The 57,671-nt window shown below is 60.0% G+C and carries 57 protein-coding genes (1 of these 57 running past the window's edge); 54 read left to right on the top strand and 3 right to left on the bottom strand.

The window, feature by feature from the left end:
- On the bottom strand, positions 1-2,689 hold a 2,689-nt coding region (locus FQ182_RS09255), incomplete at its 3' end, for a DUF6531 domain-containing protein (protein ID WP_149493981.1).
- Positions 2,690-3,048: 359 nt separating this feature from the next.
- Between FQ182_RS09255 and FQ182_RS09260 the strand changes: the two genes are divergently transcribed.
- From FQ182_RS09260 to FQ182_RS09495, 48 genes are all read left to right on the top strand, one after another.
- Positions 3,049-3,789, top strand: a complete 741-nt coding sequence (locus tag FQ182_RS09260; protein ID WP_133099166.1) for a flagellar basal body rod protein FlgF — start codon at positions 3,049-3,051, stop codon at positions 3,787-3,789.
- A gap of 66 nt (positions 3,790-3,855) precedes the next feature.
- On the top strand, positions 3,856-4,641 hold the full coding sequence (gene flgG, locus FQ182_RS09265) for a flagellar basal-body rod protein FlgG (RefSeq protein WP_133099165.1): 786 nt from the start codon (positions 3,856-3,858) through the stop codon (positions 4,639-4,641).
- Positions 4,642-4,693: 52 nt separating this feature from the next.
- Positions 4,694-5,389 carry a flagellar basal body L-ring protein FlgH gene (gene flgH, locus FQ182_RS09270; RefSeq protein ID WP_133099164.1) on the top strand — a complete coding sequence of 232 codons (696 nt, stop codon included), beginning with the start codon at positions 4,694-4,696 and terminating at the stop codon, positions 5,387-5,389.
- Positions 5,390-5,428: 39 nt separating this feature from the next.
- Positions 5,429-6,517: a flagellar basal body P-ring protein FlgI gene (locus tag FQ182_RS09275; protein WP_133099453.1), complete on the top strand. Its 1,089-nt coding sequence runs from the start codon at positions 5,429-5,431 to the stop codon at positions 6,515-6,517.
- Between the two features lie 10 nt (positions 6,518-6,527).
- The gene (gene flgJ, locus FQ182_RS09280) at positions 6,528-7,787 is read left to right on the top strand and encodes a flagellar assembly peptidoglycan hydrolase FlgJ (protein ID WP_149411372.1); all 1,260 of its coding nucleotides are present in this window, start codon (positions 6,528-6,530) and stop codon (positions 7,785-7,787) included.
- 10 nt (positions 7,788-7,797) lie between these two features.
- Positions 7,798-9,846, top strand: a complete 2,049-nt coding sequence (gene flgK, locus FQ182_RS09285; protein WP_149411373.1) for a flagellar hook-associated protein FlgK — start codon at positions 7,798-7,800, stop codon at positions 9,844-9,846.
- Between the two features lie 14 nt (positions 9,847-9,860).
- Positions 9,861-11,489 carry a flagellar hook-associated protein 3 gene (locus tag FQ182_RS09290; protein ID WP_149411374.1) on the top strand — a complete coding sequence of 543 codons (1,629 nt, stop codon included), beginning with the start codon at positions 9,861-9,863 and terminating at the stop codon, positions 11,487-11,489.
- Between the two features lie 310 nt (positions 11,490-11,799).
- The gene (locus tag FQ182_RS09295; RefSeq protein WP_149411375.1) at positions 11,800-12,729 is read left to right on the top strand and encodes a ketoacyl-ACP synthase III; all 930 of its coding nucleotides are present in this window, start codon (positions 11,800-11,802) and stop codon (positions 12,727-12,729) included.
- Positions 12,730-13,204: 475 nt separating this feature from the next.
- Positions 13,205-14,974 (top strand): flagellin, encoded by a 1,770-nt coding sequence (locus tag FQ182_RS09300; RefSeq protein WP_149411376.1) that lies wholly within the window; start codon positions 13,205-13,207, stop codon positions 14,972-14,974.
- A gap of 73 nt (positions 14,975-15,047) precedes the next feature.
- Complete coding sequence (locus tag FQ182_RS09305) at positions 15,048-15,401, top strand: flagellar protein FlaG (RefSeq protein WP_149411377.1); 354 nt, start codon at positions 15,048-15,050, stop codon at positions 15,399-15,401.
- Positions 15,402-15,484: 83 nt separating this feature from the next.
- Entirely contained in the window at positions 15,485-16,849 is a 1,365-nt protein-coding gene (gene fliD / locus FQ182_RS09310) for a flagellar filament capping protein FliD (protein ID WP_149411378.1), read from the top strand.
- A 140-nt stretch (positions 16,850-16,989) separates the two neighbouring features.
- On the top strand, positions 16,990-17,379 hold the full coding sequence (gene fliS, locus FQ182_RS09315) for a flagellar export chaperone FliS (protein WP_133099156.1): 390 nt from the start codon (positions 16,990-16,992) through the stop codon (positions 17,377-17,379).
- A 25-nt stretch (positions 17,380-17,404) separates the two neighbouring features.
- Positions 17,405-17,701 (top strand): flagellar protein FliT, encoded by a 297-nt coding sequence (locus tag FQ182_RS09320; RefSeq protein WP_149411379.1) that lies wholly within the window; start codon positions 17,405-17,407, stop codon positions 17,699-17,701.
- Positions 17,702-17,872: 171 nt separating this feature from the next.
- Positions 17,873-19,348 carry a sigma-54 dependent transcriptional regulator gene (locus tag FQ182_RS09325; RefSeq protein WP_149411380.1) on the top strand — a complete coding sequence of 492 codons (1,476 nt, stop codon included), beginning with the start codon at positions 17,873-17,875 and terminating at the stop codon, positions 19,346-19,348.
- Positions 19,349-19,458: 110 nt separating this feature from the next.
- A complete protein-coding gene (locus tag FQ182_RS09330; protein ID WP_149411381.1) occupies positions 19,459-20,664 on the top strand; it encodes a PAS domain-containing sensor histidine kinase in 1,206 nt (401 codons plus the stop codon).
- A gap of 6 nt (positions 20,665-20,670) precedes the next feature.
- Complete coding sequence (locus FQ182_RS09335) at positions 20,671-22,059, top strand: sigma-54 dependent transcriptional regulator (protein WP_149411382.1); 1,389 nt, start codon at positions 20,671-20,673, stop codon at positions 22,057-22,059.
- A 145-nt stretch (positions 22,060-22,204) separates the two neighbouring features.
- Positions 22,205-22,534, top strand: coding sequence for a flagellar hook-basal body complex protein FliE (fliE, locus tag FQ182_RS09340; protein WP_133099151.1), 330 nt, complete (start codon positions 22,205-22,207; stop codon positions 22,532-22,534).
- Positions 22,535-22,548: 14 nt separating this feature from the next.
- On the top strand, positions 22,549-24,327 hold the full coding sequence (gene fliF, locus FQ182_RS09345) for a flagellar basal-body MS-ring/collar protein FliF (RefSeq protein ID WP_149411383.1): 1,779 nt from the start codon (positions 22,549-22,551) through the stop codon (positions 24,325-24,327).
- Positions 24,320-25,339, top strand: a complete 1,020-nt coding sequence (gene fliG, locus FQ182_RS09350; RefSeq protein WP_133099149.1) for a flagellar motor switch protein FliG — start codon at positions 24,320-24,322, stop codon at positions 25,337-25,339. Before fliF ends, fliG begins: the two co-directional genes overlap by 8 nt.
- Before the next feature lie 10 nt (positions 25,340-25,349).
- Positions 25,350-26,126 (top strand): flagellar assembly protein FliH, encoded by a 777-nt coding sequence (gene fliH, locus FQ182_RS09355; protein WP_149411384.1) that lies wholly within the window; start codon positions 25,350-25,352, stop codon positions 26,124-26,126.
- Positions 26,116-27,474 carry a flagellar protein export ATPase FliI gene (fliI, locus tag FQ182_RS09360; protein WP_149411385.1) on the top strand — a complete coding sequence of 453 codons (1,359 nt, stop codon included), beginning with the start codon at positions 26,116-26,118 and terminating at the stop codon, positions 27,472-27,474. The genes fliH and fliI overlap by 11 nt, the downstream gene beginning before the upstream one ends.
- Positions 27,475-27,477: 3 nt before the next feature.
- Entirely contained in the window at positions 27,478-27,927 is a 450-nt protein-coding gene (gene fliJ / locus FQ182_RS09365) for a flagellar export protein FliJ (protein WP_133099146.1), read from the top strand.
- Between the two features lie 89 nt (positions 27,928-28,016).
- Entirely contained in the window at positions 28,017-28,328 is a 312-nt protein-coding gene (locus FQ182_RS09370; RefSeq protein WP_149411386.1) for an STAS domain-containing protein, read from the top strand.
- Positions 28,325-30,043: a fused response regulator/phosphatase gene (locus tag FQ182_RS09375; protein ID WP_149411387.1), complete on the top strand. Its 1,719-nt coding sequence runs from the start codon at positions 28,325-28,327 to the stop codon at positions 30,041-30,043. Before FQ182_RS09370 ends, FQ182_RS09375 begins: the two co-directional genes overlap by 4 nt.
- Positions 30,044-30,074: 31 nt before the next feature.
- On the top strand, positions 30,075-30,422 hold the full coding sequence (locus tag FQ182_RS09380) for an Hpt domain-containing protein (protein WP_149411388.1): 348 nt from the start codon (positions 30,075-30,077) through the stop codon (positions 30,420-30,422).
- Positions 30,423-30,518: 96 nt separating this feature from the next.
- Positions 30,519-31,832 carry a flagellar hook-length control protein FliK gene (locus FQ182_RS09385; protein WP_149411389.1) on the top strand — a complete coding sequence of 438 codons (1,314 nt, stop codon included), beginning with the start codon at positions 30,519-30,521 and terminating at the stop codon, positions 31,830-31,832.
- A gap of 189 nt (positions 31,833-32,021) precedes the next feature.
- Positions 32,022-32,531 (top strand): flagellar basal body-associated protein FliL, encoded by a 510-nt coding sequence (gene fliL / locus FQ182_RS09390; protein ID WP_149411390.1) that lies wholly within the window; start codon positions 32,022-32,024, stop codon positions 32,529-32,531.
- 9 nt (positions 32,532-32,540) lie between these two features.
- Entirely contained in the window at positions 32,541-33,509 is a 969-nt protein-coding gene (fliM, locus tag FQ182_RS09395) for a flagellar motor switch protein FliM (RefSeq protein ID WP_149411391.1), read from the top strand.
- Between the two features lie 43 nt (positions 33,510-33,552).
- Complete coding sequence (fliN, locus tag FQ182_RS09400; RefSeq protein WP_149411392.1) at positions 33,553-34,020, top strand: flagellar motor switch protein FliN; 468 nt, start codon at positions 33,553-33,555, stop codon at positions 34,018-34,020.
- Position 34,021: 1 nt separating this feature from the next.
- Positions 34,022-34,456: a flagellar biosynthetic protein FliO gene (fliO, locus tag FQ182_RS09405; RefSeq protein WP_149411393.1), complete on the top strand. Its 435-nt coding sequence runs from the start codon at positions 34,022-34,024 to the stop codon at positions 34,454-34,456.
- The gene (gene fliP, locus FQ182_RS09410) at positions 34,456-35,199 is read left to right on the top strand and encodes a flagellar type III secretion system pore protein FliP (RefSeq protein WP_149411394.1); all 744 of its coding nucleotides are present in this window, start codon (positions 34,456-34,458) and stop codon (positions 35,197-35,199) included. Before fliO ends, fliP begins: the two co-directional genes overlap by 1 nt.
- 18 nt (positions 35,200-35,217) lie before the next feature.
- The gene (gene fliQ, locus FQ182_RS09415) at positions 35,218-35,487 is read left to right on the top strand and encodes a flagellar biosynthesis protein FliQ (protein ID WP_003175300.1); all 270 of its coding nucleotides are present in this window, start codon (positions 35,218-35,220) and stop codon (positions 35,485-35,487) included.
- Positions 35,488-35,495: 8 nt separating this feature from the next.
- Positions 35,496-36,272, top strand: coding sequence for a flagellar biosynthetic protein FliR (gene fliR, locus FQ182_RS09420; RefSeq protein WP_178114428.1), 777 nt, complete (start codon positions 35,496-35,498; stop codon positions 36,270-36,272).
- Positions 36,273-36,275: 3 nt separating this feature from the next.
- On the top strand, positions 36,276-37,412 hold the full coding sequence (gene flhB, locus FQ182_RS09425; protein WP_149411396.1) for a flagellar biosynthesis protein FlhB: 1,137 nt from the start codon (positions 36,276-36,278) through the stop codon (positions 37,410-37,412).
- Positions 37,413-37,744: 332 nt separating this feature from the next.
- Entirely contained in the window at positions 37,745-39,859 is a 2,115-nt protein-coding gene (gene flhA / locus FQ182_RS09430) for a flagellar biosynthesis protein FlhA (RefSeq protein WP_371923868.1), read from the top strand.
- Between the two features lie 11 nt (positions 39,860-39,870).
- Positions 39,871-41,187, top strand: a complete 1,317-nt coding sequence (flhF, locus tag FQ182_RS09435; protein ID WP_149411398.1) for a flagellar biosynthesis protein FlhF — start codon at positions 39,871-39,873, stop codon at positions 41,185-41,187.
- Between the two features lie 120 nt (positions 41,188-41,307).
- Positions 41,308-42,141: a flagellar synthesis regulator FleN gene (gene fleN / locus FQ182_RS09440; RefSeq protein ID WP_003192912.1), complete on the top strand. Its 834-nt coding sequence runs from the start codon at positions 41,308-41,310 to the stop codon at positions 42,139-42,141.
- Positions 42,138-42,878, top strand: a complete 741-nt coding sequence (gene fliA / locus FQ182_RS09445; RefSeq protein ID WP_133099133.1) for an RNA polymerase sigma factor FliA — start codon at positions 42,138-42,140, stop codon at positions 42,876-42,878. The genes fleN and fliA overlap by 4 nt, the downstream gene beginning before the upstream one ends.
- 168 nt (positions 42,879-43,046) lie before the next feature.
- Positions 43,047-43,421, top strand: coding sequence for a chemotaxis response regulator CheY (locus FQ182_RS09450; protein ID WP_178114421.1), 375 nt, complete (start codon positions 43,047-43,049; stop codon positions 43,419-43,421).
- Positions 43,422-43,439: 18 nt separating this feature from the next.
- Entirely contained in the window at positions 43,440-44,228 is a 789-nt protein-coding gene (locus FQ182_RS09455; protein WP_149411399.1) for a protein phosphatase CheZ, read from the top strand.
- 12 nt (positions 44,229-44,240) lie between these two features.
- Positions 44,241-46,427, top strand: a complete 2,187-nt coding sequence (locus tag FQ182_RS09460; RefSeq protein WP_149411400.1) for a chemotaxis protein CheA — start codon at positions 44,241-44,243, stop codon at positions 46,425-46,427.
- A 49-nt stretch (positions 46,428-46,476) separates the two neighbouring features.
- Positions 46,477-47,595, top strand: coding sequence for a chemotaxis response regulator protein-glutamate methylesterase (locus tag FQ182_RS09465; RefSeq protein WP_149411401.1), 1,119 nt, complete (start codon positions 46,477-46,479; stop codon positions 47,593-47,595).
- The gene (locus tag FQ182_RS09470; RefSeq protein WP_133099128.1) at positions 47,595-48,335 is read left to right on the top strand and encodes a flagellar motor protein; all 741 of its coding nucleotides are present in this window, start codon (positions 47,595-47,597) and stop codon (positions 48,333-48,335) included. The genes FQ182_RS09465 and FQ182_RS09470 overlap by 1 nt, the downstream gene beginning before the upstream one ends.
- A gap of 15 nt (positions 48,336-48,350) precedes the next feature.
- Entirely contained in the window at positions 48,351-49,238 is an 888-nt protein-coding gene (motD, locus tag FQ182_RS09475; RefSeq protein ID WP_133099127.1) for a flagellar motor protein MotD, read from the top strand.
- 51 nt (positions 49,239-49,289) lie between these two features.
- Entirely contained in the window at positions 49,290-50,078 is a 789-nt protein-coding gene (locus FQ182_RS09480) for a ParA family protein (protein WP_149411402.1), read from the top strand.
- An 84-nt stretch (positions 50,079-50,162) separates the two neighbouring features.
- Entirely contained in the window at positions 50,163-50,990 is an 828-nt protein-coding gene (locus FQ182_RS09485; RefSeq protein ID WP_149411403.1) for a CheW domain-containing protein, read from the top strand.
- 73 nt (positions 50,991-51,063) lie between these two features.
- On the top strand, positions 51,064-51,546 hold the full coding sequence (locus tag FQ182_RS09490) for a chemotaxis protein CheW (protein ID WP_003236843.1): 483 nt from the start codon (positions 51,064-51,066) through the stop codon (positions 51,544-51,546).
- Positions 51,547-51,939 (top strand): DUF2802 domain-containing protein, encoded by a 393-nt coding sequence (locus FQ182_RS09495; protein ID WP_149411404.1) that lies wholly within the window; start codon positions 51,547-51,549, stop codon positions 51,937-51,939.
- Between the two features lie 313 nt (positions 51,940-52,252).
- Here the strand turns inward: FQ182_RS09495 and FQ182_RS09500 are convergent, their stop codons facing one another.
- Positions 52,253-52,582 (bottom strand): EscU/YscU/HrcU family type III secretion system export apparatus switch protein, encoded by a 330-nt coding sequence (locus tag FQ182_RS09500; protein ID WP_149411405.1) that lies wholly within the window; start codon positions 52,580-52,582, stop codon positions 52,253-52,255.
- Entirely contained in the window at positions 52,579-54,156 is a 1,578-nt protein-coding gene (locus FQ182_RS09505) for a flagellar hook-length control protein FliK (RefSeq protein WP_149411406.1), read from the bottom strand. Before FQ182_RS09505 ends, FQ182_RS09500 begins: the two co-directional genes overlap by 4 nt.
- A 197-nt stretch (positions 54,157-54,353) precedes the next feature.
- Between FQ182_RS09505 and ccmA the strand changes: the two genes are divergently transcribed.
- From ccmA to FQ182_RS09535, 6 genes are all read left to right on the top strand, one after another.
- The gene (gene ccmA / locus FQ182_RS09510; RefSeq protein ID WP_149411407.1) at positions 54,354-54,989 is read left to right on the top strand and encodes a cytochrome c biogenesis heme-transporting ATPase CcmA; all 636 of its coding nucleotides are present in this window, start codon (positions 54,354-54,356) and stop codon (positions 54,987-54,989) included.
- Complete coding sequence (gene ccmB / locus FQ182_RS09515) at positions 54,986-55,654, top strand: heme exporter protein CcmB (protein WP_149411408.1); 669 nt, start codon at positions 54,986-54,988, stop codon at positions 55,652-55,654. The genes ccmA and ccmB overlap by 4 nt, the downstream gene beginning before the upstream one ends.
- Before the next feature lie 78 nt (positions 55,655-55,732).
- Entirely contained in the window at positions 55,733-56,488 is a 756-nt protein-coding gene (locus FQ182_RS09520) for a heme ABC transporter permease (protein WP_133099116.1), read from the top strand.
- The gene (gene ccmD / locus FQ182_RS09525; protein ID WP_133099115.1) at positions 56,485-56,661 is read left to right on the top strand and encodes a heme exporter protein CcmD; all 177 of its coding nucleotides are present in this window, start codon (positions 56,485-56,487) and stop codon (positions 56,659-56,661) included. Before FQ182_RS09520 ends, ccmD begins: the two co-directional genes overlap by 4 nt.
- Positions 56,658-57,113, top strand: coding sequence for a cytochrome c maturation protein CcmE (gene ccmE, locus FQ182_RS09530; protein WP_149411409.1), 456 nt, complete (start codon positions 56,658-56,660; stop codon positions 57,111-57,113). Before ccmD ends, ccmE begins: the two co-directional genes overlap by 4 nt.
- Before the next feature lie 3 nt (positions 57,114-57,116).
- On the top strand, positions 57,117-57,671 hold the 5' portion of the coding sequence (locus FQ182_RS09535) for a heme lyase CcmF/NrfE family subunit (protein WP_149411410.1). Its footprint extends 1,434 nt past the window's final position; only the first 555 of its 1,989 coding nucleotides appear in the window; the start codon lies at positions 57,117-57,119; its stop codon lies off the right edge, out of view.

The following is a 57,671-nucleotide window of genomic DNA, read 5'->3' on the forward strand; positions in this document are numbered from 1 at the left end:
TAATGCGTCGGCTGATCAGGTGCAGGCCGTCGGCGTACTCGTAACGGGTGACACGGCCGAGTTCATCGCGCTCGGCGGTGATTTTGCCGTAGGGGTTGTAGCTGAATTCGCGGGTGGCGCCTCCTGGTTGGATCACTTTCAGCAAGCGACCTACGGCGTCCCACTGGTACTGGGTCAGCGCGCCATGCTCATCCTCTACCGCAACCTGCCGCCCCAGGTCGTCATAGCGATAACGCCGTACACCGCCATTAGCCAGCTGTTCCTCGGTGAGTTGGCCACGCTCATTCCAGGTCAGGCGCTGACTGCTGTTATCCGGATGCCAGACGCCGGTGAGCTTGCCGTGTTTGTTGTAGCTGTAGTCGGTGTAATTGCCGTCAGGGTCAGTCTTACGGGTGATATCGCCCTGATCGTTACGCTGGTATTTCCAGACCGCGTCGCCACGGCGTACGACCCGAACGAAACCGTTGTCATGCTCGTAGGATGTCGGCTCATCGTCCCCTGGAAACAGCGTAATCAGCCGACCGGCTTCGTCGTACTGATACGCCGTCACCGCCCCGAGCGGGTCCTGCTCGACCGTCAGCCGGCCCTTATCGTCGTAGGATTTGAAGTGCTCCGCGCCGTCCGGATCGATCCGCTGCACCAGCCGCGCACGCTGGTCGTGGACGTAGACTTCCTGGCTGCCATCAGCGTTATGGACGGTGACACAGCCGTTGTCGTCCCAAACATAACGCGTGTCCATCTGCGAAAAACTGGCCCAGTGCCGCACGCAGCGTGCAGCCTTGCCGGACCGTTCCCACTCCCAAAAGAAACTCGCCCCACCGGCCAGTTCCCGTTCCAGAATCACTTGCTGATCGTCGTACCGATACCGCTCGCTTTCGCCTACAGCATTGGTTGCCTCAATCAGCCGCCAAGCGTCGTCATAGCGGTAGGAAACAACGTTCAGCTCGGTAACCCAGACGTACTCCTGATACTCCTCGGCGCGCTGTACCTGGTAGTCGACTGCAACGATATGGTCCCGGTCATAGCGCAGCAGCAACCCCCGCCCGACGCCGTTATCCAGCCGTTGAATCCGTCCTGAATAGTCGCGGGAGATACGCAGGCGGTTGTCATACGCGTCGCTGATCGATGTCAGCAAACCGTCGCGAAAATGATAGAAACGGGAGTCTTGAGCCAGCACCAGTTCATCTGGCGAAGAACCCAGATAAATCGCCGCCTCCGCCAAGCTATTGCTGATCGCCGGTCGCGAAACAGAGGGCAACGCAAACGTCGTGCTGCGGTTCTCATGATCGGTCCACACCACCGACTCGCCAATCACAGAAAGCCGCTGAGCCAGCGAATGGCTCCAGCCAAACCCCAGTCCGCAATCCACTTCCACCGCACTGGTGCGGTACACCCTTGTCCAGGCAAACGGCAGAAGCCCGTCCAGCTCACCGTCCGTGAGGGTCAGCAGTTCCTCACCGGTAACCATCGACACCGGGCAACCATTGGTCGCCGTTTTATCGGCACTGGCCGCTGCATCGCCGTTAGGGTTTTTCGCAGAAGAGGGCACATCGTCGACAGGCTCTTTGTGCCTGATCACCGTGTTCTGACGCGCGCCCCAGGGCATCTGCATGCCCCCTTTTTTCAGGCCGCTGACCACGCCACGAACAGCCACCGTCTTGTAGCGACTCACTGCCCCCATGAAGCTTTTGATGATGGTGAAGATGCCTTTAACAAGATCGATGGCAGCTTCAACAACCTGCGCTCCGTACTTGGCCAGACGCAGCCCCAGATAGGCGATGCCTGCACCTTGCAGGGCAATGGTCAGCACCACTGCGATTAATAGGTCAATCAGCAGCGACACTACAACCCTGGCAACGATCTCAGCCGCCTTGCCGGCAACTTGGCTAGGCGGCAACGCCGACAGCCAAACCATTGCCGTACGCAATATCAAGTACAGCGCCGCCTCGTCACTGGCCAACAGCATGGCCTGTTCCATCACCTGAGGCGCGGTACGGGCTAACTCCGCCAATTCACTGGCCTGGGCACCCAAACGTTCGATATGTTTGGCGGGGTCTTGCAGAATGTCCTGGACCAGCGAAATGCTATCCCACACCCCGGAAATCGCCGCCCAACTCCCCGCCAGCAATCCGCTGCCGATCGCGCTTGCAGTCGACGCCTGCCAATGCGGTTTGAAACCGTCCCATTGACCACGCAGCCAAGCTTCGAGGTCGTTCGTCAAACCGTCGTAAGAAGAGAACAGCGCATCGACCTGTTCCGCCGAAACCCCGCCCTGCACCCGTACCTGATAACGCCCGCCGGCCACACAGTGGTGAGAGCCTTTGCCCTGCTCATCCAGCATGACTACCGTAGAGCTACCGTCATCCTGCCCAATCACCTCAACAGGAATGCTCCCCAGCGGCACGTCATACACCGACTCAAACTTGCTCTCGATCTCCAGCAGGCCGCCTGCCGGACAGCGCGCCACCGTCGAAAAGTTATCATCGGAAAGGCTCACCGATACTTGCGAACCCCCAAACCGCAGCACCTGATCCATCCCCAGCAACGATGGCAAATCCGCTGCATGGCTGACCTTATCCAGAGCTTGCGAATACCAGGCCCCGACCTGCTGGCGATAGACCGCCAGGCTCTGATGAAAGCCATCCAGCTCATGTTCGATAAAGGTGATGCGAGAGGAAGAAGCAGTCATCCGTGACGTCTCTGCAAGAAGGAGGCGTCGGAGTCTGCAACAGCAAAAGAGGGGCTGGACGAGTGGTCCGGAAAATCAGATTGGGCTTACGGGGAGGGAAAGTTTTCTGCGTAGCGCCGCTGCCCAGGGCTACATGAAGCGGCGACTCAGCTTATTGACTACCTACGACCCGCATTTGCCGTAAGCGGCATAACTCCGCCGTTTTTTCGACTTATCGCAAATTCTCGTTTTCCTTCATTTACCCGCAAACCCTTGCCCCGTCTGGACTTTCCTCCGTTTTCAAAAGTTGGTGCGCAAATTGCTAAAGACTCTTTAGTACAGCGGTGGACGGCAAGCGTCCGTCAGAGAGAGGAATGAGCGTGGACAAGTACCTTTATGTGGCAATGACCGGCGCCAGCCAGAATGCACTGGCGCAGAAGGCTCATGCCAACAATCTGGCGAACATTTCCACCAACGGTTTTCAGCGTGACCTGGAACAGGCCCGCTCAATGCCGGTATTTGGCGACAGCTTTCCGGCGCGGGCATTTGCCTTGACCGAACGGCCGGCGACGGATTTCTCCGCCGGCTCCATGCTCGAAACCGGCCGCGACCTCGACGTCACTGTCGGCGGTGACGGCTGGATTGCCGTGCAAACCCCAGACGGCGGCGAAGCCTACGTGCGCACTGCCAGCATGAACGTCGATGCCCTCGGCATGCTGCGGGCCGGCAACGGGATGCCGATCATGGGCAACGGCGGGCCGATCTCCGTGCCGCCTGAGCAGAAGATCGAAGTAGGCCAAGACGGCACCATCAGCATTCGCGCCATGGGCGAAGGCCCGCGGGTGATGGCTGAAGTGGACCGGATCAAGCTGGTCAACCCTGATTTAAAGACCATGAGCAAAGGCCTGGACGGCGCGATCCACACCAATGACGGCCAGCCTGCCGTAGCGGATGCCAGCGTCAAGCTGGTGTCGGGCTTCCTGCAGTCGAGCAACGTCAATGCTGTCGAAGAAATGACGGCGGTGCTGGCCCTGTCCAAGCAGTTCGAGCTGCACATCAAGATGATGAACAGCGCCAAGGAAGACGACCAGGCAATGACTCGCGTCCTGCAGATGACCTGATCGCCACCCACTGATTACTAATTTCGTAACGCGGCGCCATAAAACAGGCGCACGAAGGAGAACAGCATGCTTCCGGCTCTATGGGTTGCCAAAACAGGTCTGTCCGCCCAGGACACCAACCTGACCACGATCTCCAACAACCTGGCGAACGTTTCGACCACGGGTTTCAAACGTGATCGCGCCGAATTCCAGGACTTGCTCTATCAGATCAAGCGTCAGCCTGGCGCCCAGTCGACCCAGGACAGCGCCTTGCCGTCGGGTCTGCAAGTGGGTACTGGTGTGTCCATTGTTGGCACCCAGAAAAACTTCAGCGCCGGCAACCTGCAGCAAACTGGCCAGCCTTTGGACTTGGCGCTCAACGGTCGCGGCTTCTTCCAGATCCTGCAACCGGACGGCACCACCTCCTATACCCGTGACGGTACGTTCCACCTGGATTCCAATGGCCAGGTCGTCACCGCCAACGGTTTTGCCCTGGAGCCGGCGATTGTCGTGCCCAACGATGCCCAGACCTTCACGGTCGGCACCGATGGCACCGTGTCCGTCACCATCGCCGGTAACCCGGCGTCGCAAGTGATCGGCAACCTGCAGACCGCTGACTTCATCAACCCGGCCGGCCTGCAAGCCTCCGGTAACAACCTGTTCCTGGAAACCGCCTCCAGCGGCGCGCCGCAAGTGGGTACGCCGGGGCTAAACGGTTTTGGTACCACCCTGCAAAACACCCTGGAAACCTCCAACGTCAGCACTGTTGAAGAGATGGTCAACATGATCACCACTCAGCGTGCCTACGAGATGAACTCCAAGGTGATTTCCACCGCCGACCAGATGCTTTCGTTCGTAACGCAGAATCTGTAATCAAGTCTATGGGGCGGCCTGATGGCGCCTGCAACACCGTGAGGTAAGGGTCATGAATCGCTTTGTTTCTGTTCTGGCATTGAGTGGGATCGCCGTGCTCGCGGGCTGTGTCGCGCCGACGCCAAAGCCCAATGACCCGTACTACGCGCCGGTGCTGCCGCGCACGCCGCTGCCTGCGGCCGCCAACAATGGCTCGATCTACCAGGCCGGCTTCGAACAGAACCTGTACAGCGACCGCAAGGCGTTCCGTGTGGGCGACATCATCACCATCACCCTGAACGAGCGCACCACGGCCAGCAAGAATGCCAACTCCCAGGTGGCGAAAAACAGCAAGACCGGTATCGGCCTGAGTTCGTTGTTCGGCGGCGGCTTGAACACCAACAACCCGTTGGGCAGTGGTGATTTGAGCCTGGACGTTGGCTACAGCGGCGACCGCGCCACCAATGGCAGCAGCAAGGCCGGGCAGGGCAACAGCCTGGTTGGCTCGATCACTGTGACCGTCGCCGACGTATTGCCCAACGGCATCATTGCCGTGCGCGGCGAGAAGTGGATGACCCTCAACACCGGTGACGAACTGGTGCGCATTGCCGGCATGGTGCGGGCGGACGATATCGCCACCGACAATACTGTGCCATCGACGCGGATTGCCGATGCACGCATTACCTACTCGGGTACGGGTTCGTTTGCTGACGCCAGTCAGCCGGGCTGGTTTGACCGTTTCTTCCTTAGCCCGCTGTTCCCTTTCTAGGTGGTCCTCAAGGTGAATGCTTTGAAACTCAAACAGCTGATGGCAGCGGTGTTGTTGCTGGCCCTGAGCGCAGGCGTCCAGGCTGAGCGGCTCAAGGACATCGCCAGCATTTCCGGCGTGCGCACCAACCAGTTGATCGGCTACGGCCTGGTGGTGGGGCTCAACGGTACCGGTGACCAGACCACCCAGACCCCGTTCACCCTGCAGACCTTCAACAACATGCTTTCGCAGTTCGGCATCAAGGTGCCGGCAGGTTCGGGCAACGTGCAGTTGAAAAACGTCGCGGCCGTGTCGATCAGTGCCGACTTGCCGGCGTTCGCCAAGCCGGGCCAGGTGGTGGATATCACCGTGTCCTCCATCGGTAACTCGAAAAGCCTGCGGGGCGGCACCTTGCTGATGACGCCGTTGAAAGGTATCGACGGCAACGTCTATGCCATCGCTCAGGGCAACCTGGTGGTGGGCGGTTTTGACGCCGAAGGCCGCGACGGTTCGAAGATCACCGTCAACGTGCCCTCGGCCGGACGGATTCCTGGCGGTGCTTCGGTGGAGCGTACCGTGCCCAGCGGTTTCAACCAGGGCAACAGCCTGACCCTGAACCTCAATCGCTCCGACTTCACCACCGCGAAGCGCGTGGTGGACAAAATCAATGACCTGCTCGGCCCAGGCGTGGCCCAGGCCATCGACGGCGGCTCGATTCGCGTCACCGCGCCACTGGACCCGAGCCAGCGCGTCGACTATTTGTCGATCCTGGAAAACCTCGAAGTCGATCCGGGCCAGGCAGTGGCCAAGGTCATCATCAATTCGCGCACCGGTACCATCGTGATCGGCCAGAACGTCAAGGTCTCGCCGGCAGCGGTGACCCACGGCAGCCTGACCGTGACCATTACCGAAGACCCGATTGTCAGCCAGCCGGGGGCGCTGTCCAACGGCCAGACCGCCGTGGTTCCGCGCTCGCGCGTGAATGCCCAGCAAGAAGCCAAGCCGATGTTCAAGTTCGGTCCCGGCACCACCCTGGATGAAATTGTCCGTGCGGTGAACCAAGTGGGCGCCGCCCCAGGTGACTTGATGGCGATCCTCGAAGCCCTGAAACAGGCCGGCGCCTTGCAAGCCGACCTGATCGTGATTTGAGGCCGTAGCCATGGACATGCGTAAGAGCGGTTTAACCAGTACGGCGGACTCGGGTTCCTATTCCGACCTCAACCGGCTTAACCAGCTCAAGGTCGGCGACAAGAACAGCGAAGGCAACATGCGCAAGGTTGCGCAGGAATTCGAGTCGCTGTTCCTCAACGAGATGCTCAAGTCCATGCGCTCGGCCACCGAGGCCTTGGGCAAAGACAACCCGATGAATACCCCGGCGGCCAAGCAGTACCAGGAAATGTACGACCAGCAACTGGCGGTGTCGCTGTCCCGGGAGGGCGGTGGTATTGGCCTGGCGGACGTGCTGATGCGCCAGATGCAAAAGAACAAACCGGTGGAGGCTGCTGCTGCCTCGACCTTGCAAGGCCCGGAACAGGCGCCGAAGAAAGTCGACGTACCCACTCCGATTGCTGCTGGCACCCTGGCGGATGGCCCGCTGGGTCGCTCCAATGGCCAGCGTCCATTGTGGGCCTCTCGCGTGGCGGTAGCGGAACGGGTCGACGACGGCACCGTGCGCAATGACATGGCCCTGATGAACCAGCGGCGCATCTCGTTGCCGAGCAAGCTGACTGACCGACTGCTGGCCGGCATCGTGCCTGGCGCGGACGTCGCCAGCACCGCCAAGGCCGCGCCACTGCGTAACAGTGCCGCCGAAGATGGTGTGATCAATGGCGCGGCTCGCACCTTTGCCGTGCCGAGCAGCCGCATGCAGGTCTACGGCCGTGCCATGGCTCAGCCACCGCTGGCGCCGGCGAAGAAAGCCTTCAGCTCGCAGGATGAATTTGTCGCCACCATGCTGCCGATGGCCAAGCAGGCCGCCGAGCGCATTGGCATCGACCCACGCTATCTGGTGGCCCAGGCGGCCCTGGAAACCGGTTGGGGTAAATCGGTGATGCGTCAGCAAGACGGCACCAGCAGCCACAACCTGTTCGGCATCAAGGCCGGTCAGAGTTGGCAGGGTGCTCAGGCGCGGGCGATCACCAGCGAGTTTCGTAATGGCGAGATGGTCAAGGAAACGGCGCAATTTCGCTCCTACGATTCTTACCAGGACAGCTTCCATGACCTCGTAACATTGCTGCAAAGCAATGAAAGATATAAAGAAGTCCTGAAGTCGGCCGATAAGCCGGAACAGTTTGTGCGCGAATTGCAAAAAGCCGGTTATGCAACCGATCCGGACTACGCCAGCAAGATTTCGCAGATAGCCAAAACGATGAACGGCTACCAGAACTACGCTGCCGCGGGCGCTTCCACTCATTTATAAGGTCTGAACCATGGGTTTGCTCAATATCGGGATGTCTGGGCTCAATGCGTCCCAAGGGTCGCTAGCGACCTTGAGTAACAACATTGCCAACGCCAAGACCCCGGGATACTCGCGTCAGCAGACCACCCAGAATGCCAACGGCAGCACGGGGTTCGATGGCGTATTTGTCGGTACCGGCACGACCCTGGCGGATGTACGCCGGGTCTACAACCAGTACCTGGACACCCAGTTGCAGACCACCACCTCGCTCAACAGCGACGCCAAGGCGTATCTGGATCAGATCGGTTCGGTGGACAAGCTGCTCTCGGACAAGACCACCGGTGTCGGCGCTGCCCTCAGCAGCTTCTTCGCCGCGTTGCAGACCTCGTCCTCCAACCCGAGCGACAACTCTGCGCGCCAACTGGTGCTGACCATCGCCCAGACCTTGGGCAACCGCTTCAATTCCATTGCTTCCGAGTTGAATAAGCAGAAGGAAGGCATCAACAGTCAGTTGGATACCTTGACCGGCCAGGTCAACCAGCTGACGTCCTCCATCGCCTCCCTCAACCAGCAGATCAGCCAGGCCAAGGGTACGGGCAACGCTGAACCTGCGAACCTGCTGGATGCGCGCAATGAAGCAGTGCGTTCGCTTAATGAACTGGTGGGCGTGAGGGTTACTGAGGCTAACGGTCATTTCGACGTCAGCCTGGGCACCGGTCAGTCCCTGGTGTCGGACGGTATTTCCAACAAGTTGTCGGCGGTGCCGAGCCAGGACGACAAGAGCCAGTACTCGGTCATGCTGGCCAGCGGCTCGCAGCAGATGGACGTCAGTTCGGTCATCAGCGGCGGCACCATCGGTGGCTTGTTGCGTTATCGCAGCGATGTGCTGATGCCGGCCATCAACGACCTGGGCCGAACTGCCCTGGTGGTCTCCGAAAGCATCAACAGTCAGTTGGGCCAGGGCCTGGACGCCAATGGCCAGTTCGGTAACTTGCTGTTCAATAACATCAACAGTGCGACGGCTATTAGCCAGCGCAGTGTCGGCGGCCCGAACAACAGCAGCGCCGGCAACCTGAATGTGACCATCGCCGACGCCAGCAAGCTGTCGACACTCGATTACAAAGTGACCTTCTCCGACGCCAACAATTACACCGTGGTGCGCTCGGACGGCAAGGCCATGGGCTCTTTCAACACCACCACGACGCCGCCTCCGGTGATCGACGGTATCACCCTGGCCCTGGACGGCAAGGGCGCCATGGCCAACGGCGACACGTTCAAGGTCAGCCCCACCGCCAATGGTGCGACGGATCTCAAGGTCGTGATGACCGACCCGAACAAGTTGGCGTTCTCGGGCCCGTTGCTGGCCGAAGGCAATAAAAACAACAGCGGCACCGGTGTGTTCGGCGCACCGACCCTGTCCTTGCCACTGGACATCCACGGTGGCGCCACCACGGCCCAGCTGGAAGCGGCGATCAAGCAGTCGATGCCGGTTAAAATGGTCTTCGGCAAACCGGCCGCCGACGGCACCCAGAGCTATGTGGTTAACGACGCCAAAGGCAATGTCATCGGCAACGGCACCGTCATTCCGGGTCAGGACAACAAACTGACGATCAAGGTGCCGATGCTGGATTCGGCCGGCAACGTGATCAAGGACGCTGCCAACAATCCCATGACCTTTGGCGTCGACACCGTCATCAGTGGCGCGCCGAAAGATGGCGACAACTTCAGCGTGTCGTTCAATACCGGTGCTGCCCTGGACAACCGCAATGCCCTGCAACTGCTTGGCCTGCAAACCAAGAAAACCGTGGGTGCTACCGACGACAACGCAGGCGTGAGCATGACCACCGCCTACAGCCAGTTGGTGTCCGCGGTGGGCGGCAAGGCCAGCCAGGCCAATGTTGACAACAGTGCCACCGGCGCCATGCTGGACGCCGCCAAGGCCAGTCGCAGTTCGGTGTCCCAGGTCAACCTGGATGAAGAGGCGGGCGACATGATCAGATTCCAGCAGTACTACACCGCGTCGTCGCAGATCATCAAGGCTGCGCAAGAAACCTTCAGCACGCTGATCAACAGTCTTTAAGGGAGATTGAGACGATGCGCATCTCGACTGAACAGTATTTCAATACCAGTGCTTCGCGTTATTCGAACAACTTTTCCAACGTCACCAATACCCAGCAAAAGATTGACTCTGGCGTGCGTATCCAGACTGCCGCGGATGATCCGGTGGGCGCTGCGCGCTTGCTGCTGTTGCAACAACAGCAAGACATGCTGGGCCAGTACGCCGGCAATATGAGCAGCATGAAGAACTCGCTCAACAGCGAGGAAAGTGTGCTCGAAGGCATCAATACGGCCTTGCAGCGTGCCAGTGAATTGGCGCTAAAAGTGGCTGGTAAGGGCGGTGGCGGTATCAGCGATGATGACCGCAAGGCAGTGGCTTCGGAGATCGGCGAGATTGAAAAGCAGGTGTTTAGCCTGCTCAACAGCAAGGATTCGTCCGGCCACTACCTGTTTGCCGGTGGCAAGAGCGATACGCCGCCGTATGCCCGCAACAGCGATGGTACCTACAGCTATCAGGGTGATGAAACACCGTTGAGCATGAAGATATCCGACACGTTGTCGATGGTGGCGAACGACACCGGCAAGAGCGTCCTGGAAGGCACGGCCAACGCCGGGCGTACTCAAGCGACGTTGCAGCCGCCAGCGGTCAATGATGGCAAGGTTTGGGTGTCGGCCGGCGCGGTGACGTCGCAGTCAAAATATGACAGCAGCTTCACCGAAGGCCAGCCGTACAAACTGACCTTCATCAGCAGCACCCAGTACACCGTGAGCGATTCGGCGGGCAAGGACATTACCTCCGAGACCGCCGGTAACGGCGTATTCGATGCGACCAAGGAAGGCAGTTCGTCCATCAGCCTGCGGGGCGTGAGCTTCGACGTCAGCCAGAACCTCAAGGACATCAAGTCCGGCGCCGACACTGATGCGGTGTACCAGGACCGGGTCTACACCCTGGAAGGCAAGCCGGACAGCTTCAACGTGTCGCGCACGCCGAGTAATACCTCCACTGCTCAGTTGGCGGCGGGCCAGGTCACCAGCCAGGCGGACTACTCAAGCACCTTCCCGAACAAAGGGGCGGTGATCAAGTTCACCTCGGCGACCGATTACGAGGTGTACGCCCAGCCAATAAATGCCGACAGCAAGCCGGTGTCCAACGGCACCATGGTTCCTGGTACGCCGGCTATTCCCGGCCCTCCGGACATCCCCGCGGTCCCCGCCAAAATAACCGCCGTCGGGGTGACCTTTGAGGTCAGCGGCGCACCGGACATTGGCGATCAGTTTGCAGTGGGTTCCAGCACCCACAAGACCCAAAGCGCACTGGATACCCTCAGCCAGTTGCGTCAGGCCCTGGAAACACCGTCCGATGGCGATCCGGTCGCCCAGGGCAAGCTGACCGATGTGGTCAACGCCACCATCACCAACCTGCAGGCCTCTTATGCCCAGGTGGACATGGTGCGTGGCTCCATTGGTGCGCGACTGAATTCACTGCAGATCCAGGAATCGGAAAACACCAGCATGGTACTGGCCAACAAGTCGACCATCTCGTCCATTGGCGACACGGACGTAGCCACGGTGTCGATTGACCTGGCCTTCCAGAAGGCGATGCTGGAAGCCTCGCAACTGGCGTTCGTGAAAATCTCCCAGTTGAGCCTGTTCAACAAGATGTAATGGGCGCTGGCACAAAACGGCCCACCCTGGAAACAGGGTGGGCCGTTGTCGTTTTAGGCGTGCGCAACTTCCAGGGTTTTGCACAAAGCGCACAAAATTGAGTGACCTATGAGTCATAAAGCGCATCTTCACTGTATCGTGTGAAAAGGATAGGCCACCGCCAGACCTCCGCCGAGTTGGATTTAGGGGCTTTGGTCAGTGAATGGATGGCCGCTTTCGGCGTGTTTTTTGCGGGGTTATCCCCTTTATTGTCAGCACTCCTGAATGCATTCAGGGGTGTTCTCCAGCTATTTAGTATTGGGAAGCCACAATGATTGGCATAAAAAGCATCGCCAGTTACGTGCCAGTAGATGGGCTTGATAACTACGCCCAGGGTGCCAAATTCGCCAAGGATGAAGAGTTCATCATTGGCAAGATCGGTTCAGCTTTTCTGCCGCGCAAGGATGCCGCGCAGGAAACCTCCGATCTGTGTGTCGAGGCAGTCAATGCCTTGTTTGCCAACAACCCAGGTTTGAAGCGCGAATCCATCGACGTGCTGATTGTCGTCACCCAGAACGGTGATGAAGAAGGCCTGCCTCATACCGCCGCCATCGTCCAGGACAAGCTGGGCCTGCCGACCCACGTGGCGGCCTTTGATATTTCCCTGGGTTGCTCCGGCTACGTCTACGGCATCTATGCAATGAAAGGTTTTATGGAAGCCACCGGCCTGAAAAACGGCCTGCTGGTGACCTCCGACCCGTACTCGAAGATCGTCGACCCCGAAGACCGCAACACCACCATGCTCTTCGGTGACGCCGCCACCGCCACCTGGATGGGCGAAGACGCGCCGTGGCAACTGGGCAAGGCCAAGTTCGGCACCGATGGCTCCGGCGCACCGCATCTGAAGGTCAGCGATGGTGTGTTTTTCATGAACGGCCGCCAGGTCTTCAACTTCGCCCTGCTCAAGGTGCCGGCGCACCTGCACGAGCTGCTCAACGAGTCGGGCCTGAAGGCCGACGAGATTGATGCGTTCTGCATCCACCAGGGCAGTGCGGCGATTGTCGACGCCGTGGCTCGGCGTTTCGAAGACGCGCCGGTAGAGAAGTTCATCAAAGACATGGTCGAGACCGGCAATACCGTGTCGTCGAGCATTCCTCTGTTGCTGGAAAAGCACGCGATGGGCTCCGACTGGAAGCGCGTGGCCATCAGTGGCTTCGGCGTGGGCCTGTCATGGGGCTCGGCGATTATCTATCGGCCGTGATGCCTTAATAGCGCTGCACAAAAAAACGCCCAGGCTCGAAAGAGCCTGGGCGTTTTTTATTGTGGCGAGCGGGCTTGCCCGCGTTGGGCTGCGCAGCAGCCCCAATTAAGGTCGCTGCGATCTATCAAAAAGATTGCAGTGGCTGGTTTTAGGGCCGCTTCGCGCCCCAACGCGGGCAAGCCCGCTCGCCACAACAAGCTCACTTACCACAACAGCCTGCTCCTCACAGGAAACGGGCTTGCCACAAGAGTCGGGCTTGAGAGGGGGTGCAGGTGTCAGCAGCCTATTAATGCTGGGCTTTCCTGCTTCTGTAAGGCCTTGAATTGCAAGGAGTGGAACGGGGCTAGTAAAAAAATTCAAAAAAAACCTCAAGCAACCTGCATTCACGACGATAACTATTACGAAGGTTCTCTAGGCCACACCCGGCGGTTGCCAGGGCCGGAAGCCGCAGTATCCAACTCACGAGGATTTCGTCATGGCAATGTCCGTAAACACCAACATCACTTCCCTGGGCGTCCAGAAGAACCTGAACAAAGCATCCGACGCTTTGAGCCAGTCGATGAACCGTCTGTCTTCCGGCCTGAAAATCAACAGCGCCAAAGACGACGCTGCCGGCATGCAGATCGCTAACCGTCTGAACAACCAGGTCAAAGGCCTGAACGTTGCCATCGCCAACGCCAACAACGGTGTTTCCATCGCCCAGACTGCTGAAGGCGCGATGCAAGAATCCACCAACACCTTGCAGCGTCTGCGTGAACTCGCCCTGCAAGCAGCCAACGGTGATAAAAGCGACGCTGACCGTGTTTCCCTGCAACAAGAATTCACCGCTAAAGTGGGTGAGCTGAACCGTATCGCCAGCACCACTACCTTCGGTGGTCGTAACCTGCTCGACGGTACGTTCAGCAACGTAGCGTTCCAGATTGGCGCCAATGCTAATGAAACCATTTCGTTTGGTATGACTGATATCAGCTCTACTGCGCTGAAAGGTAACTTCAAAGAAGCTGCTGTAGACGGCAGCGCAATGAAGGGTCTGGCTGCTACCGCTACCAGCACCAGCATTGGTGGGATGAAAGCTAGCCTAACGGGTGCTACTGCTGCAGGCGCTACTCTTGCTACCGACAGGTTCCGCATCAACGGCGTAGAAATTGCTTTGACCGCTGCCGCTGCCGCTGCCGGTGCCAGTGCATCCGCTGCGGTAACCGCGATCAACGCCGAGACGGCTAAAACCGGCGTTACTGCTTCTGCTGGTACTGATGGTAAGTTGACCCTGTCGTCTAAGGGGGATATCAAGCTTGAGGCGACTGCTATTGTTGATGTTGCTATCCCTCCAGCCACTCCTCCAGCTCTTCCAACTACTCCTCCAACTGCTGGCCTGGCGAGCCTTGGCCTGGCGGTTGGTGACAGCACAACTGCAGCAGAGTTCAAAGAAACGTCTAAAATGGGCGCCACCGGCACCATTACCGTCAATGGCAAGGACGTAACCTGGGGCGTAACTGATCTGCTGTCGGCTGTCCTGAGCAAGGTCGCTGCCGAAGCTGGCACCGGCGCTACCGCCAAGATGACTGATGGTCGTATCACCGTCACCTCCGGCGACGGCAAGGACATCAAGCTGGCCAACAAAGATAGCGGTTCGCTGTCGCAGTTGGGCCTGTCGGCTGGTACTTCTCAGGCCAAGTTGACTGCTGATACTTCGATTGAAGTGAACGGCGTTGAAGTCAAGTTCAAGAAGGGCGACACCTCTGACGCTATCGTTGCCTCGATCAACAGCGCCAGCACTGGCGTTCAGGCCACCAAAAACGCTGATGGCACCCTGAACCTGTTCGCTGACAAAGACATCACCATCAAGGACGGCAGCGCAGGTACTGGCTTGGCTGCACTGGGTCTGACCACTGTAGCTAACAACGGCACCAAAACTGCCGTCACCATGGAAACCAGCGTTTCCGACCTGAGCGTTCTGACTGCCGCTTCTTCCCAGCAAGCCATCCAGGCTCTGGACGACGCCATGCAGCAGATCGACAGCCAGCGTTCGCAGCTGGGTGCGGTGCAAAACCGTTTTGCCAGCACCGTGGCTAACCTGCAGAGCATTTCGCAGAACTCCACTGCCGCCAAAGGCCGTGTAGAAGACGCTGACTTCGCTTCCGAAGCCGCTGAACTGACCAAGCAACAAACCCTGCAACAGGCTTCCACCGCGATCCTGTCCCAGGCCAACCAACTGCCATCCGCTGTTCTGAAGCTGCTTCAGTAATATCGGCTAGCGGTTAAATAACGGAAGGGCGCGTATACGTGCCCTTTCGTTTTTTCAGTTTGGAGGTGATGAAATGGACATGAGCATCAAGCTGAACGCGTCTTACCCGGCTGGCGTAACCCAGGCCAATCAGGCCAATAATGTCTCTACTGCTCAGGCCAAGCCTGCGGTTGAGACTGAGCCGGCCTCCGCCGAGGAGCCGCAACGCATGGCACTGGAAAAGGCTGTAACCGATATTCGTGAGTTTGTGCAGGCGACCCAACGTAACCTGGACTTCTCCATTGATGACACCACCGGCAAAGTGGTCGTCAAAGTCATCGCCACCGACAGCGGTGAAGTGATTAGACAGATTCCATCGGAGACCGCGCTGAAGCTGGCGCAGAACCTGAGCGATGCCAGCAGCCTGCTGTTTGAAGCAAAGGCTTGAGTTGGCACGAAACATGTTTCTGATTGCTGTCTGGGCGTTAGTGCGCCAATAAAGCGGCAGCCGCAGGACAAGGAGAATAGCAAATGGCTAGTTCAACGATTTCCGGCCCAGGCTCGGGCTACGACACGCAAGCCATCGTCAAGGCGTTGGTGGGGGCTGAACAGGCGCCCAAGCTGGCCCAGATCACCGCTCAGCAAAAAGACGCGACTGTCCAGCTGTCGGCTGTTGGCTCGGTGAAAACGGCGTTGGAAGCTTACCAGGCGGCGATCACCAAGTTGAACAACGTGGCCTCGTTCAACGGGCTGGCTGCTACTACCTCTGAAGAAAAAAACGTCAAGGTCACCCTGGGTGATGGCGCGTCCAGCGGTAAATACATCGTGGAGGTCCAGAACCTGGCGACCGCCTCGAAGGTTTCCAGCAAGGTCATTGAAGATGGTGCTTCGGGCAGGGCCAACACGAGTGATGAAGACCAGACGCTGACGATTACCCAGTCGGGTAAAAGCTACGACGTACTGGTTCCGGGTGGTGCGACCCTGCAGCAGGTGCGCGAATCCATCAATACTCAGCTCTCTGCCCAGGGCATCAGTGCCAACGTACTGAGTGACTCCAAGGGCGCGCGTCTGGTCCTCACCTCTACCAACAGTGGCGAAGGCACCGATATCACCCTCAGCGGTACCTCGGACCTGGCCACCGGTTATGACAAGGGGGAGCCGGCGAAGAACGCCAAATACACCATCGATGGCATTGCGATGGAGTCCACCAGCAACAAGATCGCTTCCGCCATCAGTGGCGTGACCCTGGATCTGGTAGCCGCCGACATCACCAAGCCGATCACCATCACCGTGGCCAGCAACACCGACACGCTGAAGACCTCGGTGCAGTCGTTCGTCACCGCTTACAACGCCCTGATGACCTCCATCAACACTCAGACCAAGGTCACCGCCACGGGCGATGCCTCCACCACCACGGCAGGCGCCTTGACCGGCGATGCGTCGATGCGTCAGTTGGTTGCCAGCCTGCGCAGTGAGCTGGTCAACGGATCGGGGGCGGGCAGCATCAGCAGTCTTGCCCAGATGGGCATCACCACTGACCAGAAAACCGGGCTGCTGAGCCTGGAAGACAAGGCGTGGGATAAGGCTGTGGTTAAGGGTGCTGGCGATATTGCCAAGCTGTTCACCGGCGACACTGGTCTGGTCACCCGCATGAACAAGGCGACCGCGAGCTATGTAGGCACCACCGGGACGCTGGCCTCGCGGGCGACAGACCTCAACACCAAGTTGACCGACCTGACTACCCAGAAGGCCGACCTGGATCGGCGCATGGAGGCCTTGCAGAAGTCCCTGAGCGCCAAGTACACGGCGATGGACACTATGATCGCCCAGATCAACGCCAGCAGCTCCAGCATCATGACCACCCTCAACTCGCTGAACAATCCGAAGTCGAGCTGATTTTTAGGGGCGTTCAACGCCCCGAAAAAGCATGTGCCGGTGGTCCTGGTCTTGAAGTCTGGATTAAAGTTTTTTGCGGCGCGGTCGAAAAACTGGTTAAGCAAACCTATTCGACTGTGGCCTGTAACTGAGGTAACAACATGAACCCTATGAGAGCCCTTCGCCAATACCAGAAGGTCAATTCCCACGCTCAGGTCTCCGAAGCCAGCCCGCACCGTCTGGTGCAGATGCTGATGGAAGGTGGTCTCGATCGTATGGCTCAAGCCAAGGGCGCGTTGAGTCGTGGTGATATCGCACAAAAAGGGCTAATGCTGGGCAAGGCGATTGAAATTATCACCGGTCTGCGCGACGGCCTGGAGCCGGAAAAAGCTGAAGATCCGGCAGCGGTGCATCAGTTGGACGCCCTGTATGGCTACATGAGTAACCGCCTGGTGGAAGCCAATCGTGTGAATGATGCTGACTTGATCGACGAAGTCGCTCGTCTGCTGATTACCGTAAAAGAAGGCTGGGATGCCATCGCAACACAATAAGGCCTGAGGCCTTGAGGTACACGTCATGAGCCATGCACTGCAACGCATTGATGAAACCCGTGAAGCCTTGATCGACGCGTTGGCAGAGCGTAACTGGGACGCCATCGGCGAACTGGACCTGGGCTGCCGTAACGTGATTGACGACGTGCTCAGCGAGGCGCCGGTCGACGAGGATGCCCTGCGGGAAAAACTGGAGAGCCTGCTGGTGGTTTACCAGCAGTTGCTTGAGGTGACGACCGGGGAGCGCCAGGCGATTTTCGAAGAGATGTCGCAGATCAATCGAGCGAAGAGTGCGTCAAAGGTTTACCATCTGTTCGGTTGATCTGGCTCAGTTAATCCGAACTAGCGCGTCATAAATTTGACTGTGCACATTTTTTTGACTTAACTAGTGCTATTTCAGACGTCAGGTGGCCGTAGCGCAGAAAATGCCTACAGCTATCTAGATTGCCCCGAATCGAGGGCATTTGAGTTTTACTAGGGAAGTTGTTATTGCATGTGGCGTGAAACCAAAATTCTGCTGATCGATGACGATAGCGTTCGCCGCCGCGACCTGGCGGTGATCTTGAATTTTCTTGGCGAAGAAAATCTGCCCTGCGGCAGCCACGATTGGCAGCAGGCGGTCAGCTCTTTGTCGTCGAGCCGTGAAGTCATTTGTGTGCTGATCGGGACGGTAAACGCTCCTGGCGCAATTCTGGGCTTGTTAAAGACACTCTCAACCTGGGATGAGTTCCTTCCAGTGTTGCTAATGGGTGATATTTCTTCTGTCGAGCTTCCGGAAGACCAGCGCCGCCGCGTCCTTTCCACCCTGGAAATGCCCCCCAGCTACAGCAAATTGCTCGACTCCCTGCACCGTGCCCAGGTCTATCGCGAGATGTACGACCAGGCCCGCGAGCGCGGACGTCACCGCGAACCCAACCTGTTCCGCAGCCTCGTCGGCACCAGCCGTGCCATCCAGCATGTGCGCCAGATGATGCAGCAAGTGGCTGATACCGATGCCAGCGTACTGATCCTCGGCGAGTCGGGTACCGGCAAGGAAGTGGTCGCGCGAAACCTGCATTACCATTCCAAACGCCGCGACGGGCCTTTCGTGCCGGTCAACTGTGGGGCGATTCCTGCAGAGCTGCTGGAAAGCGAACTGTTCGGCCACGAAAAGGGCGCCTTTACCGGGGCGATCACCAGCCGTGCCGGGCGTTTTGAACTGGCCAATGGCGGCACCCTGTTCCTCGACGAAATCGGCGACATGCCGCTGCCGATGCAGGTCAAGCTGTTGCGAGTCCTGCAAGAGCGCACCTTCGAGCGCGTGGGCAGCAACAAGACCCAGAATGCCGACGTGCGCATCATCGCCGCGACCCACAAGAACCTCGAAAGCATGATCGAGGTCGGCAGCTTCCGCGAAGACCTGTACTACCGCCTCAACGTATTCCCCATCGAGATGGCACCCCTGCGTGAGCGCGTGGAAGACATCCCGTTGCTGATGAATGAGCTGATCTCGCGCATGGAGCACGAAAAACGCGGTTCCATCCGTTTCAACTCGGCGGCGATCATGTCCCTGTGCCGCCACGGCTGGCCGGGCAACGTCCGCGAGTTGGCCAACCTGGTGGAGCGCATGGCGATCATGCACCCGTATGGGGTCATCGGCGTGGTCGAGTTGCCGAAGAAATTCCGCTATGTCGACGACGAAGACGAGCAACTAGTGGACAGCTTGCGCAGCGATCTCGAAGAGCGGGTGGCCATCAACGGCCACACCCCGGACTTCGGCGCCACCGCCATGCTGCCGCCCGAAGGCCTGGACTTGAAGGACTACCTCGGCAGCCTGGAGCAAGGACTGATCCAGCAGGCCCTGGACGACGCCAATGGCATCGTTGCCCGTGCCGCTGAGCGCCTGCGCATCCGTCGCACCACCCTGGTGGAGAAGATGCGCAAGTACGGCATGAGCCGTCGTGAAGGTGATGAACAGGCGGATGATTGACGCCTGTTTTTCAATACATTGATATATAAGTAGTTTTTTTTAGGCACGGGTATTGCTACAGCTCTCGCAACGTTCCGTTTAACTGACGGTCAGCCAAGCGAGAGAGCACGATGCCCCACGTCGCCCAACTATCTTCAGTCCCTGACACTCAGGGGCCTTCCGTAGAGCAGATCAGCCGGCTTGGGCTTGAGCAGGCGTTCTCGCTGTTCAGCCAGATGTCCAGTCAGTTGACCGACTCCTACAGCCTGTTGGAGGCCCGGGTTTCTGAGCTCAAAGGCGAGTTGGCGGTGGTCAGTGCCCAGCGCATGGCAGAGCTGGCCGAGAAAGAGCGCTTGGCCAACCGTCTGCAAAACCTCCTCGACCTGTTGCCCGGTGGCGTTATCGTCATCGACGATCAGGGCCGCGTGCGCGAAGCCAACCCGGCGGCCTGCGACTTGCTGGGTTTGCCACTGGAAGGCGAGCTGTGGCGCCATGTCATTGCCCGCTGCTTTGCGCCGCGCGAAGACGACGGTCACGAAATCTCCCTCAAGGACGGTCGCCGGCTGTCCATCGCCACCCGTTCCCTGGACGCCGAGCCCGGCCAATTGGTCTTGCTCAACGACCTGACTGAAACCCGTCACCTGCAGGATCAACTGGCGCGCCATGAGCGCCTGTCGTCCCTGGGGCGAATGGTCGCTTCTCTGGCGCATCAGATTCGTACCCCGCTGTCGGCCGCGCTGATCTACGCCAGTCATTTGACTGACGAGCAATTGCCGGCGGCCACTCATCAGCGTTTTGCCGGTCGGCTCAAGGAGCGTCTGCACGAGCTTGAGCACCAGGTACGCGACATGCTGGTATTTGCCCGCGGCGAGTTGCCGCTGACCGACCGCGTCACACCGTCGGCGCTGATGCAGTCCCTGCAAGCCGCTGCGGCCACCCATATTCAAGACGTGTCGGTACGTTGGCAGTGCGACAGCCATCTGGGGGAGTTGCTGTGCAATCGCGACACGCTGGTGGGTGCGCTGCTTAACTTGATTGAAAACGCGACCCAGGCCAGCGGCCCCGGGGCGCGGCTCAAGGTGCATCTGTACACCCGCGCCGACACCTTGCGGCTGTGTATCAGCGACAGCGGCAGCGGGATCGAGCCGCTGGTGTTACAGCGCCTGGGCGAGCCCTTTTTTACCACCAAAACTAACGGTACCGGCCTGGGCCTGACCGTGGTCAAGGCAGTGGCGCGGGCGCATCAGGGAGAATTGCAGCTGCGTTCCCGGTTGGGTCGCGGCACCTGTGCGCTGATGACGCTGCCGCTGTTTTCAAGCGCGCCAAGCGCGGAGTAAAGGTAAATGGCTATCAAGGTTTTATTGGTTGAAGACGATCGCGCCCTGCGTGAAGCATTGGCTGACACGCTGCTGTTGGCGGGCCATGACTACCGGGCGGTCGGTTCTGCCGAGGAAGCCTTGGAGGCTGTAGAGCACGAATCCTTTAGCCTGGTGGTTAGCGATGTCAACATGCCGGGCATGGACGGCCACCAGTTGCTCGGCCTGTTGCGCGCCCGCCAACCACAATTGCCGGTGCTGCTGATGACCGCCCACGGCGCCGTCGAGCGCGCTGTGGATGCCATGCGTCAGGGCGCGGCGGACTACCTGGTAAAACCCTTCGAGCCCAAGGCCTTGATCGAACTGGTCGCCCGCCATGCCCTTGGCACTCTCGGTGCCGCCGATGGCGAAGGCCCGATTGCCTTTGAGCCGGCCAGTGCTCAATTGCTGGAGCTGGCGGCCCGTGTGGCGCGCAGTGATTCCACGGTGCTGATCTCTGGCGAGTCCGGCACTGGCAAAGAAGTGCTGGCGCGTTATATCCACCAGCAATCCCACCGCGCCAGCCAGCCGTTTATCGCGATCAACTGCGCGGCGATCCCCGACAACATGCTCGAAGCCACCTTGTTCGGCCATGAAAAAGGCTCCTTCACCGGTGCTATCGCTGCGCAAGCCGGCAAGTTTGAACAGGCCGACGGCGGCACCATCCTGCTCGATGAAATTTCGGAAATGCCCCTGGGCCTGCAAGCCAAGTTGCTGCGGGTGCTGCAGGAACGCGAAGTGGAGCGGGTCGGCGCACGCAAGCCGATTCAGCTGGATATCCGCGTGGTCGCCACCACCAACCGTGATCTGTCGGGCGAAGTGGCGGCGGGGCGCTTTCGTGAAGACTTGTTCTACCGGCTCTCGGTGTTCCCTCTGGCCTGGCGCCCTTTGCGCGAGCGCCCGGCGGATATCATCCCGCTGGCCGAGCGTCTGCTGAGCAAGTACGTTAATAAAATGAAGCATGCCCAGGCGCGGTTGTCGGCCGAAGCCCAGGCGTGCCTGATCAGCTATCCGTGGCCGGGCAATGTGCGCGAGCTGGACAATGCGATCCAGCGTGCATTGATTTTGCAGCAGGGCGGCTTGATCCAGCCTCAGGACTTTTGCCTGGTGTTGGGTAACAGCAGCAGTGGCGCTGCGCCGCTACCCAGCCTGGCTGTCCCGCCGGTTGAAGCCGCTCCCGCCGAATCGGCTGGCGCATTGGGCGACGACCTGCGCCGCCGCGAATTCCAGATGATCATCGACACCCTGCGCTCCGAGCGCGGCCGTCGCAAAGAGGCTGCCGAGCGGCTGGGCATCAGCCCGCGGACCTTGCGCTACAAGCTGGCGCAAATGCGCGATGCCGGGATGGACGTGGAAGCCTACCTTTTCGCCACCTGAAAATTCCCCACATGAAAACCTTGGGGGCGACAGGATCAGTCGTCTTTTCTTACAAGTAGCCACGGAGCTGGCACCCTTGTTGCTACCACCCTACTAACCGCAGACGTAGTGTCAAAAAATTGCGGGCCGTCGGAGAGAGAAGTTCATGAGCCAAGGTGTTGAGTTCAATCGGTTGATGTTGGATATGCGCTCCATGCAAATGGATGCCATGGCTAGCTCGAAATCCGTCACGCAAGTGCCGGAATTGGGCAAGAGCAACTTTGCCGACATGCTCGGTCAAGCCATCAACAAGGTCAGCGATACCCAACAGGCTTCCAGCCAATTGGCGACTGCCTTCGAGATCGGCAAGAGCGGCGTGGACCTGACCGACGTGATGATCGCCTCGCAAAAGGCCAGTGTTTCCTTCCAGGCCTTGACGCAGGTGCGCAACAAGCTGGTTCAGGCCTATCAAGACATCATGCAGATGCCGGTTTAAGGACGATTTGAGTCATGGCAGAAGCAGTCGTGGATAACGCACCCGCTAAGCCAGACGGCAAACCGCCGCTGTTTGGCCTGTCGTTCCTGGAAAACCTTTCCGAGATGACCATGTTGCGTCAGGTGGGCCTGATGGTCGGCCTGGCTGCCAGCGTGGCGATTGGTTTTGCCGTGGTGCTGTGGTCCCAGCAACCCGATTACCGGCCGCTCTACGGCAGCCTGGCGGGTATGGACGCCAAGCAGATCATGGAAACCCTGGCCACCGCCGACATCGCCTACACCGTCGAGCCCAATTCCGGCGCGTTGCTGGTAAAAGCCGATGACGTATCCCGTGCGCGGATGAAACTGGCGGCAGCCGGCGTCACCCCCACCGACGGCAATATCGGTTTTGAAATCCTCGACAAGGACCAGGGTCTGGGTACCAGCCAGTTTATGGAAGCCACCCGCTACCGTCGTGGCCTGGAAGGCGAGCTGGCACGCACCATCTCCAGCCTGAATAACGTCAAGGGTGCCCGCGTGCACCTGGCGATTCCGAAAAGCTCGGTGTTTGTGCGCGATGAACGCAAACCCAGCGCCTCGGTCTTGGTTGAGCTGTTTTCCGGCCGCTCCCTTGAGCCTGGCCAGGTCCTGGCGATCATCAACCTGGTGGCCACCAGCGTTCCCGAGTTGAGCAAGTCGCAAATCACCGTGGTCGACCAGAAGGGCAACCTGCTCTCCGACCAGGCGGAAAACTCCGCACTGACCATGGCCGGCAAGCAGTTCGACTACAGTCGTCGTATGGAAAGCATGCTGACCCAGCGGGTGCATAACATCCTGCAACCGGTGTTGGGCAATGATCGCTACAAGGCTGAAGTGTCCGCCGACGTGGACTTCAGCGCGATCGAGTCGACGTCCGAGCAGTTCAACCCGGACCAGCCGGCGCTGCGCAGTGAGCAATCGACCAGCGAACAACGTACCGCCAGCAGTGGCCCGCAAGGCGTGCCCGGGGCCCTGAGCAATCAGCCGCCAGCCCCGGCTTCGGCCCCGCAAACCACAGGTGGTGCTGCGGCTACCGCTGCCGCGATCCAGCCCGGCCAGCCGCTGCTCGACGCCAACGGCCAGCAGATTATGGACCCAGCCACCGGCCAGCCGATGCTTGCGCCGTACCCTGCGGACAAACGTCAACAGTCCACCAAGAACTTCGAGCTGGACCGTTCCATTAGCCACACCAAGCAGCAACAAGGTCGCTTGAATCGCCTGTCGGTGTCGGTGGTGGTGGATGATCAGGTCAAGATCAACGCCGCCAACGGCGAAACCAGCCGCGCACCGTGGAGCACCGACGAATTGGCGCGCTTCACCCGCCTGGTGCAGGACGCCGTGGGCTTTGATGCCAGCCGTGGCGACAGCGTCAGCGTGATCAACATGCCGTTCTCCCTGGAGCGCGGTGAAGTGATCGCTGAGACCCCGTTCTACTCGATGCCATGGTTCTGGGATATCGTCAAACAAGTACTGGGTGTGCTGTTCATCCTGGTGCTGGTGTTCGGCGTGCTGCGCCCGGTGCTCAACAACATCACCGGCCACGGCAAGAAGCAACTGGCACCCTTTGGCGGTAGCGATGTCGAGTTGGGTGGCATGGGCGGCCTGGATGGTGAATTGGCCAACGACCGAGTCAGCCTCGGCGGCCCGCAAAGCATCTTGCTGCCTAGCCCGAGCGAAGGCTATGACGCACAGTTGAACGCAATCAAGAGTTTGGTGGCAGAAGATCCGGGTCGTGTGGCCCAGGTCGTGAAAGAGTGGATTAACGCAGATGAGTGATAGTCGAGCTGCTGTAGCCAAACTCTCCAAGGTCGACAAAGCCGCCGTGCTGCTGCTGTCCCTGGGGGAAACCGACGCCGCCCAAGTGCTGCGCCACATGGGCCCCAAAGAGGTTCAGCGTGTTGGCGTGGCCATGGCGCAAATGCGCAATGTGCACCGCGAGCAGGTCGAACAGGTGATGAGCGAGTTCGTCGAGATCGTCGGCGACCAGACCAGCCTGGGCGTCGGTTCCGACAGCTATATTCGCAAGATGCTCACCTCAGCCCTCGGCGAGGACAAGGCCAACGGCCTGATCGACCGCATCCTGCTGGGCGGCAACACCAGCGGCCTCGACAGCCTGAAGTGGATGGAACCCCGTGCCGTGGCGGACGTGATCCGCTACGAACACCCGCAGATCCAGGCCATTGTCGTGGCGTATCTGGACCCGGACCAGGCTGGCGAAGTGCTTGGTCATTTCGACCACAAGGTACGCCTGGACATCATCCTGCGGGTCTCGTCGTTGAACACCGTGCAACCGGCGGCCTTGAAAGAGCTGAACACCATTCTCGAGAAGCAATTCTCGGGCAACTCCAACGCCTCGCGCACCACCCTGGGTGGCATCAAGCGTGCGGCGGACATCATGAACTTCCTCGACAGCTCCATCGAGGGCCAGTTGATGGACTCGATCCGCGAGATCGACGACACCCTGTCCGTGCAGATCGAAGACCTTATGTTTGTCTTCAACAACCTGTCGGATGTCGACGACCGTGGCATCCAGGCGCTGCTGCGCGAAGTCTCCTCCGATGTGCTGGTACTTGCCCTTAAAGGCTCGGATGAGGGCGTCAAGGAAAAGATCTTCAAGAACATGTCCAAGCGGGCATCCGAACTGTTGCGCGACGACCTGGAGGCCAAGGGCCCGGTACGCGTCAGCGATGTGGAAACCGCGCAGAAGGAAATCCTCACCATTGCCCGCCGTATGGCCGAAGCCGGAGAAATCGTTCTCGGCGGGAAGGGCGGCGAAGAAATGATCTAAGGCGCCGCACATGTCGAACAAAGATGAGACGCCCAGTGATTTGATTCGCGCCCGGGATGTTGGCGGGTTTGACGTCTGGTCGCTGCCCAGCTTCGACCCGCACCGGCCCGAGCCCGAGCCGGAACCTGTTGAAGAAACCCCGGTGGAAATGGAAGAAGTGCCCCTGGACGAAGTCCAGCCACTGACCCTGGAAGAGCTGGAAAGCATTCGTCAGGAGGCTTACAACGAAGGCTTTGCCACCGGCGAGAAAGAAGGCTTCCATAGCACCACTCTCAAGGTCCGCCAGGAAGCTGACGCCGCCCTGAGCGCCAAGCTGGCCAGCCTGGAACGGTTAATGGGCAACTTGTTTGCGCCCATCGCCGACCAGGATTCGCAGATCGAAAAGGCCATGGTCGGCCTGGTGGAACAGATCACTCGCCAGGTGATCCAGCGCGAGCTGAAGATGGACTCGACCCAGATCGAAAGCGTCATGCGCGAAGCCCTCAAGTTGCTGCCGTTGGGCGTGGGCAATGTGCGCCTGTACATCAATCCCCAGGATTTCGAGCAGGTCAAAGGCCTGCGCGAACGCCATGAGGAAACCTGGCGCATCGTTGAAGATGCCGCGCTGCAGCCGGGCGGTTGCCGGGTCGAGACCGAACACAGCCGTATCGATGCCACCGTCGAGACGCGTATCAGCCAGATCATGGCCAAACTTTTTGACCAGTTGCACGAGCAGGCGCTGCACCCGGCGGCAGCTGATCTGCATCTTGAATTAAACGACGACCTGGACGCTTCTGATGCGCCTTGATCGCACCAGCTTCGCCAAGCGCCTGGGCGGCTATGTCGAAGTCGCCGAGTTGCCGGGCCAGCCAATCCTCGAAGGTCGGCTGCTGCGCATGGTCGGCCTGACCCTGGAAGCCGAAGGCCTGCGCGCTGCCATGGGCAGCCGCTGCATGGTGATCAACGACGACAGCTATCACCCGGTGCAGGTCGAGGCGGAAGTGATGGGCTTCTCCGGCAACAAGATTTTCCTGATGCCCGTTGGCAGTCTCGCCGGTATAGCTCCCGGTGCGCGGGTCGTGCCATTGGCCGACACCGGCCGCTTGCCCATGGGCATGGGCATGCTTGGCCGGGTACTCGACGGCGCCGGTCGCGCCCTCGACGGCAAGGGCGGGATGAAAGCCGAAGACTGGGTGCCGATGGACGGCCCCACCATCAACCCCCTCAAGCGCAACCCCATCAGCCAGCCGCTGGACGTGGGCATTCGCTGCATCAACGGTTTATTGACGGTGGGCCGCGGCCAGCGCCTGGGCCTGTTCGCCGGTACCGGCGTGGGCAAGAGTGTGCTGCTGGGCATGATGACCCGTTTTACCGAGGCCGACATTATCGTGGTCGGGCTGATCGGTGAGCGGGGCCGCGAGGTCAAGGAATTCATCGAGAACATTCTCGGCGAAGAAGGCCTCAAGCGCTCCGTGGTGGTTGCCTCGCCGGCGGATGATGCGCCGCTGATGCGCTTGCGCGCAGCGATGTACTGCACGCGTATCGCCGAATATTTTCGCGACAAGGGCAAGAATGTCCTGTTACTGATGGACTCCCTCACGCGTTTCGCCCAGGCCCAGCGGGAAATCGCCCTGGCCATCGGCGAGCCGCCGGCCACCAAGGGTTATCCTCCATCGGTGTTCGCCAAGCTGCCCAAGCTGGTGGAACGCGCCGGTAATGCCGAGGCCGGTGGTGGTTCGATCACGGCGTTCTACACGGTGCTGTCCGAAGGTGATGACCAGCAGGACCCAATAGCCGACTCGGCCCGGGGCGTGCTCGACGGCCACATCGTGTTGTCCCGGCGCTTGGCGGAGGAAGGACACTACCCGGCCATCGACATCGAAGCGTCCATCAGTCGGGTGATGCCGTCGGTGGTCAGCCCTGAACATATGGCCCGGGCCCAGCAGTTCAAGCAATTGTGGTCGCGCTATCAGCAGAGTCGCGACCTGATCAGCGTTGGCGCCTACGTGCCCGGCGGTGATCGCGAGACTGACCTGGCGATTGCCCTGCAACCGCAGTTGGTCACCTACCTGCGCCAGGGCCTCAACGACAACATCAGCATGGCCGAGAGCGAAGGGCACCTGGCGTCGGTGTTCGCACCTGCGCCCGGCGGTTAAGCCGTGGCTACAAGTCGCGCAGCCCGCCTGGCGCCAGTGGTGGAGATGGCCGAAAGCGCCGAACGCACCGCCGTCCAGCGGTTGGGGCATTTCCAGGGCCAGGTGCGCCTGGCGGAAAGCAAGCTGGGCGACCTGGAGCGCTTTCGCGGCGAATACCAGCAGCAATGGATCGCCCGCGGCAGCCACGGGGTTTCCGGGCAGTGGCTGATGAATTACCAGTACTTCCTTAACCAACTGGAAACGGCTGTCGGCCAGCAGCGCCAAAGCCTGGTCTGGCACCAGAACAACCTCGACAAGGCCCGCGAAGGCTGGCAACAGGCCTACGCCCGGGTCGAAGGCCTGCGCAAGCTGGTGCGGCGCTACATCGAAGAAGCCCGCACCCTGGAAGACAAGCGCGAGCAGAAGCTGCTGGATGAATTGTCCCAGCGCTTGCCGCGCCAAGACGTCTATTAGCTATTGCACCGACTCCTACATGGATTTGCCCCCATCCCCTTCACCTGCTAAACCTTGTTGCACATTGCCAATGACAAGGAAGCAGTTGTATGTCAGTTGCTACAGAAGTATCCGCAGACGGGCAAAAGGTGACGATTTCGATCAAGGGGCGATTCGATTTCGGCAAGCATCAAGAGTTTCGCGATTCCTACGAACACATCGCCAAGAAGCCCGAGACTTACGTCGTGGATTTGAAAGAAGCCACCTACCTCGACAGCTCCGCGCTGGGCATGCTTCTGCTGCTGCGCGACTACGCCGAGGGCCAGGGCCGGGAGCCTGACGTGCGTGTAATCAATAGCAGCTGCGACGTACGTAAAATCCTCGCCATCTCCAACTTCGACAAACTGTTCGACATCAGTTGAGCACCTTGGCCCCGGTGCTCGAAGCCCTGACCGTCCTGATCGCCGAAGACAGCGCCGCCGACCGTCTGTTGCTGTCGACCATCGTCCGCCGCCAGGGCCATTTGGTGCTTACCGCCAGCAATGGTCAGGAAGCCGTGGAGGTGTTCGCTCGCGAGCGCCCGCAATTGGTCTTGATGGATGCGCTGATGCCGGTGATGGACGGCTTTGAGGCTGCCCGGCAGATCAAGCACCTGGCGGGGGAGGCGCTGGTGCCGATCATCTTCCTCACCTCCCTGCGCGAGAGCGAAGCCCTGGCCCGGTGCCTGGACGCCGGTGGTGACGACTTCCTGGCCAAGCCTTACAACCAAGTGATCCTGGCGGCGAAGATCAACGCCATGGATCGTCTGCGCCGCTTGCAGGCCACGGTGTTGCAGCAGCGCGACCTAATTGCTCGGCACAACGACTACCTGCTCCATGAGCAGCGGGCGGCCAAGGCGGTGTTCGACAAGGTTGCCCATTCCGGCTGCCTCAATGCAGCGTCGAATATTCGTTATCTGCAATCGCCCTATGCCTTGTTCAACGGTGACCTGTTGCTGGCGGCCTATACGCCCTCTGGCGATATGCACGTTTTATTGGGCGACTTTACCGGCCATGGCCTTCCGGCAGCTATCGGCGCGATGCCGCTCGCGGAAGTGTTCTACGGCATGACCGCCAAGGGCTACGGCCTGGCGCAAACCCTGCGGGAAATGAACGCCAAGCTCAAACGTATCCTGCCGGTGGATATGTTCTGCTGCGCGACGTTGTTGTGCCTGAGCGCCCAGCGCCGGATGGTGGAAGTATGGAACGGCGGCATGCCCGACGGCTATGTGCATGAGGTAGCCAGCGGCCGGCGCACGCCGCTGGTGTCGCGGCATTTACCCTTGGGGGTGCTGGCGGCCGAGTCCTTTAGTGATCGCACCGAGGTCTGGCCGATGGCGTTGGGCGACCGGGTCTTCTTGTTGTCCGATGGTGTGCTCGATACCGCCGATGTCAATGAACAGTTGTTTGGTGCCGAGCGGTTACTGCAGGTATTTGCTGCCAATCGCCAGCCTGAACAGCTGTTCGAAGAAATCGAACAAGCCCTCGCCGGTTTTCGCGGCCAGGTGCGGGACGACATCAGCATGGTGGAAGTCAGCCTGCTGCCCGACCAGCCCTTGCGGTCGCCGACCATGGTCTATTCCGACAGCGGCCAGTCGTGCCCGCTGGATTGGTCGGTGAGCTTCGAGTTTCGCGCCGAGACCCTCAAGCGTTACAACCCGCTGCCGTATTTGCTGCAGTTGTTGCTGGAAATCCACGGCTTGCGGGGGCAGAGCGGGGCGCTGTACAGCGTAATGGCCGAGCTGTATTCCAACGCTCTGGAGCACGGCGTGCTGGGCTTGGACTCGCGCCTCAAGCGTGACGCCCAGGGTTTCGCCAATTATTACCGCCAGCGCAACGAGCGCCTGGGGCAGTTGGACAGCGGCTTTGTGCGAGTGCATGTCAACGTGGTGCCGACGCCGGTGGGTGGTTGCCTGACCCTGCGTATCGAAGACAGTGGGCCAGGCTTTGACGTAGAGCAGGTGCTGGCGCGGCCGCTGGACGTCGACCGTCTGTCCGGCCGCGGCCTGAGCCTGGTCCGCCAGCTCAGTGGCGATGTACGCTGGTCGGACGGTGGGCGCAGTGTCTGCGTAGAGTTTTCCTGGGAGGCTCTGGCATAATCGCGCCGATTCTTGATCAAGGAGCGAGCAAGTGGCAGAGATTCATTTGGACCCTGATGTGTTGATGGGTTTGCAGGAAGTAATGGAAGGCGAGTATCCGAAACTGCTGGATACGTTTTTGGATGACTCGCAAAAACGCGTACAAGCGCTGCGTGATGCTCGCAATGATGCCAACACCTTGGGCAAGATTGCCCATAGTTTCAAAGGCAGCAGTGGCAACCTCGGGGCTTTACGCCTGGCGGAGCTGTGTCGGCGATTGGAAGATGAATCGGCGAAGCAGGCGCAGGTTGGCTTGGGGGCGCTGGTGGACGAGATTGATCATGAGTTTGCCTTTATACGGCCGTTATATGAGCACGAGCGTCAGCGCTTCCAGCTCTGATCCCCGCGAGAGTCGAAGCCTTGCATAAACCTGGCCCGACTCTTGCTCTACCTCTTCTTACTGCGCCCTCGACCCTGTGCAGTGGAGACCTCACTTATGCCTCTCGCCCCGAACTCGCTCCTTCAGGCTGCCCCTGCGGTCAAGCCTAAAGCTTCCTCCGCCAATGCTCCGGCAGTGGTCGCGGGCCCGCGTGCCAAGGGGCCGGGCTTCGCTCAGATGTACGCCAAGGAGTCGCAGGTAACGCCGACCAAGTCCACGGACATGGCGCCCAAACCAAACCGCGACAAGCCCGCCGACACCAGCGCCAAGAAAGATTTCAGCAATGACAAGCCTGCCGCTGGTACTCCAGCGGTTGCCGATAGCGGCAAGAACTTGCCTGGCTCGCCGAGCAAGACCGACGCAGCGGCCAGCACCGATGACGATACGACCAAGGACCCTGCGCTGGTTCAGCAGCCACCGGTCGACCCGGTCGTTGACCCGGCGCTGGCGGCTGCAGTCACGCCAGTGCCGCTTCCCGCTCCAGTACCTGTGGACGACGCTGCCAAGCCGGTTGCCGTTGTTGCGCTGCCGGTTGTCTCTGAAGATGTCAAGCCGGCCTTCGATCCAGAAGCCGATCCACTGGATGCATTGCCGGCCGTACGCCTGGCGATGGAGCAGGGTGGGCACATCTCGGCCAGCAGTCAGGCCTCACAAAAAGCCGCCCCGACCCAGGCTGAGCCCACCGCCGCACAAAATTTCGCCAACGGCCTGGCGGCCATGGTGGATCAGCAGGCGGCCAAGGACAGCACTGACCAGGGCGGTGACAAGGCTTTCAGTGGCTTGATCGAAGACGGCCTCAAAGACCTTAAGAACGCCAGCAGCGACACCCGTGTCGACGACTTCGCCAATCGCCTGGCGGCATTGACCCAGGCAGCGACGCCGAAAACCGCCAATGCCTTGCCCCTCAACAACCAGCCGTTGGCCATGCACCAGGGCGGCTGGACCGAGGAAGTGGTGAACCGGGTCATGTACCTGTCCAGCGCCAACCTCAAGTCGGCAGAAATTCAGCTGCAACCAGCGGAACTGGGTCGCCTGGATATTCGCGTGAACATCACGGCGGACCAGCAGGCCCAGGTCAACTTCATGAGCAGCCATGCGGTGGTGCGTGAAGCCCTGGAAAGCCAGTCGGGGCGGCTGCGGGAAATGTTCGCCCAGCAGGGCATGGGGCAAGTGGACGTCAATGTTTCCGACCAGTCTCGCGGTTGGCAGGGACAGGGACAGGAGCAACAGCAGAATCAGAGCCGTGGCGTCAGTGGCAGCGGCGAGCGCGGTGATGGGCATGAGGGGGGCGGGGCAGGTGACGTGGCCGAAGTCGCCGCGCCGGCTGTCCGTACAGTGATCGGTTCCAGTGCCGTGGATTACTACGCCTGATCTGGCTGGGAAAGCTTCCTCTGTGGCGAGCAGGCAAGCCCGCTCGCCACATTAAGCCCGTACCCACATTGGCTACGCGGTGTTGCGGATATCGCGTTACTCTTCAGTTCGATCAGACAACTCTGGCATAACACTTGCTCTTGCCTTGCCGTGGATCTGTGAAAACCCGAATAGTGACGGATTATTGGCATGGCGAAGAGTGACGACGCAGCAACAGCAGCACCCGCACCGGCAGGCAAGGGCAAGCTCAAGCTTATCCTGCTGATTGTCCTGGCCTTGTTCCTGGCGATCGGCTTGTCGGTGGGCGCGACCTGGTACTTTATGCACAGCGCCCAGAGCAAGCCGGTGTCTGTCGTCGAGGCCAACAGCAACGTCAAGCAACCGGCAATCTTCGAGCAGATGCTCCCGGCCTTTGTCGCCAACTTCAACCAGAACGGCCGTCAACGCTACTTGCAGGTGAGCATTACCCTGCTGGCGCGTAACCAGGCGGACCTGGATGCCCTCAAAGTGCATATGCCGGTTATCCGTAATAACCTGGTGATGCTGTTCTCCGCACAGAGCTTCGACAGCCTGATCACTCCGGTGGGCCAGGAGATGTTGCGCCAGAAAGCGACTGCCAGCGTGCAGGAAGTGGCTCAGAAGGAAATCGGCAAAGTCGTGGTCGAGCAGTTGCTCTTCACTAATTTCGTATTGCAGTAGGATCACGACATGGCCGTGCAGGACCTGCTGTCCCAGGATGAAATCGATGCGTTGCTCCACGGTGTCGACGACGGTCTGGTAGAGACCGAAATGGCTGCCGAGCCCGGCAGCGTCAAAAGCTACGACCTGACCAGCCAGGATCGCATTGTCCGTGGACGCATGCCGACCCTGGAAATGATCAACGAACGTTTCGCTCGTTACACCCGTATCAGCATGTTCAACATGTTGCGCCGCTCGGCGGACGTGGCGGTGGGCGGCGTGCAGGTGATGAAGTTCGGCGAATACGTGCACTCGCTGTACGTGCCCACCAGCCTCAACCTGGTGAAGATCAAGCCGTTGCGCGGTACCGCGCTGTTCATCCTCGACGCCAAGCTGGTATTCAAGCTGGTGGATAACTTCTTCGGTGGTGACGGCCGTCACGCCAAGATCGAAGGCCGCGAATTCACCCCCACCGAATTGCGGGTGGTGCGCATGGTGCTGGAGCAGGCTTTCATCGATTTGAAAGAAGCCTGGCAGGCGATCATGGAAGTCAATTTCGAGTACATCAACTCGGAAGTGAACCCGGCCATGGCCAACATCGTCGGCCCCAGCGAAGCCGTTGTGGTTTCCACCTTCCACATCGAACTCGATGGCGGTGGCGGCGACCTGCACGTGACCATGCCGTACTCGATGATCGAGCCGGTACGGGAAATGCTCGACGCCGGTTTCCAGTCCGACCTGGACGACCAGGACGAACGCTGGGTCAAGGCCCTGCGCGAAGACCTGCTGGACGTCGATGTGCCGTTAAGCGCTACGGTAGCCCGTCGCCAGTTGCGCCTGCGGGACATTTTGCACATGCAGCCGGGGGATGTGATTCCCATCGAGCTGCCGGAAGAATTGATCATGCGCGCCAATGGTGTGCCGTCGTTCAAGGTCAAGCTCGGTTCCCACAAGGGCAACCTGGCGTTGCAAGTGATCGAACCGATCAACCGTCGCTGATCCATCCCTAATTTATGAATGTTTGCTCCGCCGAGGACATGTAATGGCTACCGACCACGAGAACACTTCCGCCGAAGACCAGGCCCTGGCTGACGAATGGGCAGCGGCCCTGGAGGAAACCGGTGATGTCGGCCAGGACGATATCGACGCGCTGCTGGCCGCCGATGCCGCCACCGCACCGGCGGGCAATCGCCTGCCCCTGGAAGAGTTCGGCAGCGTGCCGAAGAACCACGAGCCGGTGACCCTGGACGGTCCGAACCTGGACGTGATCCTCGACATCCCGGTGTCGATTTCCATGGAAGTGGGCAGCACCGAAATCAACATCCGCAACCTGCTGCAACTCAACCAGGGTTCAGTGATCGAACTCGACCGCCTGGCCGGCGAGCCGCTGGATGTGCTGGTCAACGGCACGCTGATCGCCCACGGCGAAGTGGTGGTGGTCAACGAAAAGTTCGGCATCCGCCTGACGGACGTGATCAGCCCAAGCGAACGCATCAAGAAGTTGCGCTGACATGAAGCGCTTGGTGGTGGGACTGTTGTGGGCGCTGCCATTAAGCGCCTTGGCGGCTGAACCGGTGGTTCAAGCGGCAGCGCCTGCTGTCAGCAGTGGCATGGCCGGGCAACTGACCCAACTGGTACTGGGCTTGTTGCTGGTGGTCGGGCTGATTTTTGTCCTGGCCTGGCTATTGCGCCGGGTGCAGCGCATCGGTCCGGGTAATGCCCAGGTCATTGAAGTGGTGGGGTCGCGAGCCCTTGGCCCGCGTGACCGGCTGGTGCTGGTGCAAGTGGGTGAAGAACAGATTCTGCTGGGCATCACTCCCGGCCGCATCACCCCGCTGCATGTACTCAAGCAGCCGGTGCACGTGGCCCAGACCCAAACGGCTACGCCGGAGTTCGCCCAGCGCCTGATGGAGTTGTTGGGCAAGGACCAGAAGGATAAGAAGTGATGCGCGTTTTATTGACGCTCATGCTGTTGCTGGCTGCGCCTCTGGCACTGGGGGCCGACCCGTTGTCGATCCCGGCGATCACCCTGGGCACCAACGCGGCCGGGGCGCAGGAGTATTCGGTCAGCCTGCAGATCCTGTTGATCATGACTGCGCTGAGCTTTATCCCGGCGTTCGTCATGCTGATGACCAGCTTCACCCGCATCATCATCGTCTTCTCGATCCTGCGTCAGGCCCTGGGCCTGCAGCAGACGCCGTCGAACCAGATCCTTACCGGCATGGCGTTGTTTTTGACGCTGTTCATCATGGCCCCGGTGTTTGACAAGGTGAACCAGCAAGCCCTGCAACCGTACCTGGCCGAGAAAATGACGGCCCAGGACGCGATCGACAAGGCCCAGGGCCCGATCAAGGATTTCATGCTGTCCCAGACCCGCTCCAGCGACCTTGAGCTGTTCGTGCGCCTGTCCAAGCGCACCGACATTGCCAGCCCTGACCAGGCGCCGCTGACCATTCTGGTGCCGGCGTTCGTCACCTCGGAACTGAAGACGGCATTCCAGATAGGCTTCATGATTTTCATCCCGTTCCTGATCATCGACCTGGTGGTGGCCAGTGTGCTTATGGCAATGGGTATGATGATGCTGTCGCCGCTGATCATTTCCTTGCCGTTCAAGATCATGCTGTTTGTGCTGGTGGATGGTTGGGCGCTGATTATCGGCACCCTGGCTGGCAGTTTTGGTGGTGTTTAGTTCGATAGGTAACGCCTCATGACCCCAGAAGTCGCAGTCGACCTGTTTCGCGAAGCGTTATGGCTGACCACCATGATGGTGGCCGTGCTGGTGGTGCCCAGCCTATTGGTGGGCCTGCTGGTGGCGATGTTCCAGGCCGCGACCCAGATCAATGAACAAACCTTGAGCTTCCTCCCGCGTCTGCTGGTGATGCTGGTCACCCTGATCGTCGCAGGTCCCTGGCTGGTGCAAACCTTCATGGAATACATCCTGCAGCTGTATGGCAGTATTCCGCAGCTGATCGGCTGATGAGCCCGCTGCTGGAGTTGACCAACGCGCAGATCGGCACCTGGGTGGCCTCATTCATGCTGCCGCTGTTTCGCATCGCCGCCGTGCTGATGACCATGCCGGTGTTCGGTACTACCCTGGTTCCAAAGCGAGTGCGCCTGTTTTTTGCGGTAGCGATCGCAGTGGTGCTTGTCCCTGGCTTGCCGCCGATGCCCACCGTCAGTGCCCTGGACCTGAGTGCGTTGCTGCTGATTGCCGAGCAGATCCTGATCGGCGCGCTGCTGGGGTTTTCCCTGCAACTGTTTTTCCAGGCCTTTGTGATTGCCGGGCAGGTGATCTCGATCCAGATGGGCATGGGCTTTGCCTCCATGGTCGACCCCACCAACGGCGTGTCGGTGGCGGTAATCGGGCAATTTCTGACCATGCTGGTGACCTTGCTGTTTTTGGCCATGAACGGCCACCTGGTGGTGTTCGAAGTGCTCACCGAAAGCTTCACCACCTTGCCGGTGGGTGAGGGGCTGGTGGTCAGTCACTTCTGGGAGCTGGTGGGCCGCCTCAGTTGGGTGCTGGGCGCCGCCTTGCTGCTGGTGCTGCCGGCGATCACCGCGCTGCTGGTGGTCAACATCGCCTTTGGCGTGATGACCCGGGCGGCGCCGCAGTTGAACATCTTCTCCATCGGTTTCCCCCTGACCCTGGTGCTGGGCATGGGGATTTTCTGGATCGGCATGGCCGACATTCTCAATCAGTATCAACCGCTGGCCAGTGACGCCTTGCAGTTTTTACGTGATCTGGCACGGGCGCGCTGAGCCATGGCCGAGAGCGAGAGTGGTCAGGACAAGACAGAAGACCCCACGGACAAACGAAAAAAGGACTCCAGGGAAAAGGGCGAGATTGCCCGCTCCAAAGAGCTCAATACCCTTGCGGTGATGCTTGCCGGTGCCGGTGGCCTGCTGATCTACGGCGGTGGCCTGGCGATTGATCTGATGGAGTTGATGCGCCTGAACTTCTCCTTGCCTCGCGAGGTACTGCTGGATCAGCGCTCCATGGGCATCTACCTGCTGCACTCGGGGAAAATTGCCATCCTCGCGATGCAGCCGGTGCTGGTCACGTTGCTGCTGGCAGCAATCATTGGGCCGATTTCCCTCGGTGGCTGGCTGTTTGCCGCCGGCAGCCTGGCGCCTAAATTCAGCCGGATGAACCCTGGTGCCGGGATCAAGCGGATGTTTTCGGCCAAGGCGCTGATTGAGTTGCTCAAGGCCCTGGCCAAGTTCTTCATTATTTTGTTTGTGGCGCTGGCGGTGTTGTCAGCGGATATCGACGATTTGCAGCGCATCGCCCATGAACCGCTGGAGCTGGCGATCATCCATAGCGTCCAGGTAGTGGGCTGGAGTTCACTGTGGATGGCCCTCGGCCTGCTGTTGATCGCCGCCGTCGACGTCCCGGTGCAGTTGTGGGAAAGCCACAAGAAACTGCTGATGACCAAGCAGGAAGTGCGCGACGAGCACAAGGACCAGGAAGGCCGGCCGGAAGTGAAGCAGCGCATTCGCCAACTGCAGCGCGAGATGTCCCAGCGCAAGATGATGTCGTCGGTTCCCGATGCTGATGTGGTCATCACCAACCCGACTCACTACGCCGTGGCCCTCAAGTACGACCCGGAGAAGGGCGGCGCACCGATGCTGCTGGCCAAGGGCAGCGACTTTACCGCCCTGAAAATCCGCGAAATCGCCGTGGCCAACGATATCCTGCTGCTGGAATCGCCAGAACTGGCCCGGTCGATTTTCTACTCCACCGACCTGGATCACGAAATTCCTGCCGGTCTTTATCTGGCGGTGGCCCAAGTGTTGGCTTACGTCTATCAGATCCGCCAATACCGCGCTGGCAAGGGCAAGCGCCCAGACCCCCTCAAGGACCTGCCGATCCCGCCGGATTTGCGTCGCGATTCCTAAGGCTTATGTTGCCAGCAATGACCCTTTCGAAGTCAGGCCCCCCGTCGTAGCAGTTGTCGAGCCTAAGCGAGGCTACGTTGGCTGCACCACCGCTTTCAGATCAGCCCCCAGCACCGAGTCGCCCCCAACGCAGCCTCGTTCCACTCGACAGCTGCTACGGGACATTGATATCGGGAGAGCGGGGCATGCCGATCATTCCCACGCAGGGCGAGAGAACGATCTGCGCCTTCAAGCAAAAGTTGGAAGGCTTCTTGCAATGACGCCTTCACGTCGCCTTCTGGCGTCAAAAGTTTGCTTCAAGGAAACGAGGAATACCGGTGGATCGTTCTCAAATGCTCAACAATGCCCGAGGCACGCTGACAGACCTTTCACGAGGCAATCTGGGCGTACCGTTGTTGCTGTTGGTCATGCTGGCAATGATGATGTTGCCGATGCCGCCGTTCCTGCTCGACGTGTTCTTCACCTTCAACATTGCCCTGTCCATCGTCGTGCTGCTGGTGTGCGTCTACGCCCTGCGGCCCTTGGATTTCGCGGTTTTCCCCACTATTTTGCTGGTCGCCACCTTGCTGAGGCTGGCGCTCAACGTCGCCTCCACGCGGGTGGTCATGCTTCACGGCCAGGACGGCCACGCCGCTGCGGGCAAGGTGATCCAGGCCTTCGGCGAGGTGGTGATCGGCGGTAACTATGTGGTCGGTATCGTGGTGTTCGCGATCCTGATGATCATCAACTTCGTGGTAGTGACCAAGGGCGCCGGGCGGATTTCCGAGGTGAGCGCGCGTTTCACCCTCGACGCCATGCCCGGCAAGCAAATGGCTATCGACGCCGACCTCAACGCCGGCCTGATCGACCAGAACCAGGCCAAGAACCGTCGCCTGGAAGTGGCCCAGGAAGCCGAGTTCTACGGCTCCATGGACGGTGCGAGCAAGTTCGTGCGCGGTGACGCCATCGCCGGCCTGCTGATTCTGTTCATCAACCTGATCGGCGGCATGGCGGTCGGTATCTTCCAGCATGGCATGACCTTCGGCGACGCCGGCAGGGTCTACGCCTTGCTGACCATCGGTGACGGTTTGGTGGCGCAATTGCCATCACTGCTGTTGTCCACCGCTGCCGCGATCATGGTGACCCGTGCTTCGGGCTCCGAAGACATGGGCAAGCAGATCAATCGGCAGATGTTCTCCTCGCCCAAGGCTCTGGCGGTGGCGGCCGGGATCATGGCGGTGATGGGTATTGTGCCTGGCATGCCCCATGTGTCCTTTCTTTCCATGGCAGCCCTCGCGGGGGGCGCGGCCTACCTGTTCTGGAAAAAGCAGAGCGGGGTCAAGGTCCAGGCGCTGCAAGAAGTTGCACGTCAGCAGGAGTTGCTGCCATCGCCGTCCCGTGCCCAGGAAACCAAGGAGCTGGGTTGGGACGACGTGACGCCTATCGACATGATTGGCCTGGAAGTGGGCTACCGCCTGATTCCCCTGGTGGACCGTAACCAGGGCGGGCAATTGCTGGCGCGGATCAAGGGCGTGCGCAAGAAGCTGTCCCAGGACCTGGGCTTTCTGATGCCCACTGTGCACATTCGTGACAACCTCGACCTGGCCCCCAGCGCCTACCGCCTGACCTTGATGGGCGTGACCCTGGCAGAAGCCGAGATCTACCCGGACCGGGAGTTGGCGATCAACCCCGGCCAGGTCTTCGGTACCCTCAGCGGCATAACCGCCAAAGATCCGGCTTTTGGCCTGGAGGCCGTGTGGATCGAAGCCAGTCAGCGCAACCAGGCGCAGTCCCTGGGCTACACCGTGGTGGATGCCAGCACGGTGGTCGCCACCCACCTTAACCAGATTCTCTACAAGCACTCCCACGAGCTGATTGGCCACGAAGAAGTCCAGCAACTCATGCAGTTACTGGCCAAAGCCTCGCCGAAACTGGCTGAAGAGCTGGTGCCGGGAATACTGTCGCTGTCGCAACTGCTCAAGGTGCTGCAAGCGCTGTTGGCCGAGCAGGTGCCGGTGCGGGACATTCGCAGCATTGCCGAAGCCGTCGCCAACAATGCCGCCAAGAGTCAAGATACTGCCGCGCTGGTCGCCGCGGTGCGCGTCGGATTGTCCCGCGCCATTGTCCAAAGCATTGTAGGGCTTGACTCCGAGCTGCCTGTGATCACCTTGGAACCAAGGTTGGAACAAATATTGCTCAATAGTATTCAGAAGGCAGGGCAAGGCCAGGAAGAGGGCGTTCTGCTGGAGCCAAGCATGGCTGAAAAGCTGCAGCGTTCGTTGATTGACGCCGCACAGCGCCAGGAAATGCAGGGCCAACCGGTGATTCTGCTGGTGGCAGGCCCCGTTCGGGCGATGTTGTCGCGGTTTGGACGCCTGGCAGTACCGAATTTGCACGTTTTGGCTTATCAGGAAATTCCTGACAATAAGCAAGTGACTATCGTCGCGACAGTAGGCCCCAACGGCTGAGGTAGTGGGTTATGCAAGTGAAGCGTTTTTTCGCCGCCGATATGCGTCAGGCCATGAAACTGGTTCGTGATGAGCTGGGCGCCGACGCCGCGATTATCGGTAACCGTCGCATTGCCGGCGGTGTCGAGCTGACGGCTGCCCTGGATTACCAACCCTCGGCGCTGGCGCCGCGCGTACCGAACATGGAACTGGAAGACGAGCTGCGCAAGACCGCCTCGCGCATTGTCTCGGCCCAGGCCGAATTGAGCATGCGCGGCGACAGCGACGCCACCACCAATCGCCAGCTGTTCGCCGGCCTGCCGCTGACCGCCTCCGAGCCGCTGGTGGAGCCGACCTTTGTCGAGCCACCACGGCCTGCGGCGCCCGCACAGGCGGCCCCGGTCGATCAGCGCGTGTTCGACTCTATGCGTTTTGAACTCAACGGCCTGCGTGAGTTGCTGGAAGTGCAGCTTGGCTCGTTGGCGTGGAACCAATTGCAGGGCAGCAAACCGCAACAGGCCAACCTCTGGCGCCGCCTGCAACGCATCGGCCTGTCCGGCCCGTTGTCCCGCGACCTGCTGGCGCTGACCACCGAAATTGAAGAGCCTCGCCAGGCTTGGCGCATGTTGCTGGCCCATCTGGCGCGGATGATTGTTACCCCTGAAATCGAACCTCTGGAAGAAGGTGGCGTGATTGCCATGGTCGGCCCTGCCGGCATGGGCAAGACCACCACCCTGGCCAAGCTGGCAGCCCGATACGTGCTCAAGTACGGCGCGCAGAACATCGCGCTGGTGAGCATGGACAGCTACCGCATTGGCGCCCAGGAACAGCTCAAGACCCTGGGCCGCATCCTCAACGTGCCGGTGACCCATGTCGATCCAGGCCAGTCGTTGGCCAACGCCCTCGATCCGCTGCTGCGCAAGCGCGTGGTGTTGATCGACACCGCTGGCCTGCAAGCCAGCGATCCGGCCCTGCGCATGCAGCTGGAAAGCCTGGCTGGGCGCGGGATCAAGTCAAAAAATTATCTGGTGCTTGCAACAACCAGCCAGAAACAGGTTCTCACCGCTGCGTACCACAGTTACAAGCGTTGTGGGCTGGCCGGCTGCATCCTGACTAAACTTGACGAAACGGCGAGTCTGGGCGAGGTGCTGAGTTTGGCAATCAGTCATGAATTACCGGTCGCCTACCTGACCGACGGGCCGCGGATCCCGGATGATTTACATCTGCCGCGCCGTCATCAGTTGGTCAGCCGTGCCGTCAGCGTGCAAATGCAGGAAGAACCCAGTGAGGAAGCGATGGCTGACATGTTCGCGGATCTCTACCACAGTCCGGCCAAACGGGTCGGCTGAGGGCAACATGGCCTTCAATATAAAATGACAGTGCAAAGTACCTACATCGATGGTCTGCCAGCAGTTCGCGCAACCACCTCATGTAGCCTGCGTCTAAGCAAGACAAGGTAAAGAAATAAAATGGGCAGCATGCATCCCGTACAGGTGATCGCGGTGACCGGCGGCAAAGGTGGCGTCGGGAAAACTAACGTGTCAGTGAATTTGTCCCTGGCCCTGGCAGAGCTTGGCCGCCGCGTCATGCTGCTGGATGCCGACCTGGGACTGGCGAACGTTGATGTTCTGCTGGGACTGACGCCCAAACATACATTGGCCGATGTCATCGAGGGCCGCTGTGAGCTGCGCGACGTGCTGTTGCAGGGTCCCGGCGGGATTCGCATCGTGCCGGCTGCCTCCGGCACCCAGAGCATGGTGCATCTGAGCCCGGCGCAGCATGCGGGCCTGATCCAGGCCTTCAGCGATATTGGCGACAACCTCGACGTGCTGGTGATCGACACCGCCGCCGGGATCGGTGAGTCCGTGGTCAGCTTTGTGCGCGCAGCGCAAGAAGTGTTGCTGGTGGTCTGCGACGAGCCCACCTCGATCACCGACGCCTACGCCCTGATCAAACTGCTTAACCGCGACTACGGCATGAACCGCTTCCGCGTGCTGGCCAACATGGCCCAAAGCCCGCAGGAAGGACGCAACCTGTTCGCCAAGTTGACCAAGGTCACGGATCGCTTCCTCGATGTCGCCTTACAATATGTTGGCGCAGTTCCCTATGACGAGTGTGTGCGCAAGGCTGTGCAAAAGCAGCGTGCAGTCTATGAAGCATTCCCTCGTTCGAAGTGCGCACTGGCGTTCAAGGCTATTGCTCAGAAGGTCGATACTTGGCCGTTGCCCGCCAATCCGCGGGGGCATCTGGAGTTTTTCGTCGAGCGATTGGTGCATCAGACGAGTGCAGGACCGGTGTTATGACAGCCAGCGGCTACAACCTTTACAAGAGTTCGGCTCGTGATAGCCAAGGCGAATTGATTGAGCGCTATGCGCCCTTGGTCAAGCGCATTGCCTACCACTTGCTGGCACGCTTGCCCGCCAGCGTTCAGGTCGAAGACCTGATCCAGGCAGGCATGATCGGCTTGCTCGAAGTGTCGACCAAATATGACGCGAGCAAGGGTGCGAGTTTCGAGACGTATGCGGGTATCCGTATCCGTGGCGCGATGCTCGACGAAGTGCGTAAAGGTGATTGGGCGCCGCGTTCGGTCCACCGTAATACCCGCATGGTAAGTGACGCAATTCGCTCAATTGAAGCAAAAACCGGTCGTGACGCTAAAGATCACGAAGTTGCGGCCGAACTCCAATTGAGTCTCGACGATTACTACGGGATTTTGAACGATACCTTGGGCAGTCGCTTGTTCAGTTTCGACGACCTGTTGCAGGACGGCGAACATGAAGGGCTGCACGAGGACGGCGCGAGTGCTCATCTCGAACCGTCGCGCGATCTGGAAGATGAACGCTTTCAGGGCGCACTGGCGGACGCGATTGCCAATTTGCCGGAGCGTGAGCGACTAGTGTTGGCGCTGTACTACGACGAAGAGCTGAACCTCAAGGAAATCGGTGAGGTCCTGGGGGTCAGCGAATCGCGGGTCAGCCAGTTACACAGCCAGTGCGCGGCCCGCTTGCGGGGGCGTTTGGGAGAGTGGCGAGCGCGCTGACAGGCAGTGTGGGGACACTGCGAACGACACCGTCCATGCTCTTGGTGTGGACGGGTTAGCCCGTGGTGTACCCCTGCAGTCCTTTTTGTGTAACGCCTGTTGATTGAAATGGCGCGCCCAGGTGCTGGACGCGTTTAAGACTGCTTGGAGGTCGAATTGGACAAGAACATGAAAATCCTCATCGTTGATGACTTCTCAACGATGCGGCGGATCATAAAAAACCTGTTGCGTGACCTTGGGTTCACAAACACGGTCGAGGCGGATGACGGCATTACAGCGATTCCGATCCTCAACAGCGGGAGCATCGACTTTCTGGTAACCGACTGGAACATGCCGGGCATGACCGGTATCGATTTGCTGCGTCATGTGCGCGCTGATGAAAAACTGCGCAGCCTTCCCGTGCTGATGGTGACCGCCGAAGCCAAGCGTGAACAGATCATCGAAGCCGCCCAGGCCGGGGTCAACGGCTACGTGGTCAAGCCATTCACCGCATTGGCCTTGAAAGAGAAGATCGAAAAAATCTTCGAACGCATCAACCATTGATGTCGCCACGGGGGAGCTATGGAGCATAACGAATCATCGCAGGCCGATTTCGAATCGACCCTGAAAAAACATGCTCACCAGTTGGTCGAAAGCCTTGAAAAAGGCCGGTTCGGCGATGCGGTGCAGTTGATTCATGAGCTTAACCAGACCCGTGATCGCGGCCTGTACCAGGAAGTGGGCAAACTCACCCGTGAGCTGCACAGTGCAATCGTCAATTTTCAGATTGACCCGCACATGCCCCAGGCCGAAGAAATCTCGCAAATCACCGATGCCACCGAACGCCTGTCCTATGTGGTCAGGCTGACTGAGGCTGCGGCCAACCGCACCATGGACCTGGTGGAAAACTCCACGCCCCTGGTCAACGGCATGGCCAATGAAGCCAAGGCGCTGAGCACCGACTGGGGCCGTTTCATGCGCCGGGAAGTGGGCGCCGAAGAATTTCGTGAGCTGGCGCGTCGGGTCGAAGGATTTCTGTCGCGTTGTGAGCAGGAAAACCGCACGGTTTCCAGCAACCTCAACGACATTCTGCTGGCCCAGGATTACCAGGACCTCACCGGCCAGGTGATCAAACGGGTGACCCAACTGGTCACTGAAGTGGAAAGCAATTTGCTCAAACTGGTGCTGATGGCCGGGCAGGTGGATCGTTTTGCCGGTATTGAACATGACCGCGAAGCGATCCTCTCGGAAAAAGATCCACAAAAACACCTCGCCAAGGGTGAAGGTCCGCAGATTCATGCCGATAAACGTGAAGACGTTATGTCAGGGCAAGATGACGTAGACGATTTGCTGTCCAGTCTTGGATTTTAGGAGCACACGTACATGAGCTTCGGCGCCGATGAAGAAATCCTTCAGGATTTTCTTGTAGAGGCCGGCGAAATTTTGGAGCAACTGTCCGAGCAACTGGTTGAGCTGGAAAGCCGACCGGATGATGCGAACCTGCTCAATGCAATTTTTCGCGGTTTTCACACTGTAAAAGGGGGCGCCGGCTTCCTCCAGCTCCATGAGCTGGTGGAGTGCTGTCACATCGCCGAGAACGTGTTCGACATCCTGCGCAAGGGTGAGCGGCACGTCGACTCGGAATTGATGGACGTGATTCTGGAAGCATTGGACGCGGTCAACGGCATGTTCAGTGAAGTGCGCGAACGTGCACCGATCACTGCCGCCACCCCGCAACTGCTGGCCGCTCTGGCGCGCCTGGCAGAACCGGCTGCCAATGCACCGGCACCAGTGGCTGAACCTGTGGCCGAGCCCGCAGGTGATGTCACTGACAGCGAATTTGAACAACTGCTGGACTCGCTCAATGCCGTCAAGGCCCAGGCTGAGGCTCCGGTAGCCGCTACACAAGCAATGGTGCCGACTACCGAAGACATTACCGACGACGAGTTCGAGTCGTTGCTCGACCAGTTGCATGGCAAGGGCCAGTTTGCCCCCGACGCCGTGGCGGCGACGCCCGCGCCAGTGAAAGCGGCTGCACCTGCCAGCAATGAAATCACCGACGACGAATTCGAAGCATTGCTGGATCAGTTGCATGGCAAAGGCTCGTTTGCCGCTGAAGCGCTGCCGGCAGTCGCTGCGGCTGCTGCTGCGCCAGCCGCACCCTCTGCCGATGGCCTGATCTCTGATCACGAGTTCGAATCCCTGCTCGATGACCTGCACGGCAAGGGCAAGTTCTCCGATGTCGCACCTGCCGCTGCTGCCACGGCCACGGCCGCTGTTGCCACACCGGCTCCGGTTGCTGCCAAGGCCGCTGCACCAGTGGCTGCGAAACCTGTGCCTGCCCCGGCCCCAGCGCGAGCACCTGCTGCCCCCACCCCGGACAAGCAACCCGTCAGTGAAGCCGAAACCACTGTACGGGTTGATACCGCACGGCTGGACGACATTATGAACATGGTCGGCGAGCTGGTGCTGGTGCGTAACCGTCTGGTGCGCCTGGGGCTTAACAGTGGCGATGAAGCCATGCAAAAGGCCGTATCGAACCTCGACGTGGTCACCGCTGACCTGCAAACCGCCGTCATGAAGACCCGGATGCAGCCGATCAAGAAAGTCTTCGGCCGCTTCCCGCGCCTGGTTCGCGACTTGGCTCGGCAGTTGAAGAAAGAGATCAACCTGGAACTGGTGGGCGAAGAAACCGACCTCGACAAAAACCTTGTCGAGGCCCTGGCCGACCCGCTGGTCCACTTGGTGCGCAACGCCGTTGACCACGGCATCGAAACCCCGGAAGAACGTGAAGCAACGGGCAAGACCCGTGGCGGCAAGGTGATTCTGGCGGCGGAACAGGAAGGCGACCATATCCTGCTGTCCATCTCTGATGACGGCAAAGGCATGGACCCGAACATTCTGCGGGGCATCGCGGTCAAGCGCGGCGTGATGGACAAGGACGCCGCCGACCGTCTGACGGACACCGAGTGCTACAACCTGATTTTTGCACCGGGTTTCTCAACCAAGACCGAGATTTCCGACGTGTCCGGCCGTGGCGTGGGCATGGACGTGGTGAAAACCAAGATCAGCCAGCTCAATGGCTCGATCAATATCTACTCGACCAAGGGCCAGGGCTCGAAGATCGTCATCAAGGTGCCGTTGACCTTGGCGATCATGCCCACCCTGATGGTGATGCTGGGTAACCAGGCCTTCGCCTTCCCGCTGGTCAACGTCAACGAAATCTTCCACCTCGACCTGTCGCGCACCAACGTGGTGGACGGCCAGGAAGTAGTGATCGTGCGCGACAAGGCGTTGCCACTGTTCTACCTCAAGCGCTGGCTGGTGGCCTCGGCCAAACATGAAGAGCAGCGTGAAGGCCATGTGGTGATTCTCTCCGTGGGCACCCAGCGTATCGGCTTTGTCGTCGATCAACTGGTAGGCCAGGAAGAAGTGGTCATCAAGCCTTTGGGCAAAATGCTGCAGGGAACCCCGGGCATGTCGGGTGCGACCATTACCGGTGACGGTCGGATCGCACTGATTCTCGATGTTCCGAGCATGCTCAAGCGTTACGCCGCACGGCGTATTTGATTCTGGCTGGGTGGGGCGGTTGTCCCTCGCCTCGCCTAACGGAGTGGTTATGGTAGTCAAGGTTCTGGTGGTGGATGATTCGGGTTTCTTCCGCCGCCGCGTCTCGGAAATTCTTTCAGCGGATTCCAATATCCAGGTGGTCGGTACGGCCACCAACGGCAAAGAGGCGATCGATCAGGCTCTGGCGTTGAAGCCGGACGTAATCACCATGGACTACGAGATGCCGATGATGGATGGCATCACCGCTGTGCGGCACATCATGCAGCGCTGCCCGACCCCGGTGTTGATGTTCTCCTCGCTGACCCACGAAGGCGCGCGAGTGACCCTCGATGCGCTGGACGCTGGCGCCGTGGACTTCCTGCCGAAGAATTTCGAAGACATCTCGCGTAACCCCGAGAAGGTCAAGCAGATGCTCTGCGAGAAGGTGCACAGCATCTCGCGCAGTAATCGCAGCAGTTTCAGGGCTGCGGCGCCTGCCCCGGTAGCAGCCCCTCCCGTAGCGCCGAGCACGTTCGGTCGCGCGGCACCTGCACCGGTTGCGCGCGCTGCCGTGGCGCCGGCTCGTACAGCGGCACCCAGCACCCATTCGCCGGTCCCCAAGCGCAAGGCTTACAAGTTGGTTGCCATCGGTACGTCCACCGGCGGTCCGGTAGCTCTGCAACGGGTGTTGACTCAACTGCCGGCGAACTTCCCGACACCTATCGTACTGATCCAGCACATGCCCGCCGCGTTCACCAAGGCCTTCGCTGAGCGCCTGGACAAGCTGTGCCGCATCAGCGTCAAGGAAGCCGAGGATGGTGACATCCTGCGCCCTGGCCTGGCCCTGCTGGCCCCTGGCGGCAAACAGATGATGGTCGACGGCCGTGGCGCGATCAAAATCCTGCCTGGTGACGAGCGTCTGAACTACAAGCCCTGCGTGGATATCACCTTTGGTTCCGCCGCCAAGTCCTACGGCGACAAAGTTCTGGCGGTGGTGCTCACCGGCATGGGCGCCGACGGTCGCGAAGGTGCGCGCCTGCTCAAACAGGGCGGCAGTGCGATCTGGGCCCAGGATGAAGCCAGCTGCGTGATCTATGGCATGCCCATGGCCATCGTCAAGGCCGACCTGGCCGACGCCGTCTACAGCCTGGACGACATCGGCAAGCACTTGGTGGAGGCCTGTCTCTGATGGATGTGTTGAGCCTGTTGGGCATCATCCTCGCATTTGTCGCCATCATCGGTGGCAACTACCTGGAAGGCGGCCATATCGGCGCTCTGGCCAACGGCCCGGCGGCGTTGATCGTGATAGGCGGTACCGTGGGGGCGGCGTTGTTGCAGTCGCCCCTGAGTTCGTTCAAGCGCGCCATGCAGATCCTTATATGGATTATTTTTCCGCCGCGTGTGGATTTGCCAGGCGGCATCGATCGGGTGGTCAACTGGAGTCTCACGGCGCGCAAGGAAGGCCTGCTGGGCCTTGAGGGCGTGGCGGATGCCGAGCCCGACAGCTACGCGCGCAAAGGCCTGCAATTGCTGGTGGATGGCGCCGAGCCGGAAGCCATTCGCAGCATCCTGGAAGTGGACTTCTACACCCAGGAAAGCCGCGACATCAACGCCGCCAAAGTCTTTGAAAGTATGGGCGGCTACGCGCCGACCATTGGCATCATCGGTGCGGTCATGGGCCTGATCCATGTGATGGGCAACTTGGGCGACCCTTCGCAACTGGGCAGCGGTATCGCCGTGGCGTTTGTCGCCACCATCTATGGCGTGGCCAGCGCCAACCTGCTGCTGTTGCCGGTGGCCAGCAAGCTCAAGTCTATCGCCATGCGCCAGTCCCGTTATCGCGAGATGCTGCTTGAAGGCATCCTGTCGATTGCCGAGGGCGAGAACCCGCGCTCCATCGAATTGAAGCTCCAGGGCTTCATGGATTGATGGGAGGTATGTGTTGTGAGTCGTCGTCGCCGCGAGCCTGAAGAACACGTCAACCATGAACGCTGGCTGGTGTCCTACGCCGACTTCATCACCTTGCTGTTCGCCTTTTTCGTGGTGATGTACTCCATCTCGTCGATCAACGAAGGCAAGTACAAAGTTATCTCCGAAGCGCTGGTGGGTGTGTTCAGCGACTCGGACCGTGCCCTCAAGCCCATCCCCATTGGTGACGAACGCCCGAAAACCGTGACCCCGGCCAAGCCCCTGGTCAAGGACAGCGATGAAACCGACGCCGGCGTCAGTGGCGGTAGCGATCCGCTCAAAAGCATCGCCGATGACATCAGCGCTGCCTTTGGCGACCTGATCAGCTCCAACCAGATGACTATTCGTGGCAACGAATTGTGGGTTGAGATCGAGCTCAACTCCAGCCTGCTGTTCGCCAGCGCCGACGCCATGCCCAGCGATATGGCCTTCACCATCATCGACAAGGTGGCGACGATTTTGAAACCTTTCGATAACCCGATCCACGTCGAAGGTTTTACCGATAACTTGCCCATCAGCACGGCGCAGTACCCGACCAACTGGGAACTGTCCTCGGCCCGCTCGGCGAGTATCGTGCGCATGATGGCGATGCAGGGTGTAAACCCTGGGCGCCTGGCGTCGGTGGGTTATGGCGAGTTCCAGCCAGTGGCCAATAACGCCACTGCCGAAGGTCGCGCGCGCAACCGCCGGGTGGTGTTGGTGGTGTCGCGCAACCTGGATGTGCGCCGCAGCTTGACCGGCACCGGGACCGCCAATGCGCGACCGGATGCCGCATTGAAGCGGGCTGGCACACAAACTGCACCGACGCCAGTAAAGCCGCCGGGTCGAGAGAGTGCCGTCAATTCTCCGTCACCGGCTCTATAACCCCATGCTATTTCTCGGTAGAGCCTGTGCCTGCCGGGAGGAACAATCCGAATGAGAGTCTGGGCAGTTGCCAATCAAAAGGGTGGAGTCGGCAAGACCACCACCTCCATCGCCTTAGCCGGCTTGCTGGCCGAGGCGGGCAAGCGTGTGGTCGTGATCGACCTGGACCCCCATGGCTCGATGACCAGCTATTTCGGCTACGATCCTGACGCCCTGGAGCACAGCTGCTACGACCTGTTCCTGCACAAGGGCAGCGTACCCACCGGCTTGCCGGGACAATTGCTGCTGCCCACCAGTCATGACAAGGTTTCCCTGTTGCCGTCCAGCACCGCCCTGGCCACTCTTGAGCGCCAGTCGCCGGGGCAGAGCGGCCTGGGCCTGGTCATCGCCAAGACCCTGGCGCAACTGTGGCAAGACTTCGACTACGCCATTATCGACAGCCCGCCGTTGCTTGGCGTGCTGATGGTCAACGCCCTGGCGGCGAGCCAGCAACTGGTGATTCCGGTACAGACCGAGCACCTGGCAGTCAAAGGCCTGGAGCGGATGGTCAGCACCCTGGCGATGATCAACCGTTCGCGCAAACAGGCGCTGCCCTACAGCATCGTCCCGACGTTGTTTGACCGTCGCACCCAGGCGTCCCTCGGCACCTTGCGCGTTTTACGCGATGCCTATCCAGAGACCATCTGGCAAGGCTATATCCCGGTGGACACCCGGTTGCGCGATGCCAGCCGTGCCGGGCTTGTACCTTCGCAGTTCGACGGTAAAAGCCGTGGCGTGCTGGCATATCGGGCATTGCTCAAGCACTTGCTGTCGCAGCAGCTTGTTGCGCAGGTGGCGTGAGATGACCGTGAATTCAAGTCTGCGGGCTATTGTGCCGATAACCTCTAAATATAGGGTTAACGGGGCTTGCGCGTGGGCATACAAATGAATCGTCCTGTCGACCTCAAGACCCGGCCGCAGCTGGCTTTGCAGTCCTATCTGGACGCGTTGTTGCAGGATGCGACCGAGGATGAACTGCCTGAGCCGATCCTGGTGTTGGACGAAGTCGTCGAGCTGCCAAGCGTTGAGCCGGAAACCGCCCTGGATGAGTTTCAACTGGCCGTATTGGAAGAGCAGGCCCGTGATGCCCTGGTTGTTCCGGTTCCGGATCCAGTGACGAAACCTGTCAAGGAGGTGCCTGCGCCTTTGGCACTGGTGCCGTCTGTTGTGGTGACACCGGTGGCTGATGTTCACCTGCCACCGAGCATCACCCCGCCGCCAGTGGAGGGCGATGGCCGGCCAGCCTGGGCTGCCGAGCCGTTCGAATGCCTGCTGTTTGACGTGGCTGGCTTGACCCTGGCGGTGCCGTTGGTGTGCCTGGGTTCGATTTACTCGCTGGAAGGCCAGGAGCTGACACCGCTATTCGGTCAGCCGGAATGGTTCCTCGGCATTTTGCCGAGCCAGGCAGGCAACCTGAAGGTGCTGGACACCGCGCGCTGGGTCATGCCTGACCGGTATCGCGATGATTTTCGCCAGGGCCTGCAATACGTGATCTCGGTCCAGGGCTACGAGTGGGGGCTGGCGGTGCATCAAGTCAGCCGCTCGCTGCGTCTGGACCCCAACGAAATCAAATGGCGCAGCCACCGTGGCCAGCGGCCGTGGCTGGCGGGCACCGTGATCGAACACATGTGCGCGTTGCTGGATGTCGCCGAACTGGCGGAGCTGATTGCCAGCGGCGCGGTTAAAGCTATGCCGGGCAACAAACGTACTTGAATAAAAAAGTGCAGCACCGTTGTGCTGCCTACGAACACACACCGTTATCAACGGTTCTTGAAGGGGTCAGGGTATGAACAAGTCAGCGTCCGCACAGGGTTTGGATGATCCGATCCTGCAATGGGTTACCTTCAAACTGGACAACGAGTCCTACGGCATCAACGTGATGCGCGTGCAGGAAGTGCTGCGCTACACTGAAATCGCTCCGGTGCCGGGCGCGCCAAGCTACGTGCTGGGCATCATCAACCTGCGCGGCAACGTGGTGACGGTCATCGACACCCGCCAGCGCTTCGGCTTGGTCCCGACCGAAGTCAACGACAACACCCGTATCGTCATCATCGAAGCCGACAAGCAAGTGGTCGGGATCATGGTCGACAGCGTCGCTGAGGTGGTTTACCTGCGTCAATCGGAAGTGGAAACTGCGCCGAACGTCGGTAACGAAGAATCTGCCAAGTTCATCCAGGGCGTGTGCAACAAGAACGGCGAACTGCTGATTCTGGTTGAGCTGGACAAGATGATGAGCGAAGAAGAATGGTCGGATCTGGAGAACATCTGATTGATCCTTGAGGTAGCGGTGATCGTCCTGGCCCTGCTGTGGGTCGGGACACTGGTTATTTTGCTGCGCTACATGCGCCAGCAACGCGAATTGACCCTGCAACAGGCCGAGCGCGATGCTGTGCGCGACCAGCGCATGCGTGAACTGGCCAAGCGAGTCGACAACTACCAGCAAAGCGCTGTGCGCGTCGGGGAGGACGTGCACGAGTTGCGTTCAGTGCTGGCGCCATTGCCGGACAAACTGGCTGCGCTTGAACAGCGCGATCCGTCGAACCTGTCTTTTGCCCAAGCGGCGAAGTTGGTGGGCATGGGCGCTACGGTCGATGAGCTGACCCAGTCCTGCGGCTTGACCCAGGCTGAGGCACAGTTGATGAGTAAGTTGCACAAGAGCTGACGTATCCTGGCCCAAAAAAAACCGCTGACCTGACGAAGGCAGCGGTTTTTTTTGAGGCCTGCTCAGACTGCTTATTGTGCGGCCTACGTAGCCTCGCTAAAGCTCGACAACTGCTACGGTGATTTGTGTAGATATTTCCTTCGTAGCAGCTGTCGAGTAAAACGAGGCTGCGTTGGGGGCGACTCGGTGTTGGGGTCTGATCTGATGGCTGTGGTGCGGCTTACGTAGCCTCGCTGGGGCTCGACAACTGTTACGGGACGTTTTTCCGTCATGATAAGTAGATATGCAGACGGCCCCGTATACCTGCGCAACCTCAATAATCGTCCCCGCGCTCCGTCACATCCCGCTCTACCGGCCTCGCATCCGGGTCGTACCCCACCGGGAACTTGCCCTTCAACGTCCAGGCAAACGCAATGATCTCAGCGATGGTGCGGTACAACTCCTCGGGGATGCTGTCGCCCAACTCCATCCGCGCCAGCAATTTGACCAGTTCGGCATTTTCATAAATCGGTACTTCATTTTCTCGCGCCAACCTGAGGATGGCTTCGGCGAGGGCGTCGTCGCCCTTGGCGGTCAGGGTTGGCGCGGCTTTGCCGTCGTATTTGAGGGCGATGGCCTGGCGCGGCGGGGTGGGGTTTTTCATGCGGTTTCATCCACCCAACGTTGCTCAAGCCCGGTTTTCGGGCCACGGGGCGGGGTACCGAGGTGGCAGTCGAGGTCGCCGACGTTGAGCCCAGATGACACCAGGCGCTCGCGCAGGCTGCCCAAGTGGCTTTCGATCAGGCTGGCGGTGAAGGGGCGGGTGGCCCAGAGCTGGCTGGAGAGTTTGCCCTGGGTCAGTTGCGCCTGGACCTGCAACGGGCCCAAGGGCTCCATGTCAAAGGCCAGTTCCACGCGCCAGAGCATCTTTTTCGCGTCCCGTTCGATCTTGCGTTCGGGCTGTTCTTTGTCTGGCGCCGGTTCTTCACGCTGGAACTTGACCTGCAAGGGCACGATGTCTTGCAAGGTGCGCATGGGGATTTCCAGTTGCCAGGTGGTTTGCAGCCGCCCATCGGCGGTGGTGCCGGTTTGTTCCAGGCTCGACAGTTGATGGCTCTGCAAGCGGGAGATGGCGCCGGCGGCCAGGCGCAGCAGGTTTTCCAGGCTGCCTTCGCCCTCCAGGCGTTGCATCAACCGTTCAGGCAAGGGAAAGCCGCCGGGGGAGGGCTTCGCACCAACCTGGCCGAGGGTGCCCAGCGGGCTGCGTACGAAGCTGGGCAGCATTTGGGCCAGCGTGTTGGCCGCCAGGATCGCATTGAGGCTGGTGCTGGCGGGCAGGGCGGGCATCAACTCTGCCACCAGCCGCAGCAGGCTGCCTTTCATGTCGAGGGGCGGCACCTGTGGATTTTGTCCCGCCAGTAATTTGGCTTCCAGAAACACGCCGCTGTTCTGTAGCAACTGAGCCAAGGCCTTGGGATTGCTGACTTGCGCCAAGTCCGGCAACCCGGCCAGTAAACGCTCCACGGCAGCGCGCAGCTCCACCGGCGTGTCGTCGCTGCGGGGCAGGTTTTGCAGGGCCTTGAGCACGCCCTCCAGGGAGCCCTGGCGGCTCTGCTGGGTGGCGAGTTGTTGGCTGACGGCCAGTTGATCCCGGCGATTGCTCAGGGGCACGAAACTCAAGGTCTGAGCATCCTGGATCACGGCGCTGAGCAGACTGCCAACCCGTAGCGGCTGCGGGCTTTCGAGGGTCAGGGTCGCGCCGCTCAGGGCATTGTTGAGCACCGAGATCAGCGAACGAAAGAGCGCAGGCTGCCCGGCACCCTGGGGCAAGGCCTGGCTGGTCAGCACCTTGGCTTGCAGCAGTGTGCCTACTGGCAATTGGTTGGTGTCGATGCGGGTGAGGGCGGCGACGTTGGCGCTGAGGGCCTGTTGCAGGCTGATGGCCAGGTCGCCCGATGAGGTCTGGCTCACTGCCACATTGCTGCCCAGCGGCAGCGGTTGGGTGCTGTTGGCCTGCACTAGGGTTTGTCGGCCGCCTTCCAGGGTCAACTTGAGCAACAGCTGAAAGGCTTCGCCACCTTGCTTGAGGGCCAGGACCTCGGCGTTCACAGTTTTCCCGGCATCTATCAGCCCGGCCTGGGGCTCCAGCAGTTTCAGCAACTCACCGACCGCCGGGGCAGGGCGAGGCCCGGCCGGGGCCGCTGGAGGAAGCGTTGGAAGGTTGATGTCACCGGTCATCGCACGCGCCGTCTCAAGGAAATTGCCCTCTTTAGAGTAGGGCATCGCATGTATAATGCCGCCCGTCTTCAAAGAGAGTGTCAAAAACATCACAACTGATTGATCCAACTCTCTAAAACAGGCGGCCAATGCATTTACTCTGCATCTCTATAACGGCCGATCCATTGCCGACTTGAACCGTAAAGGCCCGCGATCTCTTGACCAGCCCTCTTCTAGAAGCCGTAGCGCTCGCTTGTGAACGCGACCTGCGGATGCTCTTCGAACACCTCGAACTGCGTCTGGCGGCCGGCGACATGGTGCAGATCAGCGGACCCAACGGCAGCGGCAAGACCAGCCTGTTGCGCCTGTTGGCCGGGTTGATGGCGCCAACGGCGGGCGAAGTGCGGCTCAACGGCAAACCCTTGGCCGAGCAACGTACAGAGCTGGCCCGCAATCTGTTGTGGATTGGCCATGCTGCCGGGATCAAGGACGTGCTGACGCCCGAGGAAAACCTCAGTTGGCTCAGCGCCCTGCATCACCCGGCAACCCGCGAGTCGATCTGGCAGGCCCTGGCCGCTGTTGGCCTGAAGGGTTTTGAAGATGTTCCCTGTCATACCCTGTCCGCCGGCCAGCAGCGCCGCGTGGCCCTGGCCCGCCTGTATCTGGACGGCCCGCTGCTGTGGATTCTCGACGAACCCTTCACTGCCCTCGATAAACAGGGCGTGGCGCAACTGGAAGAACACCTGGCCAACCACTGTGAATTGGGCGGCATGGTGATCCTGACCACCCACCATACGCTGACGCGGATGCCGTCTGGTTACCGTGACCTGGACCTGGGACGGTGGTCGGTATGAGGGTCTTCGCCCTGTTGGTCGCCCGTGAAGCGCGGCTGTTGTGTCGCCGCCCGGCAGAACTGGCCAACCCGCTGGTGTTTTTCGCGATTGTCATTGCCTTGTTCCCGTTGGCGGTCGGACCCGAGACTAAACTGTTGCAAACCTTGTCTCCGGGACTGGTCTGGGTAGCAGCCCTTTTGTCCGTCCTGCTCTCGCTGGACGGGCTGTTTCGCAGTGATTTCGAGGATGGTTCCCTAGAACAGTGGGTCCTTTCGTCGCACCCCCTGCCTCTTCTGGTTCTGGCCAAGGTACTGGCACACTGGGCGTTTTCCGGCCTGGCGTTGGTTTTGCTCGCGCCACTGCTGGCGATGATGCTGGGATTGCCCGCCGAGTGCCTGCCGGTGTTGCTCATGTCATTGTTGCTTGGCACGCCGGTATTGAGTCTTTTGGGAGCCGTCGGTGCGGCATTGACCGTCGGCCTGAAACGGGGAGGCCTGCTGCTGGCCCTGCTGATTTTACCTTTGTATATCCCGGTGTTGATCCTGGGCAGCGGTGCTTTGCAAGCTGCGCTCATGGGCATGCCGGCAACCGGTTACCTCTTGTGGCTTGGTAGCCTGACCGCCCTGGCGGTAACCCTGACACCTTTTGCTATAGCCGCCGGCCTGAAAATAAGCGTCGGCGAATAATGAGGTCTGGCTAATATTTAGCCAGTAAAGACCCTTGGCTTCTTGCACTGCCTTGAAGCAACCGTGATGGACACAGCAATGAACTGGATCTGGTTTCACAAGCTCGGCTCGCCCAAGTGGTTCTATGGCATCAGTGGCAAAATGCTGCCATGGCTCAGCGTCGCCGCCGTTTTGCTCATTGGCACCGGCCTGGTCTGGGGCCTGGCCTTCGCGCCGCCGGACTACCAGCAAGGCAACAGCTTTCGCATCATCTACATTCATGTTCCTGCCGCGATGCTGGCCCAGTCCTGCTATGTGATGCTAGCGGTGTGCGGTATTGTCGGCCTGGTGTGGAAGATGAAACTGGCCGACGTCGCCCTGCAATGCGCTGCGCCCATCGGCGCCTGGATGACCGCCGTGGCGCTAGTCACCGGAGCGATCTGGGGCAAACCGACCTGGGGCTCGTGGTGGGTGTGGGATGCTCGACTAACGTCCATGCTGATCCTGCTGTTTCTGTACTTCGGTCTTATTGCGCTGGGCAACGCCATCAGCAATCGTGACAGCGCCGCCAAGGCCTGCGCGGTGCTGGCGATTGTTGGCGTGATCAATATCCCGATCATCAAGTATTCGGTGGAGTGGTGGAACACCCTGCACCAGGGCGCTACCTTCACCCTTACCGAAAAGCCGGCGATGCCTGTGGAAATGTGGGCACCTTTGCTGCTGATGCTGCTGGGTTTCTACTGCTTTTTCGGCGCCGTGCTGCTGATGCGCATGCGCCTGGAAGTGCTCAAGCGTGAACCCCGCGCCAGTTGGGTCAAGGCCCATGTACAAAATAGCCTGGGAGCCCGTGGATGAGTTTCGCCTCTTTCAGTGAATTTCTCGCCATGGGCCATCACGGCCTGTATGTCTGGACGGCCTATGGCATCTGCCTGGCGGTTCTGGCCCTCAACGTCGTCGCGCCGATCCTGGCCCGCAAGCGTTACCTGCAACAAGAGGCGCGTCGTCTGCGCCGGGAGACCGATAAGTGAAACCGCTGCGTAGAAAGCGTCTTTTGATCATCCTTGCCATTCTGGTAGGCGTCGGCGCTGCCGTCGGCCTGGCCCTGAGTGCCTTGCAGCAGAATATCAATCTGTTCTACACCCCGACCCAGATTGCCAACGGCGAAGCGCCGCAGGACACCCGCATCCGCGCCGGTGGCATGGTCGAGGCCGGCTCCCTGAAACGTACTGGCGACTCCCTGGACGTCCAGTTCGTGGTCACCGACTTCAATAAGTCTGTAACCATCACCTACCGCGGCATCCTCCCGGACCTGTTCCGCGAAGGCCAGGGCATCGTTGCCCTGGGCAAGCTCAACGCCGACGGCGTGGTGGTGGCCGATGAAGTGCTGGCCAAGCACGATGAAAAGTACATGCCGCCGGAAGTGACCAAAGCGTTGAAAGACAGCGGTCAATCGGCCCCAACCCCTGCCAAGGAGGGCTAAGCGATGACGTCAGCACTTTATATTCCAGAGCTGGGCCAACTGGCGATGATCCTCGCCCTGTGCTTCGCCGTGGTTCAGGCCATCGTCCCGTTGCTGGGCGCCTGGCGCGGTGATCGTCTGTGGATGAGCCTGGCCCAGCCAGCCGCCTGGGGCCAGTTCGCCTTTCTCGCCTTTGCCTTTGGCTGCCTGACCTACGCGTTCATGACTGACGACTTTTCTGTCGCCTACGTCGCCAGTAACTCCAACACCGCCTTGCCCTGGTACTACAAGTTCAGCGCTGTGTGGGGTGCCCACGAAGGCTCTCTGCTGCTGTGGGCACTGATCCTCGGCGGCTGGACCTTTGCCGTGTCGATATTCTCCCGGCAGTTGCCCCAAGTGATGCTGGCCCGGGTGCTGGCGGTGATGGGCATGATCAGCATCGGCTTCCTGCTGTTTTTGATCATGACCTCTAACCCGTTCACGCGACTCCTGCCGCAAATTCCGACGAACGGGAACGACCTCAACCCGCTGTTGCAAGACATCGGCCTGATCGTCCATCCGCCGATGCTCTACATGGGT

It is taken from the genome of Pseudomonas sp. ANT_H4 (assembly GCF_008369295.1).
Classification (GTDB): Bacteria; Pseudomonadota; Gammaproteobacteria; order Pseudomonadales; family Pseudomonadaceae; genus Aquipseudomonas.

Bases quoted from the DNA above. Each gene is read 5' to 3' on its own strand.
- fliN (WP_149411392.1), top strand. From the start codon at position 33,553: ATGGCTACCGACCACGAGAACACTTCCGCCGAAGACCAGGCCCTGGCT.
- fliI (WP_149411385.1), top strand. From the start codon at position 26,116: ATGCGCCTTGATCGCACCAGCTTCGCCAAGCGCCTGGGCGGCTATGTC.
- fliD (WP_149411378.1), top strand. From the start codon at position 15,485: ATGGCTAGTTCAACGATTTCCGGCCCAGGCTCGGGCTACGACACGCAA.
- FQ182_RS09455 (WP_149411399.1), top strand. From the start codon at position 43,440: ATGGAGCATAACGAATCATCGCAGGCCGATTTCGAATCGACCCTGAAA.
- flhB (WP_149411396.1), top strand. From the start codon at position 36,276: ATGGCCGAGAGCGAGAGTGGTCAGGACAAGACAGAAGACCCCACGGAC.
- FQ182_RS09485 (WP_149411403.1), top strand. From the start codon at position 50,163: ATGAATCGTCCTGTCGACCTCAAGACCCGGCCGCAGCTGGCTTTGCAG.
- ccmB (WP_149411408.1), top strand. From the start codon at position 54,986: ATGAGGGTCTTCGCCCTGTTGGTCGCCCGTGAAGCGCGGCTGTTGTGT.
- FQ182_RS09320 (WP_149411379.1), top strand. From the start codon at position 17,405: ATGAGCCATGCACTGCAACGCATTGATGAAACCCGTGAAGCCTTGATC.
- FQ182_RS09480 (WP_149411402.1), top strand. From the start codon at position 49,290: ATGAGAGTCTGGGCAGTTGCCAATCAAAAGGGTGGAGTCGGCAAGACC.
- fliM (WP_149411391.1), top strand. From the start codon at position 32,541: ATGGCCGTGCAGGACCTGCTGTCCCAGGATGAAATCGATGCGTTGCTC.
- FQ182_RS09305 (WP_149411377.1), top strand. From the start codon at position 15,048: ATGGACATGAGCATCAAGCTGAACGCGTCTTACCCGGCTGGCGTAACC.
- ccmD (WP_133099115.1), top strand. From the start codon at position 56,485: ATGAGTTTCGCCTCTTTCAGTGAATTTCTCGCCATGGGCCATCACGGC.
- FQ182_RS09500 (WP_149411405.1), bottom strand. From the start codon at position 52,582: ATGAAAAACCCCACCCCGCCGCGCCAGGCCATCGCCCTCAAATACGAC.
- flgK (WP_149411373.1), top strand. From the start codon at position 7,798: ATGGGTTTGCTCAATATCGGGATGTCTGGGCTCAATGCGTCCCAAGGG.
- fliQ (WP_003175300.1), top strand. From the start codon at position 35,218: ATGACCCCAGAAGTCGCAGTCGACCTGTTTCGCGAAGCGTTATGGCTG.
- FQ182_RS09505 (WP_149411406.1), bottom strand. From the start codon at position 54,156: ATGACCGGTGACATCAACCTTCCAACGCTTCCTCCAGCGGCCCCGGCC.
- FQ182_RS09295 (WP_149411375.1), top strand. From the start codon at position 11,800: ATGATTGGCATAAAAAGCATCGCCAGTTACGTGCCAGTAGATGGGCTT.
- fliS (WP_133099156.1), top strand. From the start codon at position 16,990: ATGAACCCTATGAGAGCCCTTCGCCAATACCAGAAGGTCAATTCCCAC.
- flhF (WP_149411398.1), top strand. From the start codon at position 39,871: ATGCAAGTGAAGCGTTTTTTCGCCGCCGATATGCGTCAGGCCATGAAA.
- FQ182_RS09470 (WP_133099128.1), top strand. From the start codon at position 47,595: ATGGATGTGTTGAGCCTGTTGGGCATCATCCTCGCATTTGTCGCCATC.
- FQ182_RS09490 (WP_003236843.1), top strand. From the start codon at position 51,064: ATGAACAAGTCAGCGTCCGCACAGGGTTTGGATGATCCGATCCTGCAA.
- flgJ (WP_149411372.1), top strand. From the start codon at position 6,528: ATGGACATGCGTAAGAGCGGTTTAACCAGTACGGCGGACTCGGGTTCC.
- FQ182_RS09465 (WP_149411401.1), top strand. From the start codon at position 46,477: ATGGTAGTCAAGGTTCTGGTGGTGGATGATTCGGGTTTCTTCCGCCGC.
- fleN (WP_003192912.1), top strand. From the start codon at position 41,308: ATGGGCAGCATGCATCCCGTACAGGTGATCGCGGTGACCGGCGGCAAA.
- FQ182_RS09275 (WP_133099453.1), top strand. From the start codon at position 5,429: ATGGCAGCGGTGTTGTTGCTGGCCCTGAGCGCAGGCGTCCAGGCTGAG.
- fliA (WP_133099133.1), top strand. From the start codon at position 42,138: ATGACAGCCAGCGGCTACAACCTTTACAAGAGTTCGGCTCGTGATAGC.
- FQ182_RS09290 (WP_149411374.1), top strand. From the start codon at position 9,861: ATGCGCATCTCGACTGAACAGTATTTCAATACCAGTGCTTCGCGTTAT.
- fliP (WP_149411394.1), top strand. From the start codon at position 34,456: ATGCGCGTTTTATTGACGCTCATGCTGTTGCTGGCTGCGCCTCTGGCA.
- fliH (WP_149411384.1), top strand. From the start codon at position 25,350: ATGTCGAACAAAGATGAGACGCCCAGTGATTTGATTCGCGCCCGGGAT.
- fliO (WP_149411393.1), top strand. From the start codon at position 34,022: ATGAAGCGCTTGGTGGTGGGACTGTTGTGGGCGCTGCCATTAAGCGCC.
- FQ182_RS09520 (WP_133099116.1), top strand. From the start codon at position 55,733: ATGAACTGGATCTGGTTTCACAAGCTCGGCTCGCCCAAGTGGTTCTAT.
- FQ182_RS09325 (WP_149411380.1), top strand. From the start codon at position 17,873: ATGTGGCGTGAAACCAAAATTCTGCTGATCGATGACGATAGCGTTCGC.
- fliL (WP_149411390.1), top strand. From the start codon at position 32,022: ATGGCGAAGAGTGACGACGCAGCAACAGCAGCACCCGCACCGGCAGGC.
- FQ182_RS09460 (WP_149411400.1), top strand. From the start codon at position 44,241: ATGAGCTTCGGCGCCGATGAAGAAATCCTTCAGGATTTTCTTGTAGAG.
- fliE (WP_133099151.1), top strand. From the start codon at position 22,205: ATGAGCCAAGGTGTTGAGTTCAATCGGTTGATGTTGGATATGCGCTCC.
- FQ182_RS09300 (WP_149411376.1), top strand. From the start codon at position 13,205: ATGGCAATGTCCGTAAACACCAACATCACTTCCCTGGGCGTCCAGAAG.
- FQ182_RS09370 (WP_149411386.1), top strand. From the start codon at position 28,017: ATGTCAGTTGCTACAGAAGTATCCGCAGACGGGCAAAAGGTGACGATT.
- FQ182_RS09335 (WP_149411382.1), top strand. From the start codon at position 20,671: ATGGCTATCAAGGTTTTATTGGTTGAAGACGATCGCGCCCTGCGTGAA.
- fliF (WP_149411383.1), top strand. From the start codon at position 22,549: ATGGCAGAAGCAGTCGTGGATAACGCACCCGCTAAGCCAGACGGCAAA.
- FQ182_RS09330 (WP_149411381.1), top strand. From the start codon at position 19,459: ATGCCCCACGTCGCCCAACTATCTTCAGTCCCTGACACTCAGGGGCCT.
- flhA (WP_371923868.1), top strand. From the start codon at position 37,745: ATGCTCAACAATGCCCGAGGCACGCTGACAGACCTTTCACGAGGCAAT.
- FQ182_RS09450 (WP_178114421.1), top strand. From the start codon at position 43,047: ATGAAAATCCTCATCGTTGATGACTTCTCAACGATGCGGCGGATCATA.
- flgH (WP_133099164.1), top strand. From the start codon at position 4,694: ATGAATCGCTTTGTTTCTGTTCTGGCATTGAGTGGGATCGCCGTGCTC.
- flgG (WP_133099165.1), top strand. From the start codon at position 3,856: ATGCTTCCGGCTCTATGGGTTGCCAAAACAGGTCTGTCCGCCCAGGAC.
- fliG (WP_133099149.1), top strand. From the start codon at position 24,320: ATGAGTGATAGTCGAGCTGCTGTAGCCAAACTCTCCAAGGTCGACAAA.
- FQ182_RS09385 (WP_149411389.1), top strand. From the start codon at position 30,519: ATGCCTCTCGCCCCGAACTCGCTCCTTCAGGCTGCCCCTGCGGTCAAG.